Raw genomic sequence first — 42,890 nt, forward strand, 5'->3', positions numbered from 1 at the left:
ACCGTGGTGCACCCGGCGGCCAGCGCCGCGCCGACCTTCGCCGCCAGTTGGTACAGAGGGTAGTTCCAGGGCGTGATGCAGCCGACCACGCCGGCCGGGCGCCGTAGGATGGTCGAGTTGCCGATCGTGTCGTGTGCCGGCATCCGTCGGGCGATGTCGGCGAACGATGCGATGATCTCGATCGCCAGGTCGACGTGCGAGGCCTCCGCGACGGTCACCGGGGCGCCCACCTCCGCGACCGTGGCGGCCACGAGACGATCGCGCCCGGAGACCAACTGAGCATGGAGGGCGTCCAACAGGTCGGCGCGGGTGCCGGTATCGGTTCGGCCCCAGTCCTTCCCCGCGTTCCGTGCGGACCGCACCGCCGCATCGACATCGGCGATCGATGCTGTCGCGGCGCTGCCGACGACCTCCTCCGTCGCCGGGTTGTACACGTCGGAGACGGTCGGGCAGCGGCGCCACTCGTTGTCGATCAGGACCGCGTCACGTATCCACGATGTCGTCACTGCTCCACCTCTTCCTCGCGCACATGGATCAGGGTCGGACGGTCCGCAGTGAGGGCGGCCGCGACCGCGGGACCCACTTCCTCCGAGGACCCGACAGCTACCCCGTAGCAGCCGAGAGCGCGAGCCAGCGCGGGGAAGTCGGGGGTGCCGAGGTCGACGGCGTGGACCCGGTCGTCGCGGTCGACCATCTCGTTGCGGATCTCCCCATAGCCGCCGTTGTCGACGATCACCACGGGGATCGGCAGCCGGGCCTCGGCCGCCGCGGCGAGCTCGGCGATCGTGAACATCACCCCGCCGTCACCCAGCATCGCAACCACCTGCCGCTCCGGTGCACCGACTTTCGCTCCGATTGCCGCGGGCAGGCCGTAGCCGAGGGTGCCGAGCCCGGTGGGGTAGAGGAAGGACCGCGGCCGGTGCAGCGGAAGGTTCGACAGCGCTCCGTAGTAACAGGCCATTGCACTGTCGGCGGCCAGCACGGCGGTGTCGTCGAGCACCGCATCGAGCGACCTGCACAGCCGCACGTAGCGAGCCCCCTCGTCGCGCGCATCCGCCTGCAGCCGCTCGCGCCACAGTTGTGCTCGCGCGGCACCGTCCCGCGGAGCTCCCGTGTACGCGGCCGTCAACGCAGCGAGGGATTCCGCGGCGTCGCCGACGATGGCAACGGTTGGCCGCGCATTGGTTGCGACCGAGGTGGGGTCGACATCGATCCGGATCAGCGTGGTGTCGGCGATCGGCCCCCACCACCAGTCCGAGGGAGCGAGCTCGGTGCCCACCGCAATCACCAGGTCGCTGTCGGCCACCAGTTTCGCGACCGACGGGTGCTGCAGTCCCGCACCGAGGGCGAGCGGATGCAATTCCTCCAGTGTGCCTTTTCCGTTCGCGGTCGTGATCACCGGTGCGCCCAGCAGTTCGGCGAACGCACGAACCTCGGACGCGGCCCCCGCTGCACCGCCACCGACGATCAACAGTGGCTGCTCGGAACGGCCCAGCAATGCCCGAGCCTCGTCGAGGAGCGATGGTGCCGGTGTGATGATGGAGGGGCTCACCGGCGCGACGGGAATCACGGGGGCGCTTTCGTCGAGCAGATCGAGAGGAATCTCGAGGTATGCGGGACGCGGACGTCCGGTTGCCATAGCGGCGAAGCACTGCGCAACGGCGAGAGGGATCTCCGCGACGCTCGTGACGCGTTGTGCGTGACCGACGATGGAGTCCATCGCGCGAAACTGGTCCCGGACCTCGTGCAGGTAGCCGTTGCCGTTGCTCGGGTGACCGAGCGGCAGGCCGGGCGCAACGAACAGGACCGGCACCGAATCCGAGTATGCCTGCGCCGCAGCAGCTGCCGCGTTCAGGATGGCGGGACCGGTGGTCGTGATACAGACCCCGGGGCGACCGCTGACGCGGGCGTACCCGTCGGCACCGTATCCCGCGCCCTGCTCGTGACGCGGTGAGACGTGTTCGATGCCGGACTCGGCGAGAGCGGCGTAGATCGACAGATTGTGCGTGCCCGGAATCCCGAATACCACGTCGACGCCGTGTCGAGCCAGGGCGTCGACGAGCGCCTGCCCGCCGGTGCGAACTGTGCTCTGCATGTCACGCACCCTTCGTCGGATCGGTGTAGATGGCCTTGCCCAGCCACTGGCCGCCGTCGACGACGAGGACGTCGCCCGTCACGTACGCGGCCCGCTCGGAGAGCAGGTAGGCGGCGGACTCGGCCACCTCGTCGGGCGTGGTGAAACGCCCGGCGGGGACGCTCGAGAGCACCTGACTGCGCGCCTCCTCCGTGGGCCACAGCGCGGCCCCGGCGCCGGCGGTCTCGGTCGGACCCGGGGCGATGCAGTTGAGGCGAACGCCTCGCGCAGCCCACTCGACCGCGAGCGTGCGCGTCATCGCGACGACGCCGGCCTTGGCGGCGGCACTGTGGACGGTGCCGGGGTGGCCGTGCCAGGCGTAGGTGGCGATCACGCTGAGGATCGACCCGGAGCCGGCGGCGAGCATGTGGCGGGACGCGGCCCGGGTGCAGTAGAAGGTTCCGTTGAGCACGATGTCGATGACGGCCTTCCAGCCGTTCGGAGACAGGTTCTCGCCCGGCACCACGAAATTGCCCGCGGCGTTGTTGACCAGCGCGTCGAGCCGTCCGGTCCGTTCCACTATCGAGTCGATCGCCGCGTCGACGGCGGCGGCATCGCGCACGTCGCAGGGCAGTGCGATGCCCTTGCCGCCGGCCTGCTCGGCGAGGGCGACGGTCTCGTGGAGGGCGTCTTCGCGGCGTCCCATCACGGCGACGGTGCCGCCGGCGGCCGCCCAGCGCACCGCGACGGCCCGGCCGATCCCGGATCCGCCGCCGGTGACGACCGCCACGCGGTCGGCGAACTCGGCTCTGATGTCAGGTGCAGTCATGAATCGTTCCTTGGTGTACGGGGGAGGGATACGGGATGGGTCGGTCAGTGATGGGTCAGTGCTGCTGCTCGATGACGAGCGCGTCGACGGCGAGGACCCCGTCAGGGCCGACCCGAAGCGGGTTGATCTCGATCTCGGCGATGCTCGGGTGCGCGGCGGCGAGTTGGGACACCGCGGCAACCGCGGCGGCGAGGCCCGCGATGTCGACCGCCGGCCGTCCGCGCCAGCCCTGCAAGAGCGGGAAGCAGGTGAGGCGCTCGAGCATCTGCCGGGCCGTGCCGGCATCGACAGGGGCCGACTCGACGGCGACATCCCGGTACACCTCCGCCTCGGTGCCGCCGGCGCCGACGACGACCACCGCGCCCAGGTCGGGGTCGCGCCGGGCACCGAGCAGGATCTCCACCGTGTGTGGGCGGGTGTCGAGTTCCTCGACCACGTAGTCGCCGTCACCCAGGGCGGCGCGCATGGCATCGAATGCGGCGGCCAGTGTGGCGGCGTCGGGCAGGTTGACCCGGACACCGCCGACCTCGCTCTTGTGCTCGAGCCAGGCGGCCTTGAGGACGTACGGTGGTGTGAGCCGCGCGGTCGCGACCGCGAGGTCGTCGTGCCCGCGCACCGGTACGCTCCCGGGAAATCGGATTCCGATGTCGCCCAGAAGTTTCTGTGCTCCCAGATACCCAGCATCGAGGGTGTCGGTGCGTTGTGTCGGGTGGTGCTGCTCGCGTCCGGCCTCGGCCAGCCGGACACCGTGCGCGAGCGCGCGGACCGTGGCGTCGATCGCCGGGTAGGTCGGGACCGACCGGGCGGCCATCTCCTCGGTGGCGGCGTTGCCGTCGACCATGGTGTGCACCAGCAGCGGCTTGCCGGACACCGAGGCCGCCGTGCCCAGGGCGCGTACGATCTCGAGCTCACGGTCGGCGAGCGACGGGGTGTCCGCGCCGTAGGTGCCGAAGTACCCGGTGAGCACGACGGCGTCCACCTCGTCGGACGCGAGCAGCAGGGAGACGACGTCGGAGTAGGACGCCAGGTCGCGCTCGCCCGCCCCGGCGAGGTCGACCGGGTTGCTGCACGCCGCTCCGGACGGGAGTTGTCTCGCGAGAGCCGATTCCAGGTCGAGCGAGAACTCGGGAACCTGCAGCCCGGCGTGCGCCGTGACGTCCGCCGCGATGCCGGTCTGGCCTCCGCTGTCGCCGACGATGGCCACCCGGCCGCCTCCCGGCAGCGCGCTCGAGAGGAGGAACCGAGCGAGGTCGACGAGTTCGGTGGGGGTGGCGACCCGGACGGCGCCCGCGACCCGCAACGCGGCGTCGACGACGTCGGTGCTCGACGTGAGCGAGCCGGTGTGAGAGCGGGCCAGGCGGGTGCTGGCCTCACTCCCGCCGACGGTCAGTACGACGGTGTGCTTGCCGGCCTGCCGGAGTCGGCCGATCGCGTCGACGATCTCCAAGCCGCCCGCGAACGACTCGAGATAGAGGGCGACCACGCGGGTGGACTCGTCGGTGGCGAGCGCGTCGAGCAGCTCCGCGGCCCGCACGTCGGTCTGGTTGCCGATCGAGACGAACCGGGAGATCCCGAGCCCGGCGCGGGCGGCGAGCAACGCGATCTCGGAGCCCACCTGGCCGCTCTGCGAGACCACCGCGATCGGCCCGGGGGTGAACTGTCCCCAGGCCAGGCACAGTTCGGTCGCGCTGTCGTAGAGGCCGAGGCTGTTCATGCCGACCAACCTGGCCCCGCCGGCGTGGATCCGGGCGGCGATGTCGGGCTCGTCCGGAACGCCGGCCGTGATGCCCAGGAAGCCGCGGACGCCGAGCGCGAGGCCCTCGTCGACCACCGCTCCGATGTGTGCCGCGGGCACGCACAGGGCCACGAGTTCCGGTACATCCGGCAGCTCACTGAGACTGCCGTAGCTTGCTTCACCCAGGATCTCCGCCCTCGCCCGGTTGACGAGGTGCACCTGACGACGATGACGCCCGGTCAGGGCGCCCCGAGTGAGCCAGTAGCCCCACTTGGCGGGATCGGCGGTGGACCCGACGACGGCCACCGACGCGGGGTCGCTGAAGACCCTCAGATCGGTGCCGGTCGTCGGCGACGGTGTGGATGCCATGGCAACAGCTCCTGGGCGAGATCGCGTGCGTACGAGTGGGGATCAGTAGGTGGGGAACTGCCGGGTCAGTTCGGTCAACTTGTCCGAAGCCAGCGCGAATGCGGCGGCCCGAGCGCTGATTCCGTGCCGATCGGCATAGTCGAACATCTGGTCGCTCAGTGCGCGCATCCGATTGCTGATCTTCTGGAAGGAGGGCTCGGCGCTGCCGTCGATGTCTCCGAAGAACACCCACCACCACCAGGCGTTGGTCGCCGAGTTGGCCACGAAGTCGGGCGAGACCACGACGCCCCTGGCGACGAGGGACTCCTCGGCGCTCGGAGTGATCGGCATGTTGGCGGCTTCGACGACGAGGGCGGCACGCACCTCGGCCTGGTTGGAATCGTCGATGCAGTACGACGTCGCGGCCGGGATCAGGACCTCCGCACCGATCGAAAGCCACTGGGAGGAGCTGAGTTCCGTGTCGCCGTCCGCCAGCTGCGTGCGGTCGACCCCACCCGTCGCATCACGCGTCAGGAGGAGCTTCTCGACGTCGAGGCCGTTCGGGTTCGCGACCACTCCGTGCACGTCGGCAATGCCGACGATGCGCACGCCGGCCTTCGCGAGGTAGCGCGCCGTGGCGCCGCCCATGGATCCGAAGCCCTGCACCACGGCCCGCGATGCCGCGGGATCGAGGCCCTGACGCGCCATGGCGGCGAGAGCAGCCTCGGCGACGCCGTAGCCGCCGACCAGTTCGTCGAGCGAGACCCCGTCGACCACCGTGGTGAACGCCGTCTTCATGCGGGCGGCCGCCGCGGCGGCGTCGTCGATGACGCGGTGCGCGGCCTGGACGGAGCTCTCGACTCCGATCTCGGCGAGTGCGGCGTCGACGGCGTCCTGCCGAATCCCGAAGTCCTCGCCCATGTTCCAGCGCTGCTCGATGAGCGGAGCCATGGCCTCGAGGTAGCGGCGCAGCACGCTGTCGGCGTCGGGGTGGTACGGGTCGAAGTCGATGCCGCCCTTGGCGCCGCCGAGCGGGACGTAGTGGGCGCCGTCCTCGAAGTGGATCGCTTCCTTGAGGGTCATTCCGCGTGCGAGCCCGCGGACCTCGTTGAGGGTGCAGCCGGCACGCATTCGCAGGCCGCCGCTGGAGATACCGCGGACGAGCCGGTCGATGACCAGGTATCCCGTTGCCTCGCTTTCGGTATCGCGCCAGATTGCCTCGAAGAACGGGTCGTCGGTGCGGTTGGCATCGGTCGAGCCGATGGCGTTCGGAAGGGTCAAGGACATGGAGCGTTCCTGTTCTCTCAGCTACTAACTGATTGCTCAGTCAGTATGCGAGAGTGGGGTCGGTCACGTCAAGGGTTCATTTCAGGTCAGTCCCGGTGGCCCACCGAACGTGAAGGCCTGGCGGTGGCCGTGCGGATCAGATCCCCAGCTCGGAGCGGATGGCCTGATCCATCCACTCGGCCGCATCCTTCTTCGAGACTCCGCCGTCGAGCGCGACCAGCTGGACCGCGAGCCCGTCGAGCAGGGCGGTCAGCCGCCAGGCCGCACCCTGCGGATCCTCGGTGCGGAAGTCGCCGGCCGCCACCCCGGCGCGGATCAGGTCGGCCACGACTTCACGCCAGCGGAGATCGAGGCGGTGCGTGACGTCGCGCAGCGCAGGCTGGCGCAGACACGCGGACCAGGTCTCGATCCATAGCCGCCAGCCGACGGCCCGGCCGGTGGGGCCGTACTCGTACAGGACGGCGCGCAGCCGGGTCTCGATGTCGCCGTCGGTGTTTGCCAGGACGTTGTCGAGGTTGTCGAGGTCGTTCTCGGCGGCGAGTTCGAATGCGCTGACGACCACGTTCTCGAGCGTCTTGAAGTGGTAGAAGATCAGCGCGGTGCTGATCCCCAGTTCCTTGGCGATGTCCGCAGCGCGCAGCCGATCGATCCCCGACTCGGTGATCAAGTCGAGTGTGGTGGACAGGATCTCGTTACGTCGATCCTGGGTTTCTTTCCGCTGCTTCGTCTGCTTCGACACACTGGTCAAGCTACTGCACCGGGCCGGGCGGGTGGACGGCTGTCCGTGCGGGCGTGCGACGACACGCGGAAACGGGGCGTGCCGGGCAGCTCGTCCAGAGCTGCCCGGCACGCGTCGTTCCCGAGGATTGGATGATCAGACCCTCGCGGTCATGGAGGTGTCGTCCGGGAACGCCTCCGTACGGACCCGCGCCGAGCGTGACAGTCGGAGCGCGGTTTCCACCAGCGTGATCACGAGGATATTCACGACCAGACCGCTGATCCCGGTGTTGATATCCGGACCGTGGATCGGTGAGAAGGTGAACAGGATCACCACGAAGACGCCCGCACACAGCCCTGCGATGACCGATGCCTTGTCCAGCTTGCGCTTGAGCAGGAGCACCGCAGCGATCGCGGGGACCACCTGGGTCGAGCCGCTGAAGGTCAGTAGCAGCATGTTGCCCAGGAGGTTCGGCATCGACAGCGCCAGGACGAGGGCGGCGAGTCCGAACACCACCACGACGATCTGGTTGACGGCGAACTTCTTCTTCTCATCCTTGATCATGAAGACGTTGTTGACCGCCAGGGGCGCGATCGCGATCAGAAGTGCAGCGGACGGAACCATCGCCGTGGCTGCCGCGGCGGTCAACACGACTCCCATCGCCCACGGCGGCAACGCTTCCGATGCCATCTGCAGCATCGCGGAGTCGCCGTCCTGATCGATGCCGAACGCGACGATCGCCGTGTACCCCAGAAGCATCGGGATGCTGGCCAGTGCGCTGTAGATCGGCAAGTAGATGAGATTCCGGCGAACCGCCCTCTCGCTGTTGCTGGCCATGACGGCCGGCCAGTTGTGCGGCAGCGCGTAGAACATGACGCCGATCATGCTGATCGCCATGCTCGTGATGAACCACCAGGTGCCGTATGTGCCGTTCTGGACGTAGAGCAGTTGCGGCATCTCGGCGGCGATGGTGCTCATTCCGAAGTCGATCCCGCCGTTGAAGTGCATCGGGATCGCGACGCTGATCACGAGCATCACGATGATCATCAGCACGTCCTTGAAGTAGGACGTGCGGGCGACACCGTGCAGGCCGGACCACAGTACGAAGGCGATGACGAGAACGAAAGCGACTATGCTGCTGAGCTTTCCGTCGAAAGCTCCGCCGGTGGCGGCCTTGACGATCAGGCCGAGCCCCGTGATCTGCAACTGGAGGTACGGGAGCAGGAACACGATCCCGAACACCGCGGACAGCAGTCCGAGAGCGGGGCTGTCGTAGTTGCCGCGGAGGAAATCGGATTGGGTGACGTAGCCGGACGCCTTCGCCTGCCGCCACAGCTTCGGTGCGATCCAGTACATGACGATGTAGGCCAGCGGGATGTACGGAATGCAGTAGAACGCCGAGGCTCCGAGCGAGACGACCAGCCCGACCGTTCCGAGGAAGGTGAAGGTTGTGAAGGTTTCTCCCGCCTGGAGGATCCAGGTCGTCATGACACCGAAACGGCGACCCGCGACCGCCCACTCGCCCATGTCCTTCACGGGCTGACGTCGCCCCCAGAATCCGATCGCCGCGATCAGGACGATGCCGAGAATTCCGATCGTCAACGTGACGTTCATGCCTCACTCCCGTCCTCGTCGAGGTCTTTCCGGGTGTATTCGAAGTAGGCGAGGACTCCGGAGACGCCGACACTGCTGACGAGCGTGACCCAGAGGAACAGGGATGGGGATCCAAACCACACGTGGGGCCCGTTGATCTGGGGGAGCCACGTGACCAGGAATATGAGGATGAACGGAATAGATCCGACTATCCAGTACTTTCGCATGAGAACCGCCTTGGGGGGGTGAGGTCAGCGTCCCGAAATGAACTGCTCGCGCAGCGTCGGGTCTGTGGCGATGTCGACGATGGTCCAGGCCATCGCCGTGGCCCCGTCCACGAGCGCACGGTCGGCCGACGGGCCGGCGCAGTGCGCTGCGAACTCGGGCTGATGGTTCACGGATGCTCCGCAGTCGAGAGCGACATTCGGGTGGATCGCGGGGATCACCCGCGACACGTTGCCCATATCGGTCGAGCCGAGCGGCGAATGTGCTTCTTCTACCGGGGCGAATGACCGGCCGAGTCGCACCGCATTTCGCTCGTACAGTCCGGCGAGTGCGGTGTCGTTGCGGAACTCGGAGTAGTCGGGGGAGGTGTGCGAGGTGGTGAGTTCGCACCCTGTGGCGAGTGCGGCGGCCTCGAAGCAGCGTTGTACGCGTTCTTCGAGTGCCTTCAGCGCATCGAGATCGGATGCTCGAATGTAGTAGTGCGCACCGGCTTTCGCAGGAATGATGTTCGGAGCTTCACCACCGTTCGTCACGATGCCGTGGATCTGGTCTCCGGGGCGGAACTGCTGCCGGAGAAGGCCTACGGCGACCTGGGCGAGCGTGACGGCGTCGCCGGCGTTCACCCCCTCGTACGGTGCCGCCGAGGCGTGCGCGTTCCGTCCAGTGAAGTCAACGAGGATGTCGCCGATGGCGAGTGCGTTCGTGTACACCTGGTCGACCGTGGACGGGTGAATCATCATCGCGGCGTGGGTGCCGTCGAACACTCCGGCCTCGAGCATGCGTACCTTGCCGCCCCCGTTCTCCTCGGCGGGGGTTCCGAACACCTTGACCGTGATTCCGAGATCATCGGCGATCGGGGCAAGCCCGGACGCGGCGGCGACTGCCGCCCCCGCGATGACGTTGTGCCCGCACGCATGACCGATACCGGGCAGCGCGTCGTACTCGGCGCAGATGCCGATGACCAGGGGGCCACTGCCGGCGGTGGCCGCGAGCGCAGTGGGCATTCCGGCTACATCGGGGTTCACCGTGAACCCTGCTTCCGACAGCGCGTCGCCGACCCAGTGGGAGGCGCGGACTTCCTCGAAGCCGATCTCCGGATGGGCGTGGATGCGATGACTGAGTTCGACGGCGGACTGCTCGGCTCGCCCGATGTGGTGCCGGACGGCTTCCTTCAGGTCCACGATGTCTCCTTACTGACTAATTGATCAGTCAGAGTATGAGACGCCACTCACACTCGCGTCAATGGATTGCGCGAATAAATCTTGAAACTCGGCACGAGGGCGGGTGCGGAAAGCCGTGGGATCGTGGGCGTTCCGAGTCGTCAGGGGCCCGTGCTCTCGGGGGCGACCGAGCGGTCAGTTTTCGGTTGGGGCTCGACCGCGCCCGACGGCGCCCATCCGGGCGGGCCGAACGTGTAGCCCAGGCGGTCGCGCCACGACGCGGCCGCACGGACGTCGCGGGCGATCGCCGCGTACTCGTGGGTCTGCAGCCTCCATATGTCGTAGGTGCCGACCGGTTTCGTCAGACCGTAGGTGGGGCGCTGCTTCTCGGCCTGGAACGTGCCGAACATGCGGTCCCACACGATGAGGATCCCGCCGTAATTGCGGTCCAGGTATTCGGGATCGCAGCCGTGGTGCACGCGGTGGTGCGACGGGGTGTTGAACACGAACTCGAGCAGTCTCGGCAACTTCCCGACCCGCTCGGTGTGCACGAAGAACTGGTACACCAGATTCACCGAGAACCCGACGAAGATCATCCACGGCGGAATGCCGATCAGCGGCAACGGAATCCACATCAGGATCTCGCCACTGTTGTTCCACTTCTGACGCAGCGCGGTGGAAAAGTTGAAGTACTCGCTCGAATGGTGCGCCTGATGAGTCGCCCAGATCAGCCGGATCCGGTGCGCCATGCGGTGATACGTGTAGTACAGCAGATCGATGCCGACCAGCAGGATCACCCACGTGTACCAGGCGTTCGCCGGCACGTGCCACGGCGCGAGATACACCCAGATCGCGGAGTATCCGATGAGGGCGAGGAACTTCCAGAAGGCCGTCGTCGCGATCGAGACCAGGCCCATCGAGATCGACGCCCGCGCGTCGCGGAACTCGTAGCCCGCGGTAGGCGGGAACGCGCGACCGTCGCGGACGTCGGCGGCCTCGAGCTTGCGGGCCGCGAACCACTCCAGCCCCAGGAAGACGAGGAAGGCCGGTATCGCCAGGGTCACCGGGTCGCCGAGCGGTTCGAGCAGCGAACCCCACGCGGTGGTGAGGGTCTCCCACATGTGTCCTCCAGGCTGTCGCGCACCTGTCGGGAAATCTACCGCGTGGAGTGACCTGGGTCACCGTCCGGTCAGGGATCGGTAGGATTCCCTACCGAGACGGTGGGGATCGACCAGGGGGTGCCAGTGCATATCACCGCGCGAGTCGACTACGCCGTCCGCACGCTCGTCGAACTGGCGGCCGTCGGGCCCACGCCCGCGAAGGCCGAGTTCCTGGCCGGCGCCCAGTCCATTCCCCACAAGTTCCTCGAGGCCGTGCTCGCCGACCTACGTCGCGGCGGCCTCGTCAACAGCCGCCGCGGTCCCGACGGCGGCTACTGGCTGGCCCGACCGGCCGAGGAGATCACCGTCGCCGACGTCATCCGTACCGTCGAGGGGCCGCTGGCGTCGGTGCGTGGCGAGCGCCCCGAGGACGTCACCTACGACGGCCCGGCCGAGCCGCTGCAGCAGGTGTGGATCGCGGTCCGGGTGAACCTACGGTCCGTGCTCGAGGGCGTCACGATCGCCGACGTCGCGGCCGGGGCGCTGCCCGCATTCGTCGACGATCTCACCGCGGATCCCGGGGCGTGGCGGCGGCGCTGAGTCGCCAGGCCACCAGAGATCGTCCCGCGGCTCCGTGCCGGACGGGCGAGTTGTCCGGTCCGGAGCCGCGGTGCAGAGGGACGGGCCGATGCCGCCCATGTCATCGCCGTATCGGCAGCGATGCCGTGGCTCAGGCCGAGAGCCGCACCGGAAGCGTCTTCCACGTTTGCAGCGTGTTGTTCACGCCCCTCTCGGGGACGCCGGCCAATTCGATCGTCTTCACCTTCTCGGCCAGGACGGTCAGGAGCGCTTCCGCCTCGAGCCGCGCGACATGTTGGCCGACGCACTGGTGAAGACCCATCCCGAATCCGAGGTGGCCGGAGGGGTCGCGCGTGAGTGTGAAACGGTCACCGTCCTCCCATCGCCGCGGGTCCGTGTTGCCGGCGCCGATCACGAGCAAGATCTTGCTGTGCTTTCCGAGTTGGACGCCTTCGAGTTCGACAGCCTTCGCCGTTGTGTGGAAGACGAACTGGAGAGGTGACGCCCAGCGGACGGCTTCGTCGAAAGCTCGACGGACCAGCTGGGGTTCGCTGCGCAGTCGCTGCCATTCGTCCGGATGTGTGGCGAAGGCGTGGAGGATGGCGGCGACACCGTGGACGGTGGTGTCGATGCCGGCCGACAGGAGGGAACGAACGACGAGTGGGGCCTGGTCGGCCGTCAGTTCCCCTCGGTCGGATGCCTCCCAGATCCTGGCGCCGAATCCGTCCGGGCTCAGGCTCTCGCGCTCGCAGAGAGTGGCGACCCATTGGGAGAGCTCGGACAGCCGAGCGGCCCCGCGGTGGAAATGCTCGTTCTGGGGCCCGAAGGCATTGAAGACCAGATCGCCGTAGGCGAGGAGGTTGTCCCGGTTCTCGGGTGGAAGACCGACGGCGTCGGGGAAGACCTTCAAGGGAAACGCAGAGGCCAAGTCCTTCATGGCATCGACCTCCGGGCCGCGAGCGAGAACCCGATCGACGACCTCCTCGGCCTCCTCGAGCCAGTGCTCGCGCAGCCGCCGCAGCGCTCTCATGCCGAGTACGTCGGTGAGTACCCTTCGGGGAGCATCGTGCTCGGGAGGGTCGGTCTCCGTCGGATTTGCCTTCGGGCGCCAGGGCTTTTCGGTGTGAAAATTGGCGAGACCCACGCCGGCGCCCACTTGGTAGGTGGGCCAGTCGGCGAACACCTCGCGGATCGTGTCGTAGCGTCCGGTGGCGTACACGCCGTAGGCGTTGAGGTAGACGACCGGCGCGGTCTCCCGGATCTCCTGCTGTACCCGTGATCGGTCGAGGAGATTCTCGAGCGCGAAAGGGTCGATATCCAGTTCTGTAACTGGTGCAAGCTGTGCTGGCATCACATGGTCCGATCTACTGGGTTTACAAGTCGAGGACGAGGCGCTCGGTCTGTGCTCGCGAGACACACGAAATCATGCAGTCGCCCGCCTGTCGGTCGACTTCACTGAGCACGCTGTCACGGTGATCGGGTACTCCGTCGACCACGGTGACCTCGCAGGTTCCGCACGTTCCCTGGCGGCAGGACGAGAGGATTCCGATTCCCGCTCCGGCGAGTGCGTCGAGGGCGCTCACCCCGGGAGGAACATCGATGTCGGTGCCCGATCGGGTGAGTCGGAGTGTGAACGGTCGATCCTGTGACGATTCTGCTGCCGATGCCGTGAACCGCTCTGTGTGCAGTGTGTACGGCGGCAGGTGTCGGCAGGCAGCTTCGACCGCTTCCAGCAGTCCGGCCGGCCCACAGCAGTAGACCTTCGTTCCTGGACCCTCATCGGCCAGGATCGCGTCGAGATCGAGGAGGCCGACCTCGTCCTGGGGCGCAAAGTGCACGTGATCCCCCAATCTCTCGAGATCGTCGAAAAATGCCATCGACTGCCGACTGCGGCCCCCGTACACCAGGCGCCACGGGCGGTCGGTCCGCTCTGCTTGATCGATCATCGGGATCATCGGCGTGATACCGATGCCGCCGGCAATGAACAAGTAGCGGTCGGCGGGAACCAGGGGGAAGTGGTTCCTCGGCCCGCCGTAGCCGAGCACGTCGCCTTCGCGGACGTTCTCGTGAATCCATCGCGACCCACCGCGTCCATCAGGCTCGTTCAGCACAGCGATCCGGTAACGGTATGTATCCCAGCGGTTTCCGCAGAGTGAGTACTGGCGCGACATACCGTTGGGCAGGATCAGATCGATGTGCGATCCGGGTGTCCACGGTGTGAGGCGCCGGCCGAGAGGATCGGCCAGCGTCAGCGACACGACATCGGCGGAAACCTCCTCGCGGGATTCCACGCGCAACGCAGCCAGCGTCGGGCCGGTCAGCAGGGACGCTGAACTGCCGGCACTGCTCACATCGGCCGTGTTCATCGGAAGTCGCCCGTTAGGTCGAATGCCGACAGATCCGGTGTCCGCGTCAGCTGGTAGAACTCGAGCAGTGAGAACGGCCAGACCTGCGTGGCGCGGCCGAATCGGTTGCGGTACCAGGTGTGTACGTCGGCAACCCCCCAGGTGCGGAGACGATTTCCCGCGTCGACCCGGTCACAGAATTCGTCCATCGCTTCGGCGTGCGGCTCGATGTTCTGCTTCCGTGCACGGAGGAGTTCGCCGAGACACTCGACGGTGTACTCGGCCGCACACTCGGCCATGTACAGGGCGCTGCCATTGACGACGACACCGGTGTTCGGGCCCATGAGCATGAAGAGATTCGGAAAGGACGGGACCGTGATACCCATGTACGCCCGTGCGTCGCCGCCCCACGATTCGTGGAGGTCCTTCCCGCCGCGCCCGGTGATGGTGATCGGTTCGAGGTAGTCGGAAGCCCGAAATCCGGTTGCGAAGACGATGACGTCGACCTCGTGCAGGACGCCGTCGACCGTGCGGATCCCCGCCGGAGTGACGGCCTCGATTCCGTCGGTGACGAGATCGACATGCGATTGCATGAGCGTCGTTGCCCACATGCCGTTGTCGCGAAGCATGCGCTTGGCGCCCGGTGGGTACTTCGGCGTCATCTTCTCCAGGAGGTCCGGATGACCCTCGAGCTGTCTGCTGAGGTGGGTCAGCAACTGACGGCGTAGCTCGGCATTGTTTGCCGAGGTGCTGCCCTCTTCTGTCCAGTCGGGATCTGCTTCGACGAAAGGCAGACGCCCTTCTGCGGCAATCCAGAACTGCCAGAAGCGATACCACCGCCCGTAGTGCGGGACATGGCGCAGCAGCCAGGCCATGCCGGCAGGGATATCCGCGAGGTAGCCGGGCGTGGGGAGCATCCACGGGGCATTCCGTTGGAAGACGCTCAGATGCTGCACGGTGCCGGCGATCGAGGGAACGATCTGGTACGCGCTCGCGCCGGTCCCGACCACGGCTACCCTCAGTCCGCTCAGATCCACCGACGTGTCCCACTGCGACGAGTGGAAGCAACGTCCCGCGAACGAGTCGAGCCCGGGGATCTGAGGAATATTGGGCCGATTGAGCTGTCCGACAGCGGTAATCACGGCGTTCACCCGCCGGATTCCGCGGATTCCGTCCGCGGTCTCGGTGGTAACGGTCCAGGTTCCGCTGTCGTCGTCGAACGACAGGGAAGTCACTTCGGTCCCGAACTCGACGTTGGGTCGCAGGTCGAACGTGGTTGCCACGTCCTGCAGATAGGTCTCGATCTCGTCCCGCGTGGAGAACTGCTGCGGCCAGTCGGCTTTCTGCGCGAACGAGTAGCTGTAGGCGAAGTTCGGGGTGTCGAGTCGACAACCGGGGTAGACGTTCTCCCACCAGGTGCCGCCGACCTCGGTGTTCTTCTCGAACACCACGTACTCGATCCCGGCCTGCTGCAGCCGGTGTGCGGCGGCCATGCCGGAGATTCCGGCGCCGATGATAGCCACGCTGAAATCGATGTCGGGGGCAACCTCCGACTTCTTCCAGGCCGGGGCACCGTAGTCGTTCGGGATTCCCAGTTCGTGTCGCAGCAGGGGCAGGTAGTCGTCGCTCGCGTCCTTGGTCAGGAAGCGCATGATGTGTGCGAGAGATTCCTCGGAAGGCTGCGCCGCCGGGACGGATCCTCGGTCACGAAAGGCCTTGAGGGCGTTGGCAGCGACCCTGCGGGCCGACTTCTGGGCCTCGGTGGACATTCCCCCTTGTGGAGCGATCACCGAGTCCATCGGAGGCAGCGGAGGCCGAAGCTCGTCGGCAAGCAACGACGGATCGGCATTCGCCAGTGCCAGGGCGGCAAGTAGAGCCGGAAGTTCCGCACTTTGTACCGCCTGCTCGAGGAAGTCGTCGTCCTCGACGATCGGCAGGCAGGCGTCGTAGTGCCCGGGCCGAGCGACCTCGCGCGGGTGCGCTTCGTCCGTGGTGAAGGTGGTGGGGGTCATTCGAGACCTCCGGTGAGGAAGTCGACGATGAGGCCGGCGGTCTCGGCGGGTGCATCGATGTTGGGTTCGTGCGCGTAGTCGAGTTCCGCTGCGCGTGCCATCGGGGTGAGATCGGCGAGCTTCTTCGACCATCCCGACTCGAGGAGTTCGTCACGCGTGCCCTCGACGAGCAGCACCGGGATCTGTGTCGCGGCCAAGAGATCGAGGAACGGGTCGGCGATCTGGGTTCGCTCGACCGACGGGTTGCTCAGTCGAGGCGCGGCCATCGCTTCCCAGTGCCCGGGAATGAGGCTGTTCTCGAACCGCTGTCGGATGTGCTCGTCCATTCCGTCCAGACTCCGCACCATGTATCCGGTCATTCGGGCGGCATCCTCGAGGCTGGGCGTGTAGTCGGCCAGGGCGGCGATGCCCTCGGGCAGCCGGTACGGTCCGCCCGTTCCGGAGATGCTCACCGCGCGGTCGACCGGCCACGGGCTCGTGGGATCGGTGATTGCGCGCATGACCATCGACCCACCGAAGGAGGCCCCGACGAAGTGAGCCCGGTCCACTCCGAGTTCCTGGCAGAACGCCGCGATGTGCTTCACCCGGGGCGCGAACGGCGGCCGGTCGAGGAAGACCGCCTTGTCGGTTCCACCCCATCCGAGCAGGTCGGGGGCGAGAACGTGGAAACGATCGGTGAGGTGCGGGATCATCTCGGACCAGCACAGTTCGGCGGTGGACCCGAAACCGCCGTCGTGGATCAGGACGATCGTGTCCTTGTCGGGGTTGCCGGCCTCGATGTAGGTGGTGTGGAACCCGTCGGCGATGAGTGACTTCTTCTCGTACATGGTTGGTTTCCGTTCTCTAGCGAAGATCGAGATTTGCAGGGGCCGTCAGTTCTTGACCGAGCCGCCGTCGACACAGATCGTCTGGCCGGTGACGAAGGCCGCACCGGGGCCGAGCAGGAACTTCACCGGGCCGACGATGTCCTCCGGGTATGCCCGTCGCTTGATCGAGCGGCTGGCGATGTTGTTCTCTTCGGTGTGGGCCATGTCCGTGATCATCGGTGTCGCTGTGATGCCCGGGCTGACGACGTTGACCGTGATCTCGTCATCGCCGAGTTCATCTGCCAGGCAGCGCGCGAAGCCGATCACGCCGGCCTTCGACGCGACGTATGCGAAGAGGTTCCTGGCGCCCTTGAACACGGTGCCGGAGGCGAAGAGCACGATCCGCGATCCCCGCGGCATCAGAGGTACGACTGCTTGGGTGATGGCGATCGTTCCCTCGAGGTTTGTGCGCAGGATGCGCTCCCAGGCATCCCGGGGGGTATCGCGGAACGATGACCATTGTCCCATGGCGGCGCAATGGACGAGGTTGTCTATCTCCTGTCCGGCAAGTGATTCGAGGACAGTCGAGATGCCTTCCGACGAGCTGAGGTCTGCCCGGATGTAGAGGTCGGTGAACCCGTCGGCTGGGGGTTCGGCGATATCGATGACGATTGTGCGATGTCCGTCGTTGCGCAGTTCGTCGACGACAGCTCGGCCGATGCCGCTGGCGCCTCCGGTAATGATCGTTGTGGTCATGCGCATGCTTTCTAGTCGATGGTGGCGCGCTCGTCGACGCGCGCGAGGAAGGACGTGATCACCGCATTGAAGTGGGCGGGGTTCTCGATGCACGACAGGTGGCCGGCGCGGGGAACGATCTCATGCTCGGCGTGGGCGATGCCGCCGATGATCTCGGCCGTGCGTTCGCTCGGAATCTTGGCGTCGAGTTCGCCTGTGACAACGAGCGCGGGGCAGGTGATCGAGTCGAGTAGGGGAACCACGTCGGCGCGGAACGTCGCCACCGCAGACGCGAGGTACGACTCGGGGGTCATCGCGGAAATCGCGTCGTAGAGGGCGGCGTAGTCGGAGCTGTCGAGTGGCTGTGTGAGTGTTTGGTCGAGGTACTCCTTTGCGAATGCGGCCATGCCGTTGCGAGTGATCGACTCCGTGGAGCCGTTGACGCGGGCGTCGGCGACGTCGATCGGGAGTCGCGCGAACGAGTTGGCGATGGTGACGCTACGGACCAGGTCGGGGTGCTTTGCGGCAAAGGCGATCGCCTGCAGCCCACCCATGGACAGTCCGACCAGGTGCACGGGACCGCGCTCCTTGACGACCCGGTAGAGGTCATCGGACCAGGCATCGAGGTTGATCGCTCCGGTCTCCGAGGACTTGCCGTGTCCCCGGCTGTCCGGCGTCGACAGATCGTAGTGTGTTGTCAGGGAGCTGATTTGATGGCGCCAGAGCCGGTGGTCCGTGCCGAGGCTGTGCAGCAGAACAACCGTCGGTCGATCGGAGTGGGGTGCGACAGTTTCCGCGAGTTCCATTCTGTCCTTTCCTGATACAGCAGAACGGGGCTCGTCAAGACTTCGCGTTGCGCCTGGACAGGCTTTCGCCTCCGACAGCCCAGCGTTCCGTGGGGACCTGCTGGACCAGTACGTGGACCGCCGCGGGATTCGCCTTGGTGACCGACGTGTAGACCTCGGTCAGGCCCTCCATCAGTGCTTCGATCTGTTCCGCGGTCAGTGGGCTGGCGTGATTGACATTGATGATGGGCATTTCCTGCTCCTGCACTTCGATGGTGACGGTTGGTGAATCGGCCGGTGTCAGGCTCGGTCGTGGGCCGCAGCCACGGCGGCTTCCGAAGGCTCGGCCTGATCGTGCTCGCCGAGGCCGAGATGGCGGGTCTCACGCACGCTGAGTGCCGCCAGGAGGAAGACAATCGCGGCGACCGTGATGGCGATGGCCAGGCGGACCGGGATGTCGCTGACGCTCGGGCTGACGGCCGTCACGATCGCGGGCATGATTCCACCGATCGCGAAGCCGATGTTCCAGCTCAGCCCGGTGCCCGTCGCGCGAATCTCGGTGGGGAAGCGTTCGTTGAGGAAGATCAGTACCGGTGCGGAGCCAGCCATGACGATCACAGCCATCGCGGTCGATATGACGGTGACCAGGGCGATCGAGCCCGAGCTCAGGGATGCGAGCCAGAGGTAGAGCAAGGGTAGAAGTGCGACGTTGGGCACGCCGAACCAGAGGAAGACCGCCCGCCGGCCGATCCGGTCGCTGAGGTGCCCGCCCAGGGCTCCGCCCGCGATGACCCCCACGTTGGCGACGATCAGGATCATGGCCGAGGTCGTCTTGCCGATCCCGAGGTTCGCGCCGAAGAAGGTCGGGAAGAAGCCAACCGTGAGGTAGTACGCGGTTGCTCCGCCCGCGGCGAGGGCGATGTTGAGCAACGTCGTCTTGCGGTAGCGCGGCCCGAAGATGACTCGAAGAGGCGACTTTCGGACTGCCGGTCCCGACGACTTCCCATGCCACAGAGGCGATTCCTCGGTGCGTCGGTAGATGTAGAAGCTGAAGGCCGCAGTCAGAAGGCCGGTGAAGAACATCACGCGCCATCCGTAGACGCCGAAGTCCTCGCTGGGAACGACGGCCGAAACGACGAAGTACACGATCGAAGCGACCACGGCACCGGCCCCGGCGCCGCCGCCGGCGACCAAACCTGACATCAGCCCGCGATGTTCCGGTGCGACAGTTTCGGTTCCGAGCGTGTGGGTCGAAGCGACGACGCCGCCGACGAACACCCCCTGCACGATGCGCAAGGCGAGGAAGAGGATCGGAGCAGCAAATCCGATGGTCGCGTATGTCGGCACCGCTCCCATGCACGCGGTCGACAGCCCGACACCCAGAATCGCGAACATCATCGCTTGCTTGCGCCCGTTGCGATCGGCGTAGGCGCCGAACAGCGCAGAACCGAGCGGGCGGAAGAGGAGAGTCACCGCGAAAGATGCGTAGACGAACGTCAGTTGGAGCGTCGCGTTGTGGGCGGGGAACAGAAGCGGCCCGATAGTAGGGGCGAGGTAGAGGATGATCGTCAGATCGTAGAGATCCATCGCCCATCCGGTGATCGAAGCGATCCCCGCAGAGCGAACCTGCTTTCTGCGGGCACTGTCCTGGAAATTCTCCAAAGCTGCCTCCTGGCCGAGTGGTCGTCACGGCTGTGACGTGATCTGCACCATAGACATGTGGTTCCTTAATGCTCAACGAGCGTTCCGCATTGCGAAACGAATCTTCCGTCGTTGGTTCCGTTATGGTGATTCCATGGTCGAATCGCGCGCAACGGACACGCTCGGCTCCGTCAATCGGGCGCTGTCACTCCTGGAGCTCCTGGCGGAGAACAACGGACTCACTGTCACCCAGCTGGCGGACCGCCTCGGTGTCGGCAAGACGACGGCATTTCGCCTGGCCAAGACGCTTGTCGAGCGTGGATGGGTGGAGAAGGACGACGAGCTGCGATACCGACTGGGGCCAGGATTGCTCAGCCTTGCGCCGGGTCTTCAAGTCGGGCAAGACATTCGGAGCAGGCTCCGGCCGATCATGGATGAACTCCACGACGAGACGCAGGAGACCATTCACCTCACCGTGCTCCAGGGGAGGTACGTCATCTATGTCGAGCAGCTCGTCTCGCCGAAGCCGGTCCACTCGGTGAGCACGCTCGGCAGCCGGTCTCCCGCGCACTGCGTGTCGCCGGGGCTTGCGCAGCTGGCGGCACTGCCCGATGACGCGGTCGACTGGGTTCTGGCGGGTCCGCTGCGCCGATACACCGAACGGTCGCTGACCGACCCGGCGGATGTTCGCAAGGAGCTGCAGCACGTCCGGTCGACCGGATATGCGGTGAATCGGGGAGGCTTTCGGGCAGAGGTCGGCGGCGTCGGGGTGGCTGTCCTCAATGATCGTGGGAAGCCTATCGCGGCTCTCTCGGTCTGCATGCCCATTTATCGGATGCAGACGACGGATTTGGAAGCGGTTGGTGCGCATCTTGTTTCGGCCGCAGCTGATGCCCACCGGGTGCTCGAGGTTTCCCGCTGATACGGGGGGTCGAAGGGTTTGGGGAGTAAGGCATTCCGCATGGCGGAATCAAACTTTCCGTCGAGACGCGCGATCGATGTCGCGGGCTTGCTAGCCTCATGGAATGTCGGATTCTCGCCAAAGTTCCAGTGCTGCAATCGGTCAAGAGTTCAGCCGTCCGGAGGTGGGCCATGTCGAGGGGGAGTCCGCGGGGCGTAGATTCCTCGTGACCGGGGCCGCGTCCGGGATCGGACGCGAGACTGCAATCTTGTTGGGTCTCCGGGGCTCGCGAGTTGTAGTCGTCGATCGCAATCTCGAGAGCGTCTCCAAGGTCTCCGCCGACATCAACGCCTCCGGTGGGGAAGCTGTCGCGCTCGTTGCGGACATCTCGAACGAGGCGGATGTCGAACGCATGATCGCCGATGCGATGTCTGCTTTCGGAGGGCTCGACGGGGCCTTCAACAACGCGGGGATTTCCGCCGCGGGGGCCTACTCGTTCGGTACGGCCCTCGCCGATACGGACGTAGCCGACTTCCGTGAACTCGTCGACGTCAACCTGGTGGGCATGTTTCTCTGCCTCAAGCATGAGCTGCGGCACCTGCGAAGCGGGGCATCGATCGTGAACAACGCCTCGGCCGCCGGTTTGATCGGCGTCTCCAACGGCGCCGCGTATGTCGCGTCCAAGCACGGTGCCGTCGGACTGACAAAGGCTGCGGCACTGGAAGGCTCGAGCAAGGGTATTCGCGTGAATGCCACCTGCCCTGGATTCGTCGAAACGCCGATGCTTCTCGAGAACGCGACGGACGAAGGCAAGCAGGCGAGGCGGGCTATGACTCCGATGGGGCGTCTGGGGCAAGCGTCGGAGATTGCGGAACTGGTCGCATGGTTGCTCTCGCCTGCCTCCTCGTTCGTCACCGGAGCATGCATCCCGGTAGACGGAGGACTTACGGTCGGAGGCTCTCGCTGAGGTTGTCGCGTCGATTCCGAGTACGGACAAGGCCGCCCGAGATGCGCTGCGGCCTGCTGGCGGATTCCTCGCGCAGTCGCATTCGGTAGGTGGAGATCAACTGCGTGCGAGAGATATTCGGTGCGGTCAGACCTGAAGCATGTCCCCCCGTAGCACTCGGGCATGCTCATCGGCACGTTTGGACGTTGGTCAGCGCTTCGAGAGCCGGAACGAGTGCTTTGAACGCGCGTGCCCGGTGTGAACTCCGATATCTGTCCTCGGTGTCCCATTCGGCTACGGTGCGCTCGTGACCGGGCGTTTGGCCGTCCGGGACGAAGATCGAGTCGTACGGGAATCCGTCGTCACCTGCCGGCGTGAGGGCCAGTCGGCCCGACCAGCGTTCCGTGGCAACGTATTCGGCACCGCTGGGGGCGACGAGCGCGAGCGCTGAAGTAAATCGTGCGGTGCGGTGCGGTGCGGCGACGCCTGAGAGTTGGTCGAGTAGCAGATTACGGTTGGCGGTGTGGTCCTTACGGTGTCCCGCCCAGTAGGCCGAGAAGACGCCGGGCGCGCCTCCGAGTACGTCCACACACAATCCGGAATCGTCGGCGACAGCTGGAAGGCCGGAGTGTGCGGCGGCAACGCGTGCTTTGATGAGGGCGTTGTCGCGGAAACTGAGTCCGTCCTCGTCCGGCTCGGGACCGTCGTAGGAGGCCGGCGTCCAGCCCGGCAGCATCGACTCTGCGATGAATCGGTACTCGGCGACTTTGGTTGCGTTGTGGGTCGCGAGAACGAACGTGTTGTGTGTGGCCATGCTCGACCTCCGGTGGCGGACAAAGGGTCTGGATATGCATCAGGTGTGTCGCACGGCGGGTTCGAGCCCACTGTGCGGTATCCCGTCGAGGTGGGTGCAGGATTCGAACCTGCATGCGCGGTGTTGTGCACCGCTACCTGGCCATTCGGCCACCCCACCGTGTGTGCCGACGTTTCCGTCGGCACAGCGCCGACTCATTCGTGCCCGTTCAGTGCTTCCTCGATCACTGTGAGCGCGTACTGGAGGAGATCGTCGGTGACGTCGAGGGTCGGCAGGAACCTGATGACGTTGCCGTCGCTGCCCGCGATGATCAGGACCACGCCCCGCCGGGCCGCGTGCTCGCTGATCGCAGCGGCGCTCCCGGGCAACGGTCGAGTCGTTCCAGCCTGCGTCAGCTCGAAGGCGATCATCGCACCGTGCCCCCGGACATCGCCGATGACGGGATAGGTTTCGGCAATTCGCCGTAGCCCACTGGTGAGGGTGTTGCCGATCCGGCGTGCGGCGGCGAACTGTTCCTCGTCTTCCAGAAAGTCGAGAACGGCGTGCGCGGCGGCGATCGAGACGGGGTTGCCGCCGAAGGTCCCGCCGAGGCCGCCGGGTGCGGCGGCATCCATGATCTCCGCTCGTCCGGTGACCCCGGCCAGGGGTAGACCGGCGGCGATCTGCTTGGCGGTGAGCACCACGTCCGGTACGAGGCCGAACAGTTCGCTGGCGAACCAGGTCCCGGTCCGTCCGAGCCCGCACTGGATTTCGTCGGCGACGAGAACGACGCCGTTTCGGTTGGCCCATTCTTGCAGGGCCGGTAGGTATCCGTCTGCGGGCACGATGAATCCGCCCTCGCCCTGGATGGGTTCGACGACGAGCGCGGCGAGGTCGGCGGAGCCTACGCGCTCTTCCAGGTATGCGATCGTCCGTGCTGCAGCCTGCTGGCCCGTGAGCCCGTCCCGGAACGGATAGGAGTTCGGTACCCGGTGGACATCGGGTGCGAACGGCCCGAAACCGGTCGCGTACGGGACCGCCCGGTGGTTCATCGCGAGAGTTAGATTGGTGCGGCCGTGGAACCCGTGGTCCAAGGACGCAACTGCGCGCCGACCCGTGTACGCCCGGGCGACCTTCACGGCGTTCTCGACCGCTTCGGCACCGGAGTTGACGAACATGGTCTTCTTCGCGTGCGCCCCGGGGGTCTTCGCGGACAGACGTTCGGCCAGGCGCACGTAACCCTCGTAGGGCGTGATGCCGAACAGCGTGTGGGTGACCCGGTGCAGTTGCGCAGACGCCGCATCGATGATGCTCTGCTGGTGGTGGCCGACCATGTTGACGCCTGCGCCGCAACCCAAGTCCAGAAACCGGTTGCCATCGACGTCGATGAGCCACGGGCCTTCGGCGTGATCGATGTAGATTGGCAGCGCGCTGCCAATTCCGCGCGGCACGGCCGCCGTCTTGCGGCTGTGGAGCTCGCGACTCTTCGGCCCTGGAACCTCGGTGACCAGTGCAGGTCCAGTTGAGGTGGATGCGGCTGGAAGTGTTTCGGTCATCTGCGTTCTTTCTTGTCTCGGTTCGGTTTTTGGGAGTCGTCACACCGCGCGGCGGTGTGGGTCTTGCCGGTAGTCGCTGAGGAACCGGGCGAAACGTTCCAGGGCGTCGGCGAGAACTGGAGTACGGGGAAGAAAGGCGATGCGCAGGTGGTCGGGGCGTGCCCAGTTGAACGCGCGACCGTGGACGAGGAGGACGTGCTCGGCGTCGAGGAAGTCGAGCACGAGTTGTTCGTCGTCCACGATCCCGTAGACGTCGGGGTCGATGCGGGGGAAGACGTACAGACCGCCCCCGGGCTCGTGACAGGTCACTCCGGGGATGTCCTGCAGCAGTCCGACAGTCAGAGCGCGTTGCTCGAAGAGTCGGCCTCCCGGCATCCGGAGCGCGGCGATCGTGTCGTCGTGCTGCAACGCCGCGGTGATCGCGTGCTGCGCGGGAACGGAGGCACACATACGCATCGACGCGAGCAGGCGAAGTCCTGCGAGGTACCCGTCGTCGGGACTGAACCCGGTAGCGATAACCCACCCGGCCCGGTAGCCGGCCACACGCGAGGTCTTGGACAGCCCCGAGAAGGTGATGCAGGGATGCGTCGGCGCAACCTGCGCAGTGCTGACGTGGACGTGCCCCGGGTAGACGATCCGGTCGTAGATCTCGTCGGAGAGCAGGAGGAGCCCGTGCCGATCTGCGACAGCGGCGATCTCCTCGAGTGTGCGCCGTGAGTACACCGCGCCGGTGGGGTTGTTGGGGTTGATGACGACGATCGCCCGGGTGCGGGGCGTCACCATGCGCCCCAATTCCTCTGTGTCCGGACTCCATCCGTTGTCTTCGTCGCACGGGTAGTGCCGGGGTACCCCACCGGCGAGCACGGTCGACGCCGTCCACAAGGGGTAGTCCGGAGACGGGATGAGGACTTCGTCACCGGGTTCGAGGAGAGCCTGCAGGGTGAGGGTTACCAACTCGGAGACGCCGTTGCCGATGAGGATGTCGTCGATACCCGCGGCCGGGAACCCGGGCCGCGCAGCGTAGTGGTCCCGGATCGCTTCGCGGGCGGAGCCGAGTCCTTGCGACTCGGAGTAGCCGTGCGCGTGCGGAAGCGCCTCCCGGAGCGCGTCGACCACGACCTCGGGAGCCTCGAATCCGAACGGGGCCGGGTTCCCGATGTTCAGGCGCAGGATCTCCTGCCCGCGCCGCTCCAGTTCGACGGCGCGTTCGTGTACGGGTCCGCGGAGGTCGTAGAGGACTCCGTTCAGCCTCGACGACGAGTTCACGATCACGGGCTTCTCGGCCGGCGTCACGTGGGTTGTCACAGTCCTGCTCCTGTAGTGAGTGCGGCCGTCGTGGCCTTGGTGAGAGCATCGGCGAGCCGCCGGCCTGCCCTGGTCCGATCAACAGGACCAGGGCAAGCCAATGGATCGACTCGTCTTGCCGCCGCCGCCCCGTGCCACCGCCCAGAGACCTCTGGCGGCAGCGGGTTCATGTTGCAGTGCTCACTTCGCGGAGGGTTCGGCCTCGTAGGTAACCCAGCTCGTTCGCGTGGCGAGGGTGTTGTAGAGCGCCTGGGCTTGATGGTTGTCGTCGGCGGTCACCCACTGCACCACGGCGCGGCCCTCGGCGGTGGCCATCTCGGTCAGACGCCCGATCAGTGCACGTCCGACGCCCCGGCCTCGGGCCGCGGGGTCGGTGAACAGGTCGTCGAGGAAGAGGCCGGTGGTTCCGGTGTAGGGCGAGGAGAACCGGCGATGGTGTGCGAACCCGAGGATCTCGCCGTCCGCTTCCGCAACGAGAGCCTTGCATTCGTGTCGGGGATCCATGAACCATCCCCATGCGCGGGAGACGATGTCCTCGGATTCGGGCAGCTTGTAGAACTCGCGGTACTCGCGGAAGAGGACACGCCAGCGACTCTCATCGGTGGCGTCGAGCGGCCGGATCGTCGGAAGGGTGGTCGTTGCCATGGTGGCTCCTATCGGTGTTCGAAGGTCTCGGCAGAGCTGTACTGCCACTTACTGTCTGAGCGTTTTCTGCCCGCGAGGATTGAAGATTCGATGCGGGATGCGCGGCGCGCGGGCCTCGGTCATGTGATCACCGCGTTCTCCTTTCCTGATTCGCCTGTTCGGGTTCGTGGTCGGCGTGGGGCCAGGAGGAGATACACGGCGCTGCCCGCGACGAGGCCCCAGAACGCGGCACCGACGCCGAAGAACACGACGCCCGACATGGTGACCGCGAGCGTGGTGAGGGCCGCGATCCCGGTGCGGGCATCGCCGCCCATCGCGCCCTCGAGTGCGGTGAGCGCTGATCCGAGCAGCGCGACGGCGGCAAGTACCGAAACCGTTTCGGTCGGGATCGCCTGGAACCCGGCCACAAGCACGCCCCCGAACGAGCCGACCAGCAAGTAGGTGAGGCCGCCCGAGAGGCCCGCGATGTAGCGCTTTGCGCGATCCGGGTGCGACTCGGGGCCGAGCGCGATTGCCGCCGTGATCGCGCCGAGGTTGATGCCGTGGCAGCCGAAGGGCGCGAGGACCGCCGAAACCGTCGAGATGGCACCGACGACCAGGCGGTCGTTCGGCTCGTACCCCTGCGAGTGGAGCAGTGCGAGGCCCGGTGCGTTCTGTGAGGCCATCGTGACGATGAACAGTGGCAGCGCGATGCTCACGAGTGCGGCCGGGGTGAACGCCGGCATCGTGAACACAGGGCCGCCGAGCTCGAGCGACGGCGCGACCTCGCGGAAGGATCCGGTCGCCCAGGTCACCGCAATCCCGGCGACGAGTCCGGCGAGCACTGCGTATCGGTCGAAGAAGCGCTTGCCGAGAAAGAATGCGACGACGATGCTCCCCGCAATCAGCGGCGCGCTCGTGAAGGCGCCCGCCGCGGTCACGACGAAGGGCAGCAGGATCCCGGCGAGCAGCGCCTGCAGCACCGGGCCGGGCACCCTGGCGAGTATCCAGCCGAACCAGCCCGTGTACCCGACCACTGCAGCGGCGACCGAGGCGACGAGGAACGCGCCGACTGCCTCGGCGAACGAGAAGCCGCCGAGCGAGGCGATCAGCAGCGCCGCTCCGGGTGTCGACCAAGCGACGATCACGGGGATACGGGTGAAGAGGCTCAGCGCGATGCTGCACACACCGTTGCCGATCGACACCGCCCAGACCCAGGACGCGGTCTGCGCCTCGTTCAGACCTGCCGCGCGGGTGGCCTCGAGCACGATCAGGAACGGGCCGGCGAAGTTGATGAGCGCAGAGAGGAAGCCCGCGACGACCGCGGACACCGAGACATCCCGCAGAACGGAGGAAGCCCGACTCATCGGTGCGCCACCGAGATTGCTGACTTCACGCCCGGCCGATAGCGTAACAATATTGCGGAAACTAGAGTAACGTTATTCACTAGTGTCATGTCGAATGATAACAGGTCCTCGGAGATTGCGGCACGCCTCCGCCAGCGGATCGCGACGATGGGTACGGGGGAGAAGCTGCCGGGCGTCCGAGAACTCTCCGTGGAGTTCCAGGCAAGTGCGGCCACCATCTCGGCAGCTCTTTCGGAACTGAGCGCATTCGGGCTGGTCCGGGCTGAGCCCGGACGGGGAACGTTCGTGGCGGGCCACGAACGACTTCCGGAACCGGACTTTTCCTGGCAGTCTCAGGCGCTTGGCCGCGCCAGAGTGGACGCCGACCGGGCCGCTCGTCTGGGCGGCTACGGTACTCCCGAGCACATCCCGCTCTCCTGGGGATACCTTGCCCCCGAACTACTGCCGAACGAGGAACTGCATCGCATCGGCTCGCGTGCGGCAAAGAGCGGTCGTGCCTGGATGATGACACCGCCAGCGGGATCGCCGGAACTGCGGCGCATCCTCGCCTCCGAATACCGCGCCGACCCGAACGACGTGCTTGTGGTCTCCGGCGGGCAGCAGGGCCTCGTCTTCGCAATGCGCACACTCGCCGAGCCCGGGTCGGCGGTCATCACCGAGAGTCCGAGCTATCCGGGCGCGATCCTCGCTGCGCAGAGCGCAGGCCTCAACCTCTCGTCGGTACCCGCCGACGCCGACGGGATCCAGGTCGACCGCCTCGCCGACGAACTCGAACGCACGCGAGCGCGAGTGGTCTACCTCCAGCCGAGCTACGCGAATCCCACCGGCGCGGTCTTGAGTTCGGAGCGCCGGAAGCAGGTGCTCGAACTCGCCGCCCGACACGGTGCGTTCATTATCGAGGACGACTGGGCCAGACATCTCGGCATCGACGGACAGGCCCCACCCCCACTCTTCACCGAAGACCCTCACGGACACGTCGTGTCGATCCTCACCCTGTCGAAGCCTGCCTCCCCAGGCCTCAGGCTCGGCGCGGTCATCGCGCGCGGTCCGGCAGGCGAGCGGCTCCGGGCCGCGCGCACCGCCGACGACCTCTGCGTCGCGCCGCTGGTGCAGGAAATCGCCTGCGGTCTCCTGACCTCGAATGTGTGGCCCCGGCACCTGAAGCGCCTGCGCGCCGAGCTCGCGACGCGACGCGACGCACTTGCCTCCGCGATTCGTGCCACGACGCCCGGCATCCGCATTCCGTGCGTCCCGCGCGGTGGCATTCACCTCTGGGCCAGGCTTCCCCAGGGCGCAGATACCCGCGAGGTCTGCGCCGCCGCATACGCGGCCGGGGTGCTCATAGGAGACGGGCGTCACTTCTTCGTGGACGAACCACCCGCACCGTTCCTGCGCCTCTCCTACGGGGCCGCAACTGAAGCCCAGATCGCCGAAGGCGTCAGGCGACTCTCCGAAATCCTCCAGCGGTGAGGGTCGTCGGTACGACCGGCAAGACGTCCGCCGTCAGCTCCCTGCCGGGCGGGCGCTCGGGGTGAGCGCTGCCCGCATCTGCATGTACTGGAAGAGCCCCGGCCGCCCCGACACCTCCTCGTAGGCGCGCATCCAGTCGTCGATGAACCGCGGACGGTCGTCGGGGTCCAGTCGGTGTGTCCAGGCGTCGGCGCCGGTGGTGCACCACTGTGCGAACGCTTCCCTGGTGCCGAAGTCCCAGGTGACGTCGTGGACCGACAGATCGGTCACGCGCAGGCCCGCGGACGCCGCGAGTTCCGGGTAGTCATCGGGCTCGACGTGGACGAACGGTGGCGTGAATGCGGCGAACCGGTCCACCCATCGGGGCGTACCCGCGACCTCCATCGCGATGGTCTCGAGGCTCACGCGGTCACCCGCGCACACCACCTGGATCAGGACCCGCGCGCCCGGCCGCGCGGCGTCGGCGATCGACGCCAGCGCCTGCTGCTGTTCGGGCACCCAGTGCAGCGCGTTGAAGGACACCACGACGTCGAATCGATCCCGGAACGGCAGTCGTCGCGCGTCCGCGACCATGAACCGCACCCGGGGATCCGTCTCGCCCGACGCGGCCTTCTCGATCATCCGCGGCGACGCGTCGACGCCGATCGCGTAGCCGTCGGTGAGTCGGTCCGCGAGCATGCGGGTGACGAACCCGTCGCCGCAGCCGACGTCGAGCACGCGACCGTGTGGATCCAGGTCGAGTCCGTCGAGCGCACGGGTCGCCATCGTCCGCTGCAGTTCGCTCGCCTGTGCGTACTGTTCGCCGTCCCAATCGGGCATCGTCGCCGCCGTTTCCGAGGTGCGCGGGTTGTGGGATCAGCGTAGGCCGCGAACGCGCGCGACGTGACCCCGATCACTCTCCTTGTATGGGTGTGCGGAAGCCCACAAAAGTGCACTCCACTGCAACATTGCAGAGCTCTGCAACTTCGGTACCTTCGAAGGGGTGAGTGAAGCACTCGGTCTGCGGGACCGGAAGAAGGCGGCGACGCGCATCGCGCTCAGTGAGGCCGCCGCGCGCCTCGCCAAGGGGCGGGGTATCGAACTCGTCACCGCCGACATGATCGCCTCCGAAGCCGGCGTGTCCACGCGCACGTTCCACAACTACTTCTCCAGCAAGGAGGAGGCCGTCCTGCACCACCTCGAGGCCTCGGTCTACGAGTGGGCGGACTGGCTCCGAGAACGGCCCGCGTCCGAGCCGATCCTCGATTCCCTCGAACACGTCGTGGTCCGGGCCGTCACCGATCCGGAGCACGACATCGAGGAGATGCAGGCGCTGGCCGAGCTCATCGACGCCAGCCCCACGCTGCTGGCGAAGAAACTCGAGATGCACCTCCGGGTCACCCCGGTGCTCGCCGACGTCATCGCCGAGCGCACCGGCACCGACAGCGCCACCGATCTGTATCCCAACCTGCTGCACATGGTCGTCGGTGCAGCCTGCAAGGCATCGATGGACCTGTGGATGAGCGGTCGAGCGTCCGCCGCGAACCCCGAAGAAGTCGTCCGAGCGGCATTCGACCAACTGCGGCGAGGCCTCGCCGTGCCCGCTCGCTAGACCCCACCCGATCAAGAAGGAGCCACCATGGCCACCTATCTCTATCGGATCGGCAGATTCGCCTACCGGCGAAAAGGCACGGTCCTCTCCATCTGGCTGGCCATCCTGGTTCTGATGGGTGTCGGCGCCGCGACGCTGTCGGGTCCGACCAAGGACTCGTTCTCCATCCCGGGCACCCCGGCGCAGCAGGCGCAGGACCTGATGTCCGAGCGCTTCGGTGACCAGGGCAGCGGGATGGACTCGCTCTCGGCCCGCTACGTGTTCGCGGCCCCGGACGGTCAGACCCTCGATACCCCGGCGAACCAGGCCGCGATGGACGAGGTGCTCGCGAAGGTCCGCGGCATCGACAAGGTCAGCGCGGCCGCCAAGGCCGACCCGACCGCGGGGACGCCAGGGGCCCTGGTCAACCCGGTGACCGCCGACGCCGGTCTCGCGCAGATGGCCAAGGCCGGCGCCGCGGAGCAGGGCATCCCCGAGGACGTCGCGGTCTCGAACGCCCAGGCACTGTCGCCGCTCAGTGAGAATCGCACCGTCGGCTACGTCGAGGTCCCGTTCGACGGCGAGTACAGCGACATGGACCAGGCGACGCGCGACCAGATCAAGGAGGCCGCCGACATCGGTCGGGGCGCCGGCCTCGACGTCCAGGTCAGCGGCTCCGCCGCGATGGAGGCCGAGATGCCCGGCGGCATCACCGAGCTGATCGGTATCGCCGTCGCCGCCATCGTCCTCGTCATCACGTTCGGCTCGCTGGTGGCCGCGGGCCTGCCGCTGATCACCGCGATCATCGGCATCATGATCGGCAGCCTCGGCATCACCGTCGCGACCGGTTTCATGGACCTCAGCTCGATGACCCCGACGCTCGCGGTCATGATCGGCCTGGCCGTCGCGATCGACTACTCGCTGTTCATCGTCTCGCGCTTCAAACACGAACTCGAGCTCACCGACGACCGCTCCGAGGCCGCGGGCCGCGCGGTCGGCACCGCCGGTTCGGCCGTCGTGTTCGCGGGCCTGACAGTCATCATCGCGCTCGTCGCGCTGCGCGTCGTCGGCATCCCCTTCCTGTCCGACATGGGCGCCGCGGCCGCATCGACGGTGTTCATCGCGGTCCTCATCGCACTGACCCTGCTGCCGGCGATCCTCGGCCTGTTCGGGCGCAAGGCGTTCGCCGGCCGCGTCCCCGGTCTGGGTCAGCGAGACGCCGAGGGCGACGACGGCAAGAAGACGTTCTCGAAGCGCTACAGCCGTGCGGTGGTCCGCCGACCGGCGATCGGTGTGATCATCGGCGTCGTGCTGCTGGGTGTGCTCGCGATTCCCGCGGCGAAGCTCGAACTGGCGCTGCCCAACGAGGGCAGCGGTGACCCGGCGACCAGCGCCCGCCAGGCCTACGACCTGGTGAACGAGGGCTTCGGGCCCGGCAAGAACGGACCCCTGCTGGTCGTCGTGGATGCGCAGGACGCGACCGTCCCGGCGGGTGAGGCGTTCGGTGACGTCGTCGCGAAGATCTCCGAACAGCCCGACGTGCTCAATGCGCAGGTTGTCGGCGCCAACGAGGCGGGCGATACCGCGCAGATCCTGGTGACCCCGCGCAGCGGCCCGAGCGATCCGTCGACGATGGACCTGGTCGCCGACATCCGCGCGGCCGAGTCCGACCTGCACGACTCGATCGGCATCAACTACGGCGTCACCGGCCAGACGGCACTCGAGGGTGACATCTCCGAGCGCCTGCTGGACGCGCTGGTGCCGTACCTCGCGGTGGTCGTCGGACTCGCGTTCGTGCTGCTGATGCTGGTGTTCCGTTCGATTCTGGTGCCGCTGACCGCGACCCTGGGCTTCCTGCTCAGCGTCGCCGCCACGTTCGGTGCCACCGTCGCGGTGTTCCAGGAGGGCTGGGGCGGACTGGCCGCCAACCCGCAGCCCATCGTCAGCTTCATGCCGATCTTCCTGATCGGTGTGGTGTTCGGCCTCGCGATGGACTACCAGGTGTTCCTGGTGACGCGCATGCGCGAGGAGTACGTGCACGGCGCGTCCGCGAAGGACGCGGTCGCGATCGGGTTCAACCACGGTGCCCGCGTCGTGACGGCGGCGGCGATCATCATGATCTCCGTGTTCGCGGCGTTCATCGCGGAACCGAACTCGTTCATCAAGTCGATGGGCTTCGCGCTCGCCGCGGCGGTGTTCTTCGACGCCTTCGTCGTCCGCATGCTCGTCATCCCGTCGGTGATGGCGCTGCTGGGGGACAAGGCGTGGTGGCTGCCGAAGTGGCTCGACAAGATCCTGCCGAACGTCGACATCGAGGGCGAGAAGTTGGCCCGTGCACTCCCGCAGGAGGGACGCGAGCGCGAGGACGTGCCCGTCTCCTGACCACCTCCTGACAGTTTCGTGAACGGGGAGGGATCGGTCCCGGCAGTCCGGCCCGATCCCTCCCTTTTTCACCCTTCGGATTGGTAACCTTCGCCCACCATGCTGATCAGACTTCTCGGCACCTACCTGGGGCCATACAAGCGCGACCTTGCCGGCGTCATACTCCTCCAACTCGTCGCCACCGGCGCTGCGCTGTATCTCCCCAGCGTCAACGCCGACCTGATCGACAACGGTGTGGCCGCCGGCGACACCGGCTACATCATGACCGCGGGCGCGAAGATGCTGCTCGTGACCGTGGTTCAGATCATCTGCTCCATCGGGTCGGTGTACTTCGGTGCCCGTGCTGCGATGGGCTTCGGTCGGGACGTGCGCAGCGCGGTCGTGAGCCGCGCCCGGTCCTTCTCGTCCCGTGAATTCGGGCGGTTCGGGGCGCCGTCGCTCATCACCCGCAGCACCAACGACGTGCAGCAGGTGCAGATGATGGTGGTGCTCAGCGCCACCATCCTCGTGATGGCACCGATCATGTGCATCGGCGGCATCGTGATGGCGATCCGGCAGGACGCCGGACTGTCGTGGATCCTCGCGGTGAGCGTGCCGCTCCTCGCCCTCGTGATGATCGTGATGATCACGAAGATGGTGCCCGCATTCCGCACCATGCAGACGCGAATCGATGCGGTGAACCGCGTGCTGCGCGAACAGATCACCGGCATCCGCGTGGTCCGCGCGTTCGTGCGGGAGCGGTCCGAGGCGGAGCGGTTCGACGAGGCCAATTCGGCCCTGACGAACACCGCGTTGAAGGTCGGCCGGATGAGCGCGCTGATGATTCCGCTCGTGATGATGATCGCGAACCTCACCAGCGTCGCCGTCATCTGGTTCGGCGGCCACGAGATCGACAACGGCAGCATGGGTGTCGGCTCGTTGACCGCGATGCTCAGCTACATCATGCAGATCCTGATGGCGGTCATGATGGCGTCGATGATCGCGATGCTCGCGCCCCGCGCCGCGGTGTGTGCCGAGCGCATCACCGAGGTGCTCGACACCGAGCCGTCGGTGGTGGCCCCGGTCAACCCCGTCACCGCCATGGACCAGCCCGCGCTCGTCGAACTGCGCGACGCCGAGTTCAAGTACCCGGGCGCCGAGGAGCCGGTGCTGCGCGGCATCAGCTTCACCGCCGAACCCGGCAAGACCACCGCGATCATCGGCGGCACCGGATCCGGCAAGACCACGCTGCTCGGCCTGATCCCGCGTCTGATCGACGTCACTTCCGGTGCGGTCACCGTGTCGGGCACCGACGTGCGCGACCTCGACCCCGAGCTGCTGCGTTCGCAGATCGGCCTCGTGCCGCAGAAGGCGTTCCTGTTCTCCGGCACCGTCGCGACCAACCTGCGCTACGGCAAGCCGGACGCCACCGACGAGGAGCTGTGGCGCGCGCTCGAGATCGCGCAGGCCGCCGACTTCGTCCGCGCGATGCCCGAGGGCCTCGACACGCCGATCTCGCAGGGCGGCACCACCGTCTCCGGCGGGCAGCGGCAGCGTCTCGCGATCGCCCGCGCGCTCGTGCGCCGCCCCGCGGTGTACCTGTTCGACGATTCGTTCTCGGCGCTCGACCTGAGCACCGATGCCCGGCTGCGCGCGGCGATGCGGCCCGAAACCGAGGATGCCTGCGTGATTATCGTGGCCCAGCGTGTGTCGACGATCATCGACGCCGACCAGATCATCGTCCTCGAGGAGGGCGCGACGGTCGGCATCGGCACGCACGAGCAACTTCTCGAGACCTGTTCGACGTACGTCGAGATCGTGGAGTCCCAGCGTTCGGTTCAGGAGGCGCTGTGAGCACCGCGACCCAGTCCTCGCCTCCGATGCCCGGCGCACCCGGGGCCCCCGCCGCGAAGGCGGAGAACTTCGGCGCGTCCATGAAGCGCCTGCTCGGACGACTGCGCTCGCACCGGACCGCGGTCACGGTCGTCCTGATCCTGGCCGCGGCCAGCGTCGTGCTGTCGGTCATCGGCCCGCGCCTGATGGGCCACGCCACGAACATCATCTTCGACGGTGTGATCGGCCGGCAGCTGCCGGAGGGCCTGACCAAGGACCAGGCCGTCGACGGACTCCGCGCCGCCGGCGAGAACCAGTTCGCCGACATGGTCTCGGGCATGGACGTCGTGCCCGGTGCGGGCATCGACTTCACCGCCGTCGGCCAGGTGCTCGCGCTGGTGCTGGCGTTGTACCTCGCGTCGGCGTTCGTGTCGTGGCTCGCCGCGTACCTGCTGAACATCATCGTGCAGGGCGTCGTGCGGGATCTGCGCAACGAGGTGGAGCGGAAGATCAACCGACTTCCGTTGCGCTACTTCGACACCTCCTCGCGAGGTGACCTGCTCAGCCGCGTCACCAACGACATCGACAACGTCTCGCAGAGTCTGCAGCAGACGCTCAGCCAGTTGGTGACCGCCACGCTCAGCGTCATCGGCATCCTGGCGATGATGATCGTGATCTCGCCGCTGCTGGCGCTCATCGCGGTGCTCACCGTGCCGCTGTCCGCGGTCGTCGCGGCCAAGATCGCGAAGCGGTCGAAGCCCCACTTCGGTGCGGTGTGGAAGACCACCGGCGAGCTCAACGGTCAGGTCGAGGAGGCCCTCACCGGCCACGAACTGGTCACCGCCTACGGCCGCGGCCGTGAGGTCCAGGCCCAGTTCCAGGAGAAGAACGAGCATCTGTACCAGTCCGGGTTCAAGGCGCAGTTCATCTCCGGCATGGTGATGCCGGCGATCATGTTCCTCGGCAACCTCAACTACGTCGCGATCGCCGTGATCGGCGGCATGCGGGTCGCGTCGGGCACGATGAGCCTCGGCGACGTGCAGGCGTTCATCCAGTACTCCCGCCAGTTCACGCAGCCGCTCACCCAGATCGGTTCGATGGTGAACCTGCTGCAGTCGGGTATCGCGTCCGCCGAGCGCGTGTTCGCGGTCCTCGACGAGGACGAGGAGTCGGAGGATCCGGATCCCGCGCTCAGCCCGGCGCAGGCCCGAGGCCGCGTGGAGTTCGAGGACGTCCGGTTCGGCTACGACGCGGAGACCCCGCTCATCGAGGGCCTCTCGCTCACCGCGGAGCCGGGACAGATGGTCGCGATCGTCGGGCCGACGGGCGCCGGCAAGACCACGCTGGTGAACCTGATCATGCGGTTCTACGAGCTCGACGGCGGCCGCATCACGCTCGACGGCGTCGACATCTCGCAGATGACCCGCGACGATCTGCGCTCGCGGATCGGCATGGTCCTGCAGGACACGTGGCTGTTCGGCGGGACCATCCGCGACAACATCGCGTACGGTCACCCCAACGCCACCGACGAGCAGGTCCGCGAGGCCGCCCGGATGAGCTACGTGGACCGCTTCGTGCACATGCTGCCCGACGGCTACGACACGGTCATCGACGAAGAGGGCAGCAACGTCAGCGCCGGCGAGAAGCAGCTGATCACGATCGCCCGGGCGTTCATCGCGCAGCCGTCGATCCTGATCCTCGACGAGGCCACCAGCTCGGTCGACACCCGCACCGAACTGCTCGTCCAGCAGGCCACCGCGGTGCTGCGCAGCGACCGGACCAGCTTCGTGATCGCGCACCGGCTGTCCACGATCCGCGACGCCGACCTGATCGTCGTCATGGAGGACGGTCACATCGTCGAGCAGGGCAACCACGACGAACTGCTGGAACGGCGCGGCGCCTACTACACGCTGTACAACAGCCAGTTCGTGGGAGCCGTGGACTGATATGACCATGAAGCCGCTGGACCTCTTCGGGATCGACGCCCTCCTCTCGGAGGAGGAGCGGGACATCCAGGCGACGGTCCGGCGGCTCGTGGACGAACGACTCCGGCCACAGCTGCCGGAGTGGTTCGAGTCCGGCACGCTGCCGCGCGAGATCGCCCGCGATCTCGGCGGGCTCGGGCTGTTCGGCATGCACCTGCAGGGCTACGGCTGCGCCGGCACCAACGCCGTCAGCTACGGGCTCGCGTGCCTCGAGCTCGAGGCCGGCGACAGCGGGCTTCGCAGCTTCGTCTCGGTGCAGGGCTCGCTGTCGATGTTCTCGCTCCACCGCTACGGCTCGGAGGAGCAGAAGCAGGAGTGGCTGCCGCGGCTGGCGACCGGTGAGGCGCTCGGCTGCTTCGGGCTCACCGAGCCGGACTTCGGATCCAACCCGGCGGGCATGCGGACCCGAGCCCGCCGCGACGGCGACGACTGGATCCTCGACGGCACCAAGATGTGGATCACCAACGGCAGCCTCGCCGACGTCGCGACGGTATGGGCGCAGACCGACGACGGCGTCCGCGGCTTCCTGTTCCCCACGGACACACCGGGATTCACCGCCAACACCGTGCACGGGAAGCTGTCGATGCGGGCGTCGGTGACGTCGGAGCTGGTGCTCGACGGGGTCCGGCTGCCGGCGTCCGCGCAGCTGCCGGGCGCGCACAGCCTCGGCGCGCCGCTGTCATGCCTCAACGAGGCCCGGTTCGGCATCGTGTTCGGCGCGCTCGGCGCCGCCCGCGACAGCCTCGAGACGGCCATCGAATATGCCGGGACCCGAGAGGTGTTCGACCGCCCCCTCGCCGGCTACCAGCTCACGCAGGAGAAGCTCGCCGACATGACCCTCGAGCTCGGCAAGGGCATGCTGCTCGCGATCCAGCTGGGCCGGATCAAGGACCGCGGCGACATCACGCCCGACCAGATCAGCGTCGGCAAGCTCAACAACGTGCGCGAGGCCATCGCGATCGCCCGCGAGTGCCGGACCATCCTCGGCGCCAACGGCATCACGCTCGAGTACTCGCCGCTGCGGCACGCCAACAACCTCGAGTCGGTGCTCACCTACGAGGGCACCAGCGAGATGCACCTGCTCTCGATCGGTCGGGCGCTCACAGGGCACGCCGCGTTCCGCTGAGACACCTTAGGCTGGCACCGTAGAGCCGTCACCGACCAGGAGGCCGCACCATGGCTGTCGCAACCGCCGCACACGTCACCCGTGACCAGTTGCTCGACTTCATCCGCTCACGTCATCGCAGCGTTCTCGTCACCCGGAAACAGTCTGGGGGACTGCAGATCTCGCCCGTCACCTCGGGGCTGGACGCCGAGGGACGGATCGTCGTCTCCACGTATCCGCAGCGGGCCAAGGCTGCGAATCTGCGCCGTGATCCGCAGGCGAGTGTGTGCGTGCTGTCCGACGAGTTCAACGGCGCCTACGTGCAGGTCGACGGCACGGCCGAGGTCCTCGACATGCCCGACGCGCTCGAACCGCTCGTCGAGTACTTCCGGTGTATCTCGGGCGAGCACCCCGATTGGGACGAGTACCGCGAAGCGATGCGCGCGCAGAACAAGAGCCTGATCCGCATCACCATCGACAACTGGGGCCCGATCGCCACCGGAGGGTTCCCGCCGAGCCTCGCCCGCGACTAGACGCCGCGAGGAGCCTCCGAGACCGGAGGCTCCTCGAGACCGTGGGCAGTGGTCGGCCACTGTCCGTCGATGTGACTGTGGCGGAGGCAGTTTCGGTCAGCGGGCGCCGCGGACCAGCGCGCCGGGCCGGGCTCCGGTGTCCTCGCCGTCGCGCAACACGACCTGACCGGACACGATGGTGGCCCGGTACCCGTCGGCGCGCTGCAGCAGCCGCCGCGCCCCGCCGGGTAGGTCGTGTTCGACGGCCGGCGGCCGCAGTTGCAGCCGCTCGAAGTCGATGACGTTGAGGTCGGCCTTCTTGCCCTCGGCGATGACGCCGCGATCGCCGAGCCCGTAGATGGTCGCCGTGTCCAGCGTCATCTTCTTCACCGCGGTCGCCAACGGAATCTGCGCGCCCCGGGTGCGGTCGCGCGCCCAATGGGTGAGCAGATACGTGGTGTTGGACGCGTCGCAGATGGCGCCCGCGTGCGCGCCGCCGTCCCCGAGCCCGACCGCGGTCGCGGGATGCACCAGCATCTCCCGGATCGCATCGTGGGTGAACTCGGAGTAGTTGAGCAGCGGCCGGAAGAACAGTGCGCGACCCGAATCCGAGAGCAGCAGGTCGTAGGCGTAGTCGAACGGATCCCGCCCGGCACGCTCGGCCTCCCGCGCGAGGCTGGCCTCGGGTGCCGGCTCGTACTCCGGCGGGTTGCCGAGGTTGAACGTCCGGTCCAGTTGGCTGAGGTACGGCATCTTGTTGGTGGGCGAGTCGGACTCGGCGAGCACGGCCCGTCGGACCGCGGGGTCGCGAAGGGCGGCGACCAGTGCGTCGAGGTCTCCGGCGGAGCGTTCGACGGCGGCGAGGTAGCTGGGCCGGGTCGAGAACGCGTTGAACGTCTGCAACCCGGTCAGCAGACCCAGCGGACGTGCCGGGACCTGTGGGCGCAGCGGAATGCCGGCCTCGTACGCGCCGGCGGCGAGGTCCAGCAACCGCTTCCAGTCGTCCGGTGCGGCATCGTGCTGCATCAGACCGAAACACACTGTCCGCCCGGTGAGTTCGGCCAGCCGCAGCATCCAGTCCATTTCTCGATCGGGTGCCGCGAGATCCTCGCCCATGATGCCCGCGGGCGCGAGTTCGAAGACCCCGGTGCCCGCGGCGGCCAACGCCTGCCCGATCGCGAACAGTTCGTCCTCCGCGGCGAAGGTGCCCGGTACCGGCTCGCCGTCGATGGCCTTGTGCGCGATGGTGCGTGAGGTCGAGAACCCCAGCGCCCCGGCCTCGACGCCTTCGCGGACCAACTTGGCCATCAGCGCGATGTCCTCGGGCGAGGCGGGCTCGTTGCGGGCGCCCCGCTCGCCCATGACGTAGGCCCGCACCGACCCGTGCGGTACGTGCGTCCCGACATCGATGGCCAGCGGCAGGCGATCGATCTCGTCGAGATACTGCGGGAACGACTCCCAGCCCCACTTGATGCCCTCCGACAGTGCGGCACCCGGAATGTCCTCGACGCCCTCCATCAACCCGATCAGCCACTCCCGCTTGGCCTCGGTGACGGGTGCGAATCCCACGCCGCAATTGCCCATCACCGCGGTGGTGACGCCGTGCCAGCAGCTGGGCGTCAGCATCGGATCCCAGGTGACCTGCCCGTCGTAGTGGGTATGGATGTCGACGAATCCCGGTGTCACCACCAAGCCGGTTGCATCGATGACCTCGTCGGCGTCGGCGTCGCTGAGGCCGCCGCCGGGCGTGACCGCCGCGATCCGGCCGTCGCGGACACCGATGTCGGCGACATAGGGCTCACCGCCGGTCCCGTCCACCACTGTTCCGTTCGAGATGACAAGAGAGAAATTCATAGTCAGTCCTCGCTGATCGGGAATCTGCGCGCCATCCGTACCGTGCTGACGTTCCGCAGGTTAACTCGACAGGGTGTCAGCGAGAGGCGGTTTGGCTGTTTGTTCGGGTGGCGAGGGCGAGGATCCGAGGGTTCCCACGGTGCCAATGGCGGTGAGAGAACGCGTTCGTGACCGCCAATTACGCGAGACAGCCCGGATGCATCGCGTGTCTGTCGAAGAACTTCAACGATCGAGCGGCGCGTCGAGCGCGACGTGGGGTTCCCAGCGATAGCACCACGTGGACAGCGGTTGGCCAGATTCGTCGAGCTCGGGGCCCACCCTGACATAGACGTCGTTTGCGGACGTGGTGATTGTTGGCGGCAGGGGGATCGAAACGTCCTTGGAGTCGCCATGCTGCGGTCCGCCGTACAGCCATGCCGTGACGACAGTTCGAGCGGAACGCGACTGACCACTCACAGGCTTGATTGTATTGGGGGCCCTGGGTCTGCCCGGACAAACCCGGAAATGCTCGCCGGATAGACGCCAAGCAGCTCTGTGCGAGCACCGATATCACGGTGCTCGCACAGAGCTGCTGTTCGGCTTCGGCCCGGCTCAGTCCTCGGACTGCTTCTGCCGGCGCGCGGCCATTTCCTCCACCAGGATTGGAACACCGAGGTTGCAGGAGTGGATGCCCACGATCGTTGCGAGCTTGAGCACCTCGAGAATCTCCTCGGGCGTCACTCCCATGTCCAACGCGGCCTGAATATGACGCCGCGTGCCGGGCGCATACATGTGGGTCGCCGACGCATCGACCGCAATGCAAAGCAATTGCACCACCTTCGGTGGGATGACGCCGCTCTGGAACGGCTGCATCGCCATCTTCATGTACAGCTCGGTCCACTCGGGGTCCATTTCGTACAGCCCGTCCCAGAGCTCGTTCCAGCCGCCGCCGGCCTTCATACCCTCGACAACGGGGAAGTCGCTGTTCGCTTGAGTCATCGTGTTATCTCCTATTGGCGGGATTTCTGTTGGCCGTGATCGGCGAAGGGGCGGCAGCCGGCCGAATCTTCGAGTAGCGCAGACCGATTGAGCATTGGCTGGCAGCGGTGTTCCCCGTGGCCACGCGCACTCGCGCGGTGACGAGGCTCGTGCTGGTGGCGTCGTTGACGGCGATTCCGATGATCGCGGTCGTGGGCGATCGTCGGGGGACATCACAGGTGGCTACGGGGTGATGACGATCACGCTATCGTAGAGTGTCGGACTCGGACTTGACGATGCGGGTCGCCAAACTTGACCAATGGGGAGACTGAGCCCGGATGCTGATGCTCAGAAGCGCCGTTCTGAACGGCTATGTCGAGGTGGCGGAGTCGGTGGGTTTGAACCCCCACCCGCTGATGCGAGTCGCGGGGATCGACCCGGGCGCCTTCGCAGCCACCACCGGGTGGATCTCGGCGCAGTCGGTGGACCACTTGCTCGAGATCTCCGCGGCGCAGTCGGGCTGTGCGGATTTCGGCATCAGGATGTCAGGCAACCGCGGGATGTCCAACCTCGGTCCGGTGGGGCTCGTCGCCCGGGAGGAGCCCGATGTCCGCAGTGCGTTGGGAATCGTCCTGCGCCACATGAACCTGCACAACGAGGCCATCAGCCTTGGTCTGACCGAGTCCAGAGGCCTGGCCACCTTCCATGCGCAGTCCGCCCCGGGAATCACCCTGGGACACCAATCCCTCGAACTGGTGGTCGCGTCCGTCTTCCGTATTCTCGCGGATCTACTCCCCGAGGGCTGGCGTCCGGTGGCCACCTATTTCGCGCACGAGGCACCTCCCGATATCGCGATGCACCACCAGGTGTTCGGCCCAACCGTGGTCTTCGGGCATGAGATTGACGGGATCATCATCCCGGCCAGCGATCTCGACACGCCGAACCCACTGTCCAACCCGATGCTGCGACCCTTCGCGCAGGAGTATCTAGGGCTGCTGGCCCCGGCCACCGGGGCCTCGGTGTCGCTCCAGGTCCGCGACCTGATCGCCACGCTCTTGCCCACGGAGAGTTGCTCGGTCTCGCGTATCGCGCACAGCTTGGGCATGGATCGGCGCACGCTGCACCGCCATCTGGCTCATTCGGGCGACTCGTACTCCTCGATTCTCGACTCCGTTCGCAAGGAGTACGCACGACTCGCGATCGAGCGCGGAGACTGCTCCCTCACCGAGATTGCTGCGGAGTTGGGGTTCTCGGAGCTGAGTGCCTTCTCGAGGTGGTTCCGGCAGCGATTCGGCGTCAGCCCGCGGGCCTGGGCGAAAACGTCCGCAGCGGACACCTCCTTCTCGCCGCCTGCCGGCTGATGAAACCTTCTGTCCCGCTTAATGCTCCGGCGATGCATTCGGCGCCGGCCTGATCTTTTCGCAGTGGGCGAAGCTGTCGGGTATCAGCGCGATCGGTGTGGACTTCGCCGAGGGGGAGTCGCGGTGGCGCGCGCCGATTCACAAACGATCCCAATCGGTCAAGAGTTGCGACCCAAACCGTCAAGTTTGAGCCCCGTCTCCGGGCTACTGTGATCGCCATCACCCCGCAGCCGCGTGTGGTGTCGCCCCGATGGCCGATCGGGCGGGACGGCATATCGCGCGGTGGCCCAGTCCGTGTTCTCGGCTGGCGCCTCTCTTCCACGAACGGAGTTACACAATGCATTTCCACGATGACGCACTGTTCCCGGAGAACCAGGAGAAGCTGGTTATCACTGTCGCGCCGTACGGCCCGGAGTGG

Annotated in this window: 37 protein-coding genes and 1 tRNA gene (1 of these 38 only partly in view); 11 read left to right on the plus strand and 27 right to left on the minus strand. The window is 66.9% G+C overall.

Annotation, left to right across the window (positions count from 1 at the left end):
• The 10 genes from DEU38_RS23735 to DEU38_RS23780 all read right to left on the minus strand — a co-directional run.
• On the minus strand, positions 1–506 hold the 5' portion of the coding sequence (locus tag DEU38_RS23735; protein WP_114723834.1) for an aldehyde dehydrogenase family protein. Its footprint begins 910 nt before the window's first position; only the first 506 of its 1,416 coding nucleotides appear in the window; it begins with the start codon at positions 504–506; its stop codon lies beyond the left edge, outside the window.
• On the minus strand, positions 503–2,095 hold the full coding sequence (locus DEU38_RS23740) for a thiamine pyrophosphate-binding protein (RefSeq protein WP_114723835.1): 1,593 nt from the start codon (positions 2,093–2,095) through the stop codon (positions 503–505). Before DEU38_RS23740 ends, DEU38_RS23735 begins: the two co-directional genes overlap by 4 nt.
• 1 nt (position 2,096) lies before the next feature.
• Positions 2,097–2,903, minus strand: a complete 807-nt coding sequence (locus DEU38_RS23745; RefSeq protein WP_114723836.1) for an SDR family oxidoreductase — start codon at positions 2,901–2,903, stop codon at positions 2,097–2,099.
• A 55-nt stretch (positions 2,904–2,958) separates the two neighbouring features.
• Positions 2,959–5,007, minus strand: coding sequence for an acetate--CoA ligase family protein (locus DEU38_RS23750; RefSeq protein ID WP_114723837.1), 2,049 nt, complete (start codon positions 5,005–5,007; stop codon positions 2,959–2,961).
• Positions 5,008–5,049: 42 nt separating this feature from the next.
• Entirely contained in the window at positions 5,050–6,273 is a 1,224-nt protein-coding gene (locus DEU38_RS23755) for a Glu/Leu/Phe/Val dehydrogenase dimerization domain-containing protein (RefSeq protein ID WP_114723838.1), read from the minus strand.
• Positions 6,274–6,409: 136 nt separating this feature from the next.
• On the minus strand, positions 6,410–7,012 hold the full coding sequence (locus DEU38_RS23760) for a TetR/AcrR family transcriptional regulator (RefSeq protein ID WP_114723839.1): 603 nt from the start codon (positions 7,010–7,012) through the stop codon (positions 6,410–6,412).
• 135 nt (positions 7,013–7,147) lie between these two features.
• Positions 7,148–8,605: a sodium:solute symporter gene (locus tag DEU38_RS23765; RefSeq protein ID WP_114723840.1), complete on the minus strand. Its 1,458-nt coding sequence runs from the start codon at positions 8,603–8,605 to the stop codon at positions 7,148–7,150.
• A complete protein-coding gene (locus DEU38_RS23770; protein WP_114723841.1) occupies positions 8,602–8,811 on the minus strand; it encodes a hypothetical protein in 210 nt (69 codons plus the stop codon). The genes DEU38_RS23765 and DEU38_RS23770 overlap by 4 nt, the downstream gene beginning before the upstream one ends.
• A 24-nt stretch (positions 8,812–8,835) precedes the next feature.
• Positions 8,836–9,984, minus strand: a complete 1,149-nt coding sequence (locus DEU38_RS23775; protein WP_114723878.1) for a M20 family metallopeptidase — start codon at positions 9,982–9,984, stop codon at positions 8,836–8,838.
• A gap of 146 nt (positions 9,985–10,130) precedes the next feature.
• Positions 10,131–11,090, minus strand: a complete 960-nt coding sequence (locus tag DEU38_RS23780) for a sterol desaturase family protein (protein WP_114723842.1) — start codon at positions 11,088–11,090, stop codon at positions 10,131–10,133.
• 123 nt (positions 11,091–11,213) lie between these two features.
• On the opposite strand from DEU38_RS23780, the gene DEU38_RS23785 reads away from it, so the two are divergent.
• Positions 11,214–11,669, plus strand: coding sequence for an Rrf2 family transcriptional regulator (locus tag DEU38_RS23785; RefSeq protein ID WP_114723843.1), 456 nt, complete (start codon positions 11,214–11,216; stop codon positions 11,667–11,669).
• Between the two features lie 130 nt (positions 11,670–11,799).
• Here DEU38_RS23785 and DEU38_RS23790 read toward each other — a convergent pair whose 3' ends face one another.
• The 8 genes from DEU38_RS23790 to DEU38_RS23825 are packed head-to-tail and all read right to left on the minus strand — an operon-like array spanning position 11,800 to position 19,918.
• Positions 11,800–12,999, minus strand: a complete 1,200-nt coding sequence (locus DEU38_RS23790; RefSeq protein ID WP_114723844.1) for a cytochrome P450 — start codon at positions 12,997–12,999, stop codon at positions 11,800–11,802.
• 22 nt (positions 13,000–13,021) lie between these two features.
• Positions 13,022–14,014 (minus strand): PDR/VanB family oxidoreductase, encoded by a 993-nt coding sequence (locus tag DEU38_RS23795; protein WP_114723845.1) that lies wholly within the window; start codon positions 14,012–14,014, stop codon positions 13,022–13,024.
• On the minus strand, positions 14,011–16,005 hold the full coding sequence (locus DEU38_RS23800) for an NAD(P)/FAD-dependent oxidoreductase (RefSeq protein ID WP_114723846.1): 1,995 nt from the start codon (positions 16,003–16,005) through the stop codon (positions 14,011–14,013). Before DEU38_RS23800 ends, DEU38_RS23795 begins: the two co-directional genes overlap by 4 nt.
• Positions 16,002–16,832, minus strand: a complete 831-nt coding sequence (locus DEU38_RS23805; protein ID WP_114723847.1) for an alpha/beta fold hydrolase — start codon at positions 16,830–16,832, stop codon at positions 16,002–16,004. Before DEU38_RS23805 ends, DEU38_RS23800 begins: the two co-directional genes overlap by 4 nt.
• Before the next feature lie 45 nt (positions 16,833–16,877).
• Positions 16,878–17,660 (minus strand): SDR family NAD(P)-dependent oxidoreductase, encoded by a 783-nt coding sequence (locus DEU38_RS23810; protein ID WP_220181963.1) that lies wholly within the window; start codon positions 17,658–17,660, stop codon positions 16,878–16,880.
• Positions 17,579–18,352: an alpha/beta fold hydrolase gene (locus DEU38_RS23815; RefSeq protein WP_114723849.1), complete on the minus strand. Its 774-nt coding sequence runs from the start codon at positions 18,350–18,352 to the stop codon at positions 17,579–17,581. Before DEU38_RS23815 ends, DEU38_RS23810 begins: the two co-directional genes overlap by 82 nt.
• Positions 18,353–18,386: 34 nt before the next feature.
• A complete protein-coding gene (locus tag DEU38_RS23820) occupies positions 18,387–18,584 on the minus strand; it encodes a tautomerase family protein (RefSeq protein WP_114723850.1) in 198 nt (65 codons plus the stop codon).
• Positions 18,585–18,631: 47 nt separating this feature from the next.
• Complete coding sequence (locus DEU38_RS23825; protein WP_114723851.1) at positions 18,632–19,918, minus strand: MFS transporter; 1,287 nt, start codon at positions 19,916–19,918, stop codon at positions 18,632–18,634.
• A gap of 10 nt (positions 19,919–19,928) precedes the next feature.
• Between DEU38_RS23825 and DEU38_RS23830 the strand changes: the two genes are divergently transcribed.
• On the plus strand, positions 19,929–20,894 hold the full coding sequence (locus tag DEU38_RS23830; protein WP_147283582.1) for an IclR family transcriptional regulator: 966 nt from the start codon (positions 19,929–19,931) through the stop codon (positions 20,892–20,894).
• Between the two features lie 205 nt (positions 20,895–21,099).
• Positions 21,100–21,840 (plus strand): SDR family NAD(P)-dependent oxidoreductase, encoded by a 741-nt coding sequence (locus DEU38_RS23835; RefSeq protein WP_181818922.1) that lies wholly within the window; start codon positions 21,100–21,102, stop codon positions 21,838–21,840.
• Between the two features lie 166 nt (positions 21,841–22,006).
• Here DEU38_RS23835 and DEU38_RS23840 read toward each other — a convergent pair whose 3' ends face one another.
• The 6 genes from DEU38_RS23840 to DEU38_RS23860 all read right to left on the minus strand — a co-directional run bounded on the left by DEU38_RS23840 (position 22,007) and on the right by DEU38_RS23860 (position 27,464).
• A complete protein-coding gene (locus DEU38_RS23840; RefSeq protein ID WP_114723854.1) occupies positions 22,007–22,633 on the minus strand; it encodes a non-canonical purine NTP pyrophosphatase in 627 nt (208 codons plus the stop codon).
• An 88-nt stretch (positions 22,634–22,721) separates the two neighbouring features.
• A tRNA-Cys gene (locus tag DEU38_RS28705) sits at positions 22,722–22,792 on the minus strand.
• 35 nt (positions 22,793–22,827) lie between these two features.
• Positions 22,828–24,168, minus strand: a complete 1,341-nt coding sequence (locus tag DEU38_RS23845) for an aminotransferase class III-fold pyridoxal phosphate-dependent enzyme (RefSeq protein ID WP_114723855.1) — start codon at positions 24,166–24,168, stop codon at positions 22,828–22,830.
• Between the two features lie 39 nt (positions 24,169–24,207).
• Positions 24,208–25,473 (minus strand): pyridoxal phosphate-dependent aminotransferase, encoded by a 1,266-nt coding sequence (locus DEU38_RS23850; protein ID WP_258558127.1) that lies wholly within the window; start codon positions 25,471–25,473, stop codon positions 24,208–24,210.
• A 180-nt stretch (positions 25,474–25,653) separates the two neighbouring features.
• Positions 25,654–26,118 carry a GNAT family N-acetyltransferase gene (locus DEU38_RS23855; RefSeq protein ID WP_114723856.1) on the minus strand — a complete coding sequence of 155 codons (465 nt, stop codon included), beginning with the start codon at positions 26,116–26,118 and terminating at the stop codon, positions 25,654–25,656.
• A 119-nt stretch (positions 26,119–26,237) separates the two neighbouring features.
• The gene (locus DEU38_RS23860; protein WP_114723857.1) at positions 26,238–27,464 is read right to left on the minus strand and encodes a benzoate/H(+) symporter BenE family transporter; all 1,227 of its coding nucleotides are present in this window, start codon (positions 27,462–27,464) and stop codon (positions 26,238–26,240) included.
• An 87-nt stretch (positions 27,465–27,551) separates the two neighbouring features.
• Between DEU38_RS23860 and DEU38_RS23865 the strand changes: the two genes are divergently transcribed.
• Complete coding sequence (locus tag DEU38_RS23865; protein ID WP_114723858.1) at positions 27,552–28,934, plus strand: PLP-dependent aminotransferase family protein; 1,383 nt, start codon at positions 27,552–27,554, stop codon at positions 28,932–28,934.
• Positions 28,935–28,967: 33 nt separating this feature from the next.
• On the opposite strand, the gene DEU38_RS23870 is transcribed toward DEU38_RS23865, so the two are convergent.
• Positions 28,968–29,753 (minus strand): trans-aconitate 2-methyltransferase, encoded by a 786-nt coding sequence (locus tag DEU38_RS23870; RefSeq protein WP_114723859.1) that lies wholly within the window; start codon positions 29,751–29,753, stop codon positions 28,968–28,970.
• A 163-nt stretch (positions 29,754–29,916) separates the two neighbouring features.
• Here DEU38_RS23870 and DEU38_RS23875 point away from each other — a divergent pair, with 163 nt between their 5' ends.
• The 6 genes from DEU38_RS23875 (at position 29,917) to DEU38_RS23900 (ending at position 38,321) form a co-directional block, all read left to right on the plus strand.
• Complete coding sequence (locus DEU38_RS23875) at positions 29,917–30,525, plus strand: TetR/AcrR family transcriptional regulator (protein WP_114723860.1); 609 nt, start codon at positions 29,917–29,919, stop codon at positions 30,523–30,525.
• Positions 30,526–30,552: 27 nt separating this feature from the next.
• Positions 30,553–32,886 carry an MMPL family transporter gene (locus DEU38_RS23880; RefSeq protein WP_114723861.1) on the plus strand — a complete coding sequence of 778 codons (2,334 nt, stop codon included), beginning with the start codon at positions 30,553–30,555 and terminating at the stop codon, positions 32,884–32,886.
• Positions 32,887–32,985: 99 nt separating this feature from the next.
• Positions 32,986–34,719 carry an ABC transporter ATP-binding protein gene (locus DEU38_RS23885; RefSeq protein ID WP_114723862.1) on the plus strand — a complete coding sequence of 578 codons (1,734 nt, stop codon included), beginning with the start codon at positions 32,986–32,988 and terminating at the stop codon, positions 34,717–34,719.
• A gap of 26 nt (positions 34,720–34,745) precedes the next feature.
• Positions 34,746–36,644: an ABC transporter ATP-binding protein gene (locus DEU38_RS23890; protein ID WP_114723880.1), complete on the plus strand. Its 1,899-nt coding sequence runs from the start codon at positions 34,746–34,748 to the stop codon at positions 36,642–36,644.
• 1 nt (position 36,645) lies between these two features.
• A complete protein-coding gene (locus DEU38_RS23895) occupies positions 36,646–37,809 on the plus strand; it encodes an acyl-CoA dehydrogenase family protein (protein ID WP_114723863.1) in 1,164 nt (387 codons plus the stop codon).
• A gap of 50 nt (positions 37,810–37,859) precedes the next feature.
• Complete coding sequence (locus DEU38_RS23900; RefSeq protein WP_114723864.1) at positions 37,860–38,321, plus strand: PPOX class F420-dependent oxidoreductase; 462 nt, start codon at positions 37,860–37,862, stop codon at positions 38,319–38,321.
• Positions 38,322–38,417: 96 nt separating this feature from the next.
• Here DEU38_RS23900 and DEU38_RS23905 read toward each other — a convergent pair whose 3' ends face one another.
• Positions 38,418–40,154 carry an amidohydrolase family protein gene (locus DEU38_RS23905; RefSeq protein WP_114723865.1) on the minus strand — a complete coding sequence of 579 codons (1,737 nt, stop codon included), beginning with the start codon at positions 40,152–40,154 and terminating at the stop codon, positions 38,418–38,420.
• 591 nt (positions 40,155–40,745) lie between these two features.
• On the minus strand, positions 40,746–41,132 hold the full coding sequence (locus DEU38_RS23910; RefSeq protein WP_114723866.1) for a carboxymuconolactone decarboxylase family protein: 387 nt from the start codon (positions 41,130–41,132) through the stop codon (positions 40,746–40,748).
• A 317-nt stretch (positions 41,133–41,449) separates the two neighbouring features.
• On the opposite strand from DEU38_RS23910, the gene DEU38_RS23915 reads away from it, so the two are divergent.
• Positions 41,450–42,472: an AraC family transcriptional regulator gene (locus DEU38_RS23915; RefSeq protein WP_114723867.1), complete on the plus strand. Its 1,023-nt coding sequence runs from the start codon at positions 41,450–41,452 to the stop codon at positions 42,470–42,472.
• Positions 42,473–42,890 lie beyond the last annotated feature (418 nt).

This window comes from Rhodococcus sp. AG1013, assembly GCF_003350365.1.
GTDB lineage: Bacteria > Actinomycetota > Actinomycetes > Mycobacteriales > Mycobacteriaceae > Prescottella.

What these genes read in the sequence shown, in the direction of transcription:
- DEU38_RS23800 (WP_114723846.1), bottom strand. Translation starts at nt 16,005, where the DNA reads ATGACCCCCACCACCTTCACCACGGACGAAGCGCACCCGCGCGAGGTC.
- DEU38_RS23890 (WP_114723880.1), top strand. Translation starts at nt 34,746, where the DNA reads ATGCCCGGCGCACCCGGGGCCCCCGCCGCGAAGGCGGAGAACTTCGGC.
- DEU38_RS23795 (WP_114723845.1), bottom strand. Translation starts at nt 14,014, where the DNA reads ATGAACACGGCCGATGTGAGCAGTGCCGGCAGTTCAGCGTCCCTGCTG.
- DEU38_RS23770 (WP_114723841.1), bottom strand. Translation starts at nt 8,811, where the DNA reads ATGCGAAAGTACTGGATAGTCGGATCTATTCCGTTCATCCTCATATTC.
- DEU38_RS23860 (WP_114723857.1), bottom strand. Translation starts at nt 27,464, where the DNA reads ATGAGTCGGGCTTCCTCCGTTCTGCGGGATGTCTCGGTGTCCGCGGTC.
- DEU38_RS23790 (WP_114723844.1), bottom strand. Translation starts at nt 12,999, where the DNA reads ATGCCAGCACAGCTTGCACCAGTTACAGAACTGGATATCGACCCTTTC.
- DEU38_RS23765 (WP_114723840.1), bottom strand. Translation starts at nt 8,605, where the DNA reads ATGAACGTCACGTTGACGATCGGAATTCTCGGCATCGTCCTGATCGCG.
- DEU38_RS23845 (WP_114723855.1), bottom strand. Translation starts at nt 24,168, where the DNA reads ATGACCGAAACACTTCCAGCCGCATCCACCTCAACTGGACCTGCACTG.
- DEU38_RS23740 (WP_114723835.1), bottom strand. Translation starts at nt 2,095, where the DNA reads ATGCAGAGCACAGTTCGCACCGGCGGGCAGGCGCTCGTCGACGCCCTG.
- DEU38_RS23880 (WP_114723861.1), top strand. Translation starts at nt 30,553, where the DNA reads ATGGCCACCTATCTCTATCGGATCGGCAGATTCGCCTACCGGCGAAAA.
- DEU38_RS23840 (WP_114723854.1), bottom strand. Translation starts at nt 22,633, where the DNA reads ATGGCCACACACAACACGTTCGTTCTCGCGACCCACAACGCAACCAAA.
- DEU38_RS23855 (WP_114723856.1), bottom strand. Translation starts at nt 26,118, where the DNA reads ATGGCAACGACCACCCTTCCGACGATCCGGCCGCTCGACGCCACCGAT.
- DEU38_RS23750 (WP_114723837.1), bottom strand. Translation starts at nt 5,007, where the DNA reads ATGGCATCCACACCGTCGCCGACGACCGGCACCGATCTGAGGGTCTTC.
- DEU38_RS23755 (WP_114723838.1), bottom strand. Translation starts at nt 6,273, where the DNA reads ATGTCCTTGACCCTTCCGAACGCCATCGGCTCGACCGATGCCAACCGC.
- DEU38_RS23885 (WP_114723862.1), top strand. Translation starts at nt 32,986, where the DNA reads ATGCTGATCAGACTTCTCGGCACCTACCTGGGGCCATACAAGCGCGAC.
- DEU38_RS23865 (WP_114723858.1), top strand. Translation starts at nt 27,552, where the DNA reads ATGTCGAATGATAACAGGTCCTCGGAGATTGCGGCACGCCTCCGCCAG.
- DEU38_RS23895 (WP_114723863.1), top strand. Translation starts at nt 36,646, where the DNA reads ATGACCATGAAGCCGCTGGACCTCTTCGGGATCGACGCCCTCCTCTCG.
- DEU38_RS23805 (WP_114723847.1), bottom strand. Translation starts at nt 16,832, where the DNA reads ATGTACGAGAAGAAGTCACTCATCGCCGACGGGTTCCACACCACCTAC.
- DEU38_RS23825 (WP_114723851.1), bottom strand. Translation starts at nt 19,918, where the DNA reads ATGGATCTCTACGATCTGACGATCATCCTCTACCTCGCCCCTACTATC.
- DEU38_RS23780 (WP_114723842.1), bottom strand. Translation starts at nt 11,090, where the DNA reads ATGTGGGAGACCCTCACCACCGCGTGGGGTTCGCTGCTCGAACCGCTC.
- DEU38_RS23910 (WP_114723866.1), bottom strand. Translation starts at nt 41,132, where the DNA reads ATGACTCAAGCGAACAGCGACTTCCCCGTTGTCGAGGGTATGAAGGCC.
- DEU38_RS23820 (WP_114723850.1), bottom strand. Translation starts at nt 18,584, where the DNA reads ATGCCCATCATCAATGTCAATCACGCCAGCCCACTGACCGCGGAACAG.
- DEU38_RS23915 (WP_114723867.1), top strand. Translation starts at nt 41,450, where the DNA reads ATGCTGATGCTCAGAAGCGCCGTTCTGAACGGCTATGTCGAGGTGGCG.
- DEU38_RS23870 (WP_114723859.1), bottom strand. Translation starts at nt 29,753, where the DNA reads ATGCCCGATTGGGACGGCGAACAGTACGCACAGGCGAGCGAACTGCAG.
- DEU38_RS23905 (WP_114723865.1), bottom strand. Translation starts at nt 40,154, where the DNA reads ATGAATTTCTCTCTTGTCATCTCGAACGGAACAGTGGTGGACGGGACC.
- DEU38_RS23815 (WP_114723849.1), bottom strand. Translation starts at nt 18,352, where the DNA reads ATGGAACTCGCGGAAACTGTCGCACCCCACTCCGATCGACCGACGGTT.
- DEU38_RS23900 (WP_114723864.1), top strand. Translation starts at nt 37,860, where the DNA reads ATGGCTGTCGCAACCGCCGCACACGTCACCCGTGACCAGTTGCTCGAC.
- DEU38_RS23745 (WP_114723836.1), bottom strand. Translation starts at nt 2,903, where the DNA reads ATGACTGCACCTGACATCAGAGCCGAGTTCGCCGACCGCGTGGCGGTC.